Source organism: Flectobacillus sp. BAB-3569, assembly GCF_002270355.1.
In the GTDB taxonomy this organism is placed as follows: Bacteria; Bacteroidota; Bacteroidia; order Cytophagales; family Spirosomataceae; genus Flectobacillus; species Flectobacillus roseus.
Genome location: NZ_NJFZ01000006.1, coordinates 1 through 57,671 on the forward strand (window position 1 = coordinate 1; position 57,671 = coordinate 57,671).

Annotated in this window: 50 protein-coding genes, 2 rRNA genes and 1 pseudogene (1 of these 53 running past the window's edge); 31 read left to right on the plus strand and 22 right to left on the minus strand. The window is 37.4% G+C overall.

What is annotated here, in order from left to right; translation table 11 throughout:
• From BWI92_RS05850 to BWI92_RS05885, 8 genes and pseudogenes are all read left to right on the plus strand, one after another.
• A 23S ribosomal RNA gene (locus BWI92_RS05850) occupies positions 1-290 on the plus strand; the annotation flags it as partial.
• A gap of 94 nt (positions 291-384) precedes the next feature.
• Positions 385-496 (plus strand): 5S ribosomal RNA (gene rrf / locus BWI92_RS05855).
• Between the two features lie 273 nt (positions 497-769).
• On the plus strand, positions 770-1,555 hold the full coding sequence (locus BWI92_RS05860; RefSeq protein WP_095161188.1) for a hypothetical protein: 786 nt from the start codon (positions 770-772) through the stop codon (positions 1,553-1,555).
• Positions 1,556-2,002: 447 nt separating this feature from the next.
• The gene (locus tag BWI92_RS05865) at positions 2,003-3,886 is read left to right on the plus strand and encodes an ABC-F family ATP-binding cassette domain-containing protein (RefSeq protein ID WP_095161189.1); all 1,884 of its coding nucleotides are present in this window, start codon (positions 2,003-2,005) and stop codon (positions 3,884-3,886) included.
• 127 nt (positions 3,887-4,013) lie between these two features.
• Complete coding sequence (locus BWI92_RS05870) at positions 4,014-5,666, plus strand: amidohydrolase (protein WP_095161190.1); 1,653 nt, start codon at positions 4,014-4,016, stop codon at positions 5,664-5,666.
• 170 nt (positions 5,667-5,836) lie between these two features.
• A pseudogene (locus tag BWI92_RS28810) lies at positions 5,837-6,456 on the plus strand (DedA family protein).
• Between the two features lie 79 nt (positions 6,457-6,535).
• Positions 6,536-7,000 (plus strand): NADH-quinone oxidoreductase subunit A, encoded by a 465-nt coding sequence (locus tag BWI92_RS05880; RefSeq protein WP_095161191.1) that lies wholly within the window; start codon positions 6,536-6,538, stop codon positions 6,998-7,000.
• A 47-nt stretch (positions 7,001-7,047) separates the two neighbouring features.
• Positions 7,048-7,401 (plus strand): hypothetical protein, encoded by a 354-nt coding sequence (locus BWI92_RS05885; protein WP_310588870.1) that lies wholly within the window; start codon positions 7,048-7,050, stop codon positions 7,399-7,401.
• Positions 7,402-7,414: 13 nt separating this feature from the next.
• Here the strand turns inward: BWI92_RS05885 and BWI92_RS05890 are convergent, their stop codons facing one another.
• Positions 7,415-8,452 carry a type IX secretion system membrane protein PorP/SprF gene (locus tag BWI92_RS05890; RefSeq protein ID WP_095161192.1) on the minus strand — a complete coding sequence of 346 codons (1,038 nt, stop codon included), beginning with the start codon at positions 8,450-8,452 and terminating at the stop codon, positions 7,415-7,417.
• Positions 8,453-8,817: 365 nt separating this feature from the next.
• Here BWI92_RS05890 and bshC point away from each other — a divergent pair, with 365 nt between their 5' ends.
• On the plus strand, positions 8,818-10,362 hold the full coding sequence (bshC, locus tag BWI92_RS05895) for a bacillithiol biosynthesis cysteine-adding enzyme BshC (protein ID WP_095161193.1): 1,545 nt from the start codon (positions 8,818-8,820) through the stop codon (positions 10,360-10,362).
• 436 nt (positions 10,363-10,798) lie between these two features.
• Here the strand turns inward: bshC and BWI92_RS05900 are convergent, their stop codons facing one another.
• On the minus strand, positions 10,799-11,269 hold the full coding sequence (locus BWI92_RS05900) for an Lrp/AsnC family transcriptional regulator (RefSeq protein WP_095161194.1): 471 nt from the start codon (positions 11,267-11,269) through the stop codon (positions 10,799-10,801).
• A gap of 299 nt (positions 11,270-11,568) precedes the next feature.
• The gene (locus BWI92_RS05905) at positions 11,569-11,853 is read right to left on the minus strand and encodes a TIGR03643 family protein (RefSeq protein WP_095161195.1); all 285 of its coding nucleotides are present in this window, start codon (positions 11,851-11,853) and stop codon (positions 11,569-11,571) included.
• A gap of 443 nt (positions 11,854-12,296) precedes the next feature.
• Here BWI92_RS05905 and BWI92_RS05910 point away from each other — a divergent pair, with 443 nt between their 5' ends.
• The gene (locus BWI92_RS05910) at positions 12,297-13,982 is read left to right on the plus strand and encodes a glutamine--tRNA ligase/YqeY domain fusion protein (RefSeq protein WP_095161196.1); all 1,686 of its coding nucleotides are present in this window, start codon (positions 12,297-12,299) and stop codon (positions 13,980-13,982) included.
• A gap of 95 nt (positions 13,983-14,077) precedes the next feature.
• Here the strand turns inward: BWI92_RS05910 and BWI92_RS05915 are convergent, their stop codons facing one another.
• From BWI92_RS05915 to rpmG, 4 genes are all read right to left on the minus strand, one after another.
• On the minus strand, positions 14,078-14,545 hold the full coding sequence (locus BWI92_RS05915; RefSeq protein ID WP_141234696.1) for a hypothetical protein: 468 nt from the start codon (positions 14,543-14,545) through the stop codon (positions 14,078-14,080).
• A 75-nt stretch (positions 14,546-14,620) separates the two neighbouring features.
• Positions 14,621-15,598 carry a signal recognition particle-docking protein FtsY gene (gene ftsY, locus BWI92_RS05920; protein WP_095161198.1) on the minus strand — a complete coding sequence of 326 codons (978 nt, stop codon included), beginning with the start codon at positions 15,596-15,598 and terminating at the stop codon, positions 14,621-14,623.
• 151 nt (positions 15,599-15,749) lie between these two features.
• On the minus strand, positions 15,750-15,899 hold the full coding sequence (locus BWI92_RS05925) for a DUF4295 family protein (protein WP_095161199.1): 150 nt from the start codon (positions 15,897-15,899) through the stop codon (positions 15,750-15,752).
• Between the two features lie 46 nt (positions 15,900-15,945).
• Positions 15,946-16,128 carry a 50S ribosomal protein L33 gene (gene rpmG / locus BWI92_RS05930; RefSeq protein WP_095161200.1) on the minus strand — a complete coding sequence of 61 codons (183 nt, stop codon included), beginning with the start codon at positions 16,126-16,128 and terminating at the stop codon, positions 15,946-15,948.
• 275 nt (positions 16,129-16,403) lie between these two features.
• Here rpmG and BWI92_RS05935 point away from each other — a divergent pair, with 275 nt between their 5' ends.
• The 3 genes from BWI92_RS05935 (at position 16,404) to BWI92_RS05945 (ending at position 18,846) form a co-directional block, all read left to right on the plus strand.
• Entirely contained in the window at positions 16,404-17,618 is a 1,215-nt protein-coding gene (locus tag BWI92_RS05935) for an NADH-quinone oxidoreductase subunit D (RefSeq protein ID WP_095161201.1), read from the plus strand.
• 58 nt (positions 17,619-17,676) lie between these two features.
• On the plus strand, positions 17,677-18,204 hold the full coding sequence (locus BWI92_RS05940; RefSeq protein ID WP_095161202.1) for a thioesterase family protein: 528 nt from the start codon (positions 17,677-17,679) through the stop codon (positions 18,202-18,204).
• Positions 18,205-18,324: 120 nt separating this feature from the next.
• Positions 18,325-18,846, plus strand: a complete 522-nt coding sequence (locus BWI92_RS05945) for a hypothetical protein (protein WP_095161203.1) — start codon at positions 18,325-18,327, stop codon at positions 18,844-18,846.
• Here the strand turns inward: BWI92_RS05945 and BWI92_RS05950 are convergent.
• Positions 18,838-19,344 (minus strand): hypothetical protein, encoded by a 507-nt coding sequence (locus BWI92_RS05950; RefSeq protein ID WP_095161204.1) that lies wholly within the window; start codon positions 19,342-19,344, stop codon positions 18,838-18,840. The two genes, BWI92_RS05945 and BWI92_RS05950, sit on opposite strands and share 9 nt — an antisense overlap.
• A gap of 36 nt (positions 19,345-19,380) precedes the next feature.
• Complete coding sequence (locus BWI92_RS05955; RefSeq protein WP_095161205.1) at positions 19,381-21,300, minus strand: ATP-dependent DNA helicase RecQ; 1,920 nt, start codon at positions 21,298-21,300, stop codon at positions 19,381-19,383.
• Positions 21,301-21,536: 236 nt separating this feature from the next.
• Here BWI92_RS05955 and dacB point away from each other — a divergent pair, with 236 nt between their 5' ends.
• Together dacB and BWI92_RS05965 are read left to right on the plus strand one after the other, a co-directional pair.
• Positions 21,537-22,841, plus strand: coding sequence for a D-alanyl-D-alanine carboxypeptidase/D-alanyl-D-alanine-endopeptidase (dacB, locus tag BWI92_RS05960; protein ID WP_095161206.1), 1,305 nt, complete (start codon positions 21,537-21,539; stop codon positions 22,839-22,841).
• A 266-nt stretch (positions 22,842-23,107) separates the two neighbouring features.
• Positions 23,108-23,905 carry an alpha/beta hydrolase family protein gene (locus BWI92_RS05965; protein WP_095161207.1) on the plus strand — a complete coding sequence of 266 codons (798 nt, stop codon included), beginning with the start codon at positions 23,108-23,110 and terminating at the stop codon, positions 23,903-23,905.
• 230 nt (positions 23,906-24,135) lie between these two features.
• Here the strand turns inward: BWI92_RS05965 and fabG are convergent, their stop codons facing one another.
• The 3 genes from fabG to BWI92_RS05980 form a co-directional block, all read right to left on the minus strand.
• On the minus strand, positions 24,136-24,873 hold the full coding sequence (fabG, locus tag BWI92_RS05970) for a 3-oxoacyl-ACP reductase FabG (RefSeq protein WP_095161208.1): 738 nt from the start codon (positions 24,871-24,873) through the stop codon (positions 24,136-24,138).
• Between the two features lie 211 nt (positions 24,874-25,084).
• Positions 25,085-25,693 (minus strand): porin family protein, encoded by a 609-nt coding sequence (locus BWI92_RS05975; RefSeq protein ID WP_095161209.1) that lies wholly within the window; start codon positions 25,691-25,693, stop codon positions 25,085-25,087.
• Between the two features lie 242 nt (positions 25,694-25,935).
• A complete protein-coding gene (locus tag BWI92_RS05980) occupies positions 25,936-26,295 on the minus strand; it encodes a DUF6249 domain-containing protein (protein WP_141234697.1) in 360 nt (119 codons plus the stop codon).
• 398 nt (positions 26,296-26,693) lie between these two features.
• Between BWI92_RS05980 and BWI92_RS05985 the strand changes: the two genes are divergently transcribed.
• Positions 26,694-27,251, plus strand: a complete 558-nt coding sequence (locus tag BWI92_RS05985; RefSeq protein WP_095161211.1) for a DUF5025 domain-containing protein — start codon at positions 26,694-26,696, stop codon at positions 27,249-27,251.
• Position 27,252: 1 nt separating this feature from the next.
• Here BWI92_RS05985 and BWI92_RS05990 read toward each other — a convergent pair whose 3' ends face one another.
• On the minus strand, positions 27,253-28,131 hold the full coding sequence (locus tag BWI92_RS05990; protein ID WP_095161212.1) for a DUF4349 domain-containing protein: 879 nt from the start codon (positions 28,129-28,131) through the stop codon (positions 27,253-27,255).
• A 388-nt stretch (positions 28,132-28,519) separates the two neighbouring features.
• On the opposite strand from BWI92_RS05990, the gene BWI92_RS05995 reads away from it, so the two are divergent.
• The gene (locus tag BWI92_RS05995) at positions 28,520-29,032 is read left to right on the plus strand and encodes a gamma carbonic anhydrase family protein (RefSeq protein ID WP_095161213.1); all 513 of its coding nucleotides are present in this window, start codon (positions 28,520-28,522) and stop codon (positions 29,030-29,032) included.
• Between the two features lie 244 nt (positions 29,033-29,276).
• On the plus strand, positions 29,277-29,672 hold the full coding sequence (locus BWI92_RS06000; RefSeq protein ID WP_095161214.1) for an HIT family protein: 396 nt from the start codon (positions 29,277-29,279) through the stop codon (positions 29,670-29,672).
• A 274-nt stretch (positions 29,673-29,946) separates the two neighbouring features.
• Here the strand turns inward: BWI92_RS06000 and BWI92_RS06005 are convergent, their stop codons facing one another.
• The gene (locus tag BWI92_RS06005; protein ID WP_095161215.1) at positions 29,947-30,972 is read right to left on the minus strand and encodes an NAD(P)H-dependent glycerol-3-phosphate dehydrogenase; all 1,026 of its coding nucleotides are present in this window, start codon (positions 30,970-30,972) and stop codon (positions 29,947-29,949) included.
• Between the two features lie 132 nt (positions 30,973-31,104).
• Between BWI92_RS06005 and BWI92_RS06010 the strand changes: the two genes are divergently transcribed.
• Positions 31,105-33,465 (plus strand): alpha/beta fold hydrolase, encoded by a 2,361-nt coding sequence (locus BWI92_RS06010; protein ID WP_095161216.1) that lies wholly within the window; start codon positions 31,105-31,107, stop codon positions 33,463-33,465.
• A gap of 284 nt (positions 33,466-33,749) precedes the next feature.
• Entirely contained in the window at positions 33,750-34,445 is a 696-nt protein-coding gene (locus BWI92_RS06015) for a DNA alkylation repair protein (RefSeq protein WP_095161217.1), read from the plus strand.
• Between the two features lie 343 nt (positions 34,446-34,788).
• Here BWI92_RS06015 and BWI92_RS06020 read toward each other — a convergent pair whose 3' ends face one another.
• The 3 genes from BWI92_RS06020 to BWI92_RS06030 form a co-directional block, all read right to left on the minus strand.
• Positions 34,789-35,982 carry a porin gene (locus tag BWI92_RS06020; protein ID WP_095161218.1) on the minus strand — a complete coding sequence of 398 codons (1,194 nt, stop codon included), beginning with the start codon at positions 35,980-35,982 and terminating at the stop codon, positions 34,789-34,791.
• 253 nt (positions 35,983-36,235) lie between these two features.
• Positions 36,236-37,075: a DUF2490 domain-containing protein gene (locus BWI92_RS06025; protein ID WP_095161219.1), complete on the minus strand. Its 840-nt coding sequence runs from the start codon at positions 37,073-37,075 to the stop codon at positions 36,236-36,238.
• 102 nt (positions 37,076-37,177) lie between these two features.
• The gene (locus BWI92_RS06030) at positions 37,178-38,629 is read right to left on the minus strand and encodes an inorganic phosphate transporter (RefSeq protein WP_095161220.1); all 1,452 of its coding nucleotides are present in this window, start codon (positions 38,627-38,629) and stop codon (positions 37,178-37,180) included.
• Positions 38,630-38,927: 298 nt separating this feature from the next.
• Between BWI92_RS06030 and BWI92_RS06035 the strand changes: the two genes are divergently transcribed.
• The 4 genes from BWI92_RS06035 (at position 38,928) to hemB (ending at position 43,488) form a co-directional block, all read left to right on the plus strand.
• Entirely contained in the window at positions 38,928-40,832 is a 1,905-nt protein-coding gene (locus tag BWI92_RS06035; RefSeq protein ID WP_310588871.1) for a TonB-dependent receptor, read from the plus strand.
• Positions 40,833-40,870: 38 nt separating this feature from the next.
• Positions 40,871-41,353: a hypothetical protein gene (locus BWI92_RS28630; protein ID WP_310588872.1), complete on the plus strand. Its 483-nt coding sequence runs from the start codon at positions 40,871-40,873 to the stop codon at positions 41,351-41,353.
• Positions 41,354-41,364: 11 nt separating this feature from the next.
• Positions 41,365-42,318, plus strand: coding sequence for a DUF4249 family protein (locus tag BWI92_RS06040; protein WP_095161221.1), 954 nt, complete (start codon positions 41,365-41,367; stop codon positions 42,316-42,318).
• A gap of 201 nt (positions 42,319-42,519) precedes the next feature.
• Positions 42,520-43,488, plus strand: a complete 969-nt coding sequence (gene hemB / locus BWI92_RS06045) for a porphobilinogen synthase (protein WP_095161222.1) — start codon at positions 42,520-42,522, stop codon at positions 43,486-43,488.
• Between the two features lie 790 nt (positions 43,489-44,278).
• Here the strand turns inward: hemB and BWI92_RS06050 are convergent.
• Complete coding sequence (locus tag BWI92_RS06050) at positions 44,279-44,782, minus strand: GNAT family N-acetyltransferase (RefSeq protein ID WP_095161223.1); 504 nt, start codon at positions 44,780-44,782, stop codon at positions 44,279-44,281.
• 96 nt (positions 44,783-44,878) lie between these two features.
• Here BWI92_RS06050 and BWI92_RS06055 point away from each other — a divergent pair, with 96 nt between their 5' ends.
• Positions 44,879-45,769, plus strand: a complete 891-nt coding sequence (locus tag BWI92_RS06055; protein WP_095161224.1) for a LysR substrate-binding domain-containing protein — start codon at positions 44,879-44,881, stop codon at positions 45,767-45,769.
• A 76-nt stretch (positions 45,770-45,845) separates the two neighbouring features.
• Here BWI92_RS06055 and BWI92_RS06060 read toward each other — a convergent pair whose 3' ends face one another.
• A complete protein-coding gene (locus BWI92_RS06060) occupies positions 45,846-46,166 on the minus strand; it encodes a hypothetical protein (protein WP_095161225.1) in 321 nt (106 codons plus the stop codon).
• A 213-nt stretch (positions 46,167-46,379) separates the two neighbouring features.
• Between BWI92_RS06060 and BWI92_RS06065 the strand changes: the two genes are divergently transcribed.
• A complete protein-coding gene (locus BWI92_RS06065; protein ID WP_095161226.1) occupies positions 46,380-46,847 on the plus strand; it encodes an Lrp/AsnC family transcriptional regulator in 468 nt (155 codons plus the stop codon).
• Between the two features lie 192 nt (positions 46,848-47,039).
• On the opposite strand, the gene BWI92_RS06070 is transcribed toward BWI92_RS06065, so the two are convergent.
• Together BWI92_RS06070 and BWI92_RS06075 are read right to left on the minus strand one after the other, a co-directional pair.
• Positions 47,040-47,990 carry an MlaD family protein gene (locus tag BWI92_RS06070; RefSeq protein WP_095161227.1) on the minus strand — a complete coding sequence of 317 codons (951 nt, stop codon included), beginning with the start codon at positions 47,988-47,990 and terminating at the stop codon, positions 47,040-47,042.
• A gap of 126 nt (positions 47,991-48,116) precedes the next feature.
• Positions 48,117-48,932 (minus strand): N-acetylmuramoyl-L-alanine amidase, encoded by an 816-nt coding sequence (locus BWI92_RS06075; RefSeq protein WP_095161228.1) that lies wholly within the window; start codon positions 48,930-48,932, stop codon positions 48,117-48,119.
• A gap of 141 nt (positions 48,933-49,073) precedes the next feature.
• Here BWI92_RS06075 and BWI92_RS06080 point away from each other — a divergent pair, with 141 nt between their 5' ends.
• Both BWI92_RS06080 and BWI92_RS06085 read left to right on the plus strand, forming a co-directional pair.
• Complete coding sequence (locus tag BWI92_RS06080; RefSeq protein WP_141234698.1) at positions 49,074-51,947, plus strand: putative LPS assembly protein LptD; 2,874 nt, start codon at positions 49,074-49,076, stop codon at positions 51,945-51,947.
• Between the two features lie 41 nt (positions 51,948-51,988).
• A complete protein-coding gene (locus tag BWI92_RS06085) occupies positions 51,989-52,855 on the plus strand; it encodes an AraC family transcriptional regulator (protein ID WP_095161645.1) in 867 nt (288 codons plus the stop codon).
• Position 52,856: 1 nt separating this feature from the next.
• Here the strand turns inward: BWI92_RS06085 and BWI92_RS06090 are convergent, their stop codons facing one another.
• Entirely contained in the window at positions 52,857-54,635 is a 1,779-nt protein-coding gene (locus tag BWI92_RS06090) for an ABC transporter ATP-binding protein (protein ID WP_095161230.1), read from the minus strand.
• A 541-nt stretch (positions 54,636-55,176) separates the two neighbouring features.
• Between BWI92_RS06090 and BWI92_RS06095 the strand changes: the two genes are divergently transcribed.
• From BWI92_RS06095 to BWI92_RS06105, 3 genes are all read left to right on the plus strand, one after another.
• Entirely contained in the window at positions 55,177-56,316 is a 1,140-nt protein-coding gene (locus tag BWI92_RS06095; protein ID WP_095161231.1) for a 2-isopropylmalate synthase, read from the plus strand.
• A 227-nt stretch (positions 56,317-56,543) separates the two neighbouring features.
• Positions 56,544-56,864, plus strand: a complete 321-nt coding sequence (locus BWI92_RS06100; RefSeq protein ID WP_095161232.1) for a hypothetical protein — start codon at positions 56,544-56,546, stop codon at positions 56,862-56,864.
• Positions 56,831-57,671: the 5' portion of a PEP/pyruvate-binding domain-containing protein gene (locus tag BWI92_RS06105; protein ID WP_141234699.1), read on the plus strand. It continues 812 nt past the right edge of the window; the window shows 841 of its 1,653 coding nt (coding positions 1-841); the start codon lies at positions 56,831-56,833; the stop codon falls past the right edge of the window. The genes BWI92_RS06100 and BWI92_RS06105 overlap by 34 nt, the downstream gene beginning before the upstream one ends.

Here is a 57,671-nt window from a genome sequence, read left to right on the forward strand (position 1 = left end):
AGACAGTTCGGTCCCTATCTGTTGTGGGCGTAGGAATATTGACAGGTTCTGACTTTAGTACGAGAGGACCGAGTTGGACTGACCTCTGGTGTATCAGTTGTCCTGCCAAGGGCATAGCTGAGTAGCTACGTCGGGACCAGATAAGCGCTGAAAGCATCTAAGTGCGAAACTGACCTGAAGATGAGTATTCCAAATAAGGGCCGTTGTAGATGACAACGTTGATAGGTTGCAGATGTATAGGTAGAGATACCAGAGTCGAGCAATACTAATTACCCAATAGCTTATGATATCTCTGTACTAAGGATTTAATTCTTACTTGTTCAACATCTTTCACGATATACGTCAAACGGACATAAGACATAGAGAAGCGATTCTCGCAGGTTTTATGGAGCCGATAGGACTGGTGTTCACCTCTTCCCATCTCGAACAGAGTAGTTAAGCCCAGTACCGTTGATGATACTGCAATCAAATGCGGGAAAGTAAAAAAGCTCCAAAATATTACAAAGACAGAAGCCACTCCAAAAGAGTGGCTTTTTTGTTTTACAAGGCTCAGTACCGTTGAGGATACTGCAGGCTGCGCGCTGAGAACTCAGTGTCCCAATTATGCGGGAAAGAATAAAGCTCCAACATATTAAATCATATCTGTATTCTAATTATCTATTTGAAATTCAAAAAAGATAAAGTTTTTCTTTACACTTTGTGTATTATAAAATATTATCTATATTTTTACTCAAAATAAATCATGTAAATACTTTCTACCCCTAAAAATATGAGAACAGCACTTGTCTCATTATTGCTACTATTATCCGTAGCTTCAGAAATATCGTTAGCTCAAAAACGATATAATCCCCGATATAGCTACTTAGATGGCTATTCTCTAACAGCAACCGCAGGTGTTCCATATATCGTCGGCGAACTTCATGGTGTTCAAGATTTTCCTACTATTTATCATCTATCATTAGAAAAAGGTTTTTCTCCTAAATTATCTGGACGATTGACTGTAATGTCTGGAACAGCACGGAGTCAAAATAGTGCAGAATATCATGCCTATGCTCGAAATAATTATTGGGGAGTGTCAATAGCGCCTGTGATAAATTTAACAGCTCTATTCGCCCGAGAACAAGAACGTCAGCTCAAATGCTACATGTCAGTAGGCATAGGGTTATTGAGATTTCATACTGATGTATATAATATAAATGACCAGTTATTACGTACTACCTCAAATAGTACAAGCCGACATACACCCATTTTTCAACAATTTGGCCCGGGTTCTGGAGCAGCTGGTATCTACTATACAAGGGAAGTGTTTATCCCATTGACTTTTTCCTGCGATTATAAACTCCTCCCTCGACTTTACTTGAATGGCTCAGTAGGCGTTAATTGGATTAGCACAGATAAGTTTGACGGAACTACTCCGTATAATTTATCAGACCCTTATTTTATAGAAGGTCCTAATTCATACAGTAATACAGCAAATGATGGCTGGGTAAGTTTAAGTGTTGGTATAAAATATAAATTTATTGCACAACGATTTATACATCAGAGAGGTATTTAGCACTTCATGATTCTCGTAGGTGAGCCAGTAGATTTCCGAACGACTTTTGATTAGATTTAATGACTTTTTACCAATTAATAGACAAAACGAGTAAGAGAACTTCAAGTATTTGGGCTCTGTCACTGAATTTTATGGAGACAGTTAAGTAGTCCAAGACAAAGTTTTGAACTAGGAAATTCAATTTTATCAAGTAATAAGGAAATAGAAATATATGACAAGCTTGCTCCTGAGGCAGGGATTGACAATGATTCAGGAAAGATTACTTGGCGACTAAACCTCGCTGCTATGCAACAAAAGAAATTGACTTTTCAATATTCTGTTAAATCTCCCAAGGGGACAAATAATAGCACTGAATAGTTTTAGAGCCGTATCTCAACGATACGGCTTTTTTTACGTAATTTTGCCCCAAATTTTGCTAAACTAGGCTTAGTCCTATTGCTCAACATAATGAATTATCTATCAGCAGAAAATATTTCTAAAAACTTTAATGAGCGTTGGCTTTTTAAAGGTATCAATTTCGGTATTCTTAAAGGTGACAAAGTAGCCTTAGTAGGCCAAAATGGCTCTGGAAAGACTACTTTAATGAATGTCTTGGCAGGTGTGATTCCTGCCGACGAAGGTACTATCAGTATTCGCAAAGGAATTACTGTTGGGTATCTTTCACAAAATCCTGCATTCAATGAATCGTTGTCGGTCATGGATTCCCTTTTTGATGGCGATTCACCGACAGTGCAAGCCATCAAGGCATATGAAAATGCTATGTTGCATCACAACGATGATGATTTAACGAGAGCGCTTGAGTTGATGGACAAATACCAAGCTTGGGACTACGAAAGTCGTGTGGAACAAGTTTTAGGGAAATTGGGTATTCATGACCTCGATAAACCTATTACGTCATTGTCGGGTGGTCAGCGCAAGCGTGTGGCTATGGCCAAAATTTTGATTGAGGAGCCAGATTTAATCATCATGGATGAACCGACCAACCACCTCGATTTAGAAACAATCGAGTGGTTGGAGCAAACTCTTTCTTCCCAAAATGTAACATTGTTATTGGTAACCCACGACCGTTATTTCTTGGATAGAGTTTGTAATAATATTGTTGAGCTTGATAATGGTAAAACGTATCCTTACAAAGGAAATTATGGGTATTTCTTAGAGAAAAAAGCTGAACGTGAAGCCATGGAAGCAGCAGGTATCGATAAAGCTAAGAACCTGCTTCGTACTGAGCTAGAATGGATGCGCCGCCAGCCTAAAGCACGTGGTACAAAAGCTCAATATCGTATTGATGCTTTCTACGATTTAAAAGATAAAGCATCGCAAACTAAAGACGATTCTAAAGTACAGTTAAATGTAAAAATGGCTCGTCAAGGAAGTAAGATTTTAGAAATTGATGATTTATCAAAAAGCTTTGGCGAACAAAAAATCGTTGCTAATTTCTCTTATGTTTTCAAGAAGAAAGATAGAATTGGTATCATTGGAAAAAATGGAGCTGGAAAGTCAACATTTTTGAATATGATTACGCAAAACCTGAAGCCTGATTCAGGAAATATTACAACGGGCGAAACGGTTGTTTATGGTTACTATCAACAAGGAGACTTGGAGTATAGAGATGGACAAAGAGTGATTGACATTGTGACCGAAATTGCCGAATACGTTACTTTAGGAAATGGACAGAGCATTACGGCAAGTCAGTTTTTGACGCATTTTAAGTTTGAACCTAAAGTACAATACACGCTTGTTGAGAAGCTATCTGGGGGTGAAAAACGTCGTTTGGCTTTGATGCGAGTATTAATCAAAAACCCTAACTTTTTGATTCTGGATGAACCTACCAATGACTTGGATATTCAAACATTGAATATTTTGGAAGATTTCTTAATCGAATTTGGAGGATGTTTATTACTAGTATCTCACGACCGTTATTTTATGGACAAATTGGTTGAACACCTTTTTGTGTTTGAAGGAGAAGGGCAAATTCGCGATTTTCCAGGAAACTATACCGATTATCGTGAATGGAAAGATGAATTAGACAAGCAAGAAGCACAAGCTAAATCGGCACCCAAAAAAGTAGAAGCGCCAAGTGCTCCAGTTGTTCAAGAGGTTCCTGTTGCTACTTCTGCCAAAAAGAAACTTTCTTACAAAGAGCAGAAAGAGTATGAATCTTTGGAAGGGGAAATCGCTAAATTGGGAGACCGTAAAGCTGAATTGACAGAAAAACTCAATGCTGGGGGGTCTTATGAAGAATTGGCTGCTTGGGCTAATGAAATTGAGCAAATTACAGACCAACTTGACGAAAAAGAACTTCGTTGGTTAGAGCTATCAGAAATGATGTAGACTGCATAATTCTTTCATAATAAAAGCATTACTGTATATTCAAGTGCCACAATTTGTATTGGGGCACTTTTTTTTGTTTAACTTTATCTAAAATTATTCAAAGTCAACAAACCTTCACTACTATTATATGAAAAAAGCACTACTCTCATTCATTTTTATCCTCTTCATAACAACGCTCTCGCAGGCGCAAAAAACCTGTTTTTATAATGGCAAAGTATATACAGTTGATGCCAAAAGCTCAGTTGCAGAAGCGGTAGTGGTCGAAAACGGAAAGATATTGTTTGTAGGCTCCACACCCGAGGCTCGTGCTGTATGGTCAGATAGTCGAACTAAGATGGTGGACTTGAAGGGAAAATTAATGCTTCCTGGGCTTATCGACAATCACACGCATTTTGCTGATGGAGGAATGTATCTGTTGGGAGTAGACTTGAGAGGTGCAAAAACGATAGCGGAATTTAAAGGTATTTTAAAAAAGTATGTGGATAACCACCGTGGAGAGTGGATAACTTCTGGAAATTGGGATCATGAATCTTGGGAAGTGAAAGAATTGCCCACCAAGGAAATGATTGATGAGTTTTCGCAAGATACTCCCATTTTTGTTGACCGTTTTGATGGTCATATGGGGCTAGCCAATTCAAAAGCCTTGGCTTTAGCAGGTATTAACAAAGATACACCTTCGCCTGATGGTGGAGAAATAGTGAAAGATCCTAAGACTGGCGAACCAACAGGTGTTTTGAAAGACGCCGCAATGCCTTTGATTTATAAAATTATTCCAGCGGCCAATGCAGTGCAAAAAATCAAATTTGTAGAAAGAGCTCTTCAGGAAGCACGGGAAAATGGTATTACTTCAGTTCATGATATTACGTTTCAACCAGATTTGATTGCTTATCAAGACTTGGAAAAGGCGGGTAAACTTACGTGTCGTTTTTATACAAGACTTCCCATTAGTACTTATCAAAACTTGGTAAATACGGGTATTCAAGCAGGATTTGGTTCTGATAAAATTAAATTGGGTTCGTTGAAGGCTTATGCTGATGGCTCTTTAGGGTCGAGTACGGCTTTGATGTTTAAGCCTTACACACAAAACCCCAATACCAAGGGTTTGGCTTCGGATATTATTATTAATGGAAGCTTGACCAAATGGGCAGTAGATGCTGACAAAAACCATTTACAGCTTTCTATTCATGCTATTGGGGATTCGGCCAATTATTTGATGTTAAAACTTTTTGAAAAAATCACACAGGAAAATCCCAAATGGGATCGTCGTTTCCGTATCGAGCACGCACAGCATGTGAGATTTGAGGATATACAGGCTTTTGCCAAATTGGGTGTTATTGCATCTGTTCAACCTTATCACTGTATCGATGATGGCGTTTGGGCTGCTAAGCGTATCGGAGATCGAGTAAATTATACTCACCCTTACAAATCGTTTTTGGAAGCTGGTGTAAAACTCTGTATGGGCTCGGATTGGTCGGTGGCGCCGCTTAATGCTATTTTAGGGATATATGCTGCTGTAACTCGTCAAACAGTGGATGGCGCTAACCCGATGGGTTGGATACCGAAACAGAAAATATCTGTGCAAGAGGCTATCAAAGCCTATACCATCAATAATGCGTACGCAGCTTTTGAGGAAAATGTAAAGGGAAGTATCGAAGTTGGTAAACTGGCTGATATGGTGGTACTTTCAGAGGATATTTTAACAATTCAACCTGAAAAAATAAAAAATGTACAGGTATTAATGACTATTTTTGATGGGAAAATTGTTTTTGAAAGAAAGTAAACCTCGAACATAAAAACTAGAGCATGGATTGGAAATTTCCTAATGAAGTTTTAATCCATACACAACGAAAAATTGTAAAAATAAGTCTAATTTGTCGGGCTATTGGAATAAATCATCGATAGCAGAAACTGGATTTTAAGTGTTGTGTTGGCTTGTTGTAAAAATTATCCATGGATATAACTCAAATAATAAAATATCTCTCTGATTCAAAAGAGATAATTAATGCAGGTTTGTTTGCCATCACCTTTGTGGTATATGCTGAAAATGGGCTTTTCTTTGCTTTCTTTCTACCGGGCGACTACCTTCTGTTTTTGACTGGAATTTTTGTAGGTAGTAAACTATTACTTTACCCTATTACTACTGTGATATTATATTTGTTTTTGGCGGCAGTAATAGGATCTTTAACAGGGTTTTTATTTGGGCGATACTTTGGTACAACTCTTGAAAACAGACCTGATACTTGGTATTTTAAAAGAAAACATCTAGATGCTACGCAGGATTTTTCGAAAAATATGGAAGCCAAGCGCTAATTATCAGTCGTTTCTTGCCATATATCCGTACCTTTGCACCGATTTTGGCGGGTATAAGTAAAATGAATTATCCTAAATATCTTTTCCTCAATATTGTTGGAGGAGCCGTTTGGGTAGTTTCGTTGGTTGGAGGTGGTTATTGGTTTGGTATCAGGTTTCCTTGGATTATCAACTATGTTCATTATGTAATCCTTTTCTTCTTGGTCATTACGACTTTTACTGTGGTCAAAGGTTATTTTAATATTAGGAATAAGTCGTAAAAGGGTCGTGAGCTTTCTGCTTTCAGGTGTCATTTTTTACTCCTAATATCTTTCAGTTGCTTTTCTAATTTGTTATACGATGCTAAGTGAATTTGGGTATATATTATTGTTTATTATCACTGCGATTGTCTTTACGGCGGTAATTCTTTTTGTTGCCAAACTATTGAGACCCAATCGCCCGAATGTTGAGAAGTTGACTACTTACGAGTCTGGAGAAGAACCCGATGGTAATGCCAACGTCCGTTTTAACATTCGCTTTTATGTAATTGCGTTGTTGTTTGTGCTATTTGATTTAGAATTAGTTTTCTTGTTTCCTTGGGCAACAGTTTTTGGAAATGAAACACTAAACAATACGACAGACGGTCTTTGGGGATGGTTTTCGATGGCCGAAATGTTTATTTTTGTAGGCATTTTAATTCTCGGATTAGCCTATGCGTGGATAAAGGGACATTTGGATTGGGTACGCCCAGAGGTACAAGAACCACAGTTTAAATCGCCAGTACCAGTAAGCAAGTATGAGGCTATCAATAAAAAATATTCTTAGGTTTTAGTGTCAGGTATTTGGTGTAAATTCTTCTATTGGTTTGATTAATGGCTTTACCCAAAATACATATAGGTTTTCATTTGCGACAAGGTTATATATTGTTAGCAGTGCCATATCTGCAAGTAGCAGGTATGGCACTGTTTCCTTTTATATTAGTTCAAAAAAGCAATCCCTCGAAAATATTAGTCAATCATGAAAGGATTCACTTGCGCCAGCAAATCGAATTGGGAATTGTCTTTTTTTATCTGTGGTATCTGATTAATTATGGTATAAATCGTTTGAAAGGAATGCCTCATAATAAGGCATATCATCAAATCATATTTGAAAGAGAGGCTTACCAAGAAGATGAAAATTTACAATATTTGACAAAAAGAAAATGGCTTGCCTTTTTACGATATTAAGCAAGCCATTTTATTACCACAAATTTTGTGGACAGAGGATTTTATGTCTATTGTTTAGCATAACTCCGATCACAATCTCGTGGGAGCCCCTAGAGCGTTGATTAATGTCAGATAAAGTAAAGTCGTAGGAATACCCAATATTGAGAAGAGAGCTAATATTAAAACCTACCAAACCTACAAAAGCGTCTTTGTTTCGATAAGAAGCACCAATCCAAAAACGATTGTCATACATAGCTTTTAGATTCACATCATACGTCACAGGTGCCAAATTTACTTTTTTGACTAATACCGAAGGCATTACCGTCCAGTAATCAGTAGCGTCAAATCTATAACCAGCCGAAAGAAAATAGTGAGGATAAACACTACCAACCCACGAATAAGTAGATGAGTTATCGCCTGTGGGTTTGAGGTTATAGTTTTCAAAAAGAAGTTGATTGGCCGATACCCCAATGTAATAGTTCATCGAATAATACCATGCCCCTACATTGATGGTAGGCTGAATCGCTGTAATTTTTCCACCTCCCATAATCGCAGGGTCTGGATTTACTTTTACCTGCAAATTCGAAAAGTCTAGCGTATATTGCGTCACACCACCCGATGCTCCAATGGCTAATTTTGAATGTCCTGTAACAGGAATATGATAAGCGTAACTTCCCAAAAGGCTTACTTGTGAACTAGGTCCCATGTTATCAGATATGAGCGAAATGCCTACACCCTGATGCCCTGGTACTCGTGGCTTACCGCTATATTGGCGAGAAGGAGTAATAGGACGACGAATCGTTTTGCTAATATAAGGCGTTGGACCCGTACTGGTACGGTCGGGCTTATCTAAGGCAAAGTGCGCCGTTAGGTAGTATGTTGTGGGTGCTCCTTCAAAATTTGTCCACTGATTGCGATAGCCGACTTTTATATCGGTATAATCTTCAATACCTACCACTGCGGGGTTGATTAGATAGGTATTCATCATATATTGACTGTATTGAGGGTTTTGTTGGGCACTTAGGCGATAGCAAAATAAACTTGCTACTAAAAAAAGTATAAATTTTTGCATGACGAGGATTGCGTATGTATTAGCGTAAGGAAAAAACAAGCAAATTTTGTGCCTATTCCTCTTTTGAGGATATCTATTATGCTGTGAGCAGTCGGCTTGAAGAGGGCGGTTTTTCAACAAGTTCTATACAAATATACTTAATATTTGGAGATGAATCAGGACTGAAATAATTCATTTCAAGGTTTTTAGGATGTTATTGGTCGATAATTTGGTGGTGTTCAGAAAAACATCAAACTTTAAAAGAACGAACTCCACTAACCTTGCGTTAGTATGAAGTTAGGTTTTGTTTTCTATCCAAGACAATACTCCATTCAATCAACCATTAGAAGATATTTATAGAAAAGCCCGACGGGGCATCGCTCATTATGCAAGTACATAGACTACCTTTAAGACAAACCAACCAATTTTCAGCGCTCTTTCTTGATTATATGGACCAAGCTTCGGCTTTGACCGAGTATTCTGGTAACTTCCCTAATTTGGAGGGTTTTGCCAAGCAGATAGAACAAAAATCATTTTCTGACGAAAACAGAAAGGTACTTGTAGAGGTACTAAAGCGACAATACCAAAACCTAACAATTCAGCCAGATCTTGATATTCTTGCTCAACCCAATACCTTTACCGTTACCACAGGGCACCAGTTGAATATTTTTACTGGACCTCTTTATGTGGTTTATAAGATGATTACCGTGATTAATTTGGCTAAATCATTGAAACAGGCGTATCCTGATTACAACTTCGTACCTGTATATTGGATGGCGACCGAAGACCATGATTTTGCTGAAATCAATCATTTTTCTTTGTTTGGTAAAAAATATGAATGGAATACCGAACAAAAGGGAGCCGTAGGAAGAATGAATCCTAAAGAGCTTGAAACGCTTATCAGTGAGTTTGCGGATTGCCCAGAGGTATTTAAAAATGCATATCTCGAAAAAGAAACCTTGAGCGATGCCGTACGATGTTATATTCATGAGTTATTTGGAGCAGAAGGATTGATTTGTATTGATGCAGATGACCGCCAGTTAAAAACTTTGTTCTCGCCAATTATCAAAGATGATTTGTTAAATCATTCGGCTTTTGCCAAAGTACAGGCTACCTCTAGTGCCCTCGAAAATTTGGGATATAAAACCCAAATTGCCCCTCGCGAAATCAACTTCTTCTATTTGTCCAACGGTGTTCGTGAGCGTATCGTAAAAGAAGAAGGTGTCTATAAAGTATTGAATACTGAGCTTCAGTTTTCTGAAGAAGAGATACTTGCCTTACTAGAATCGCAACCAGAACATTTTAGTCCTAACGTGGTATTGCGTCCTGTATATGAAGAGGTTATTTTACCAAATCTAGCCTATATCGGCGGTCCATCTGAAGTGCCATATTGGTTACAACTGAAAGGTGCTTTTGATCATTATGGCGTCACATTTCCAATCTTAATGCCACGCAATTTTGCTTTGGTTGTCAATAAGGCCTCTGCTAAAAAGATGGAAAAATTAGATTTGTCCATCGAAGAGTTATACCATGATGAAGTAACGCTACGTAAAAACTTTGTCGAGAAGCATTCAGAAAACTCTTTGAGTTTGGCGGAAGAAGGAAAAACATTTTCAGCAATTTTTGAAGAAATACTTACCAAGGCTATCAAAATCGATAAAACCTTGGAGGGAGCCGTAAAAGGAGAGCAACAGAAACTATTGAATAGTCTTGACCATTTGGAAAAACGCTTGAAAAAAGCGGAAGAGCGTAATCAAGAAACAGAAGTAAATCAATTGTTGGGACTTAAGCACAAACTTTTCCCGAATGGTGGGTCACAAGAACGTGTGGAAAACCTAATGAATTTCTCGCTCAACAATACTGAATTTATCTCAACATTGCTCAACACCTTCGATGCCCTCGATTTTAGCTATTATACCATAGTTGAGTAAGTATAAGTGCTGAGTTGTGAGTGATGAGTTTTGAGTGTTAATTTGTCCTTGCGTAAGCAGGCAAAATTAAATCAAGTTTACCTAATAGGCTGTAAGAGTATTTTTAATGACTTTATAAGTCATTAAAAATAGAAAATTTTGTGTTTCTTTTAATGAAATCCTATTGTTTGAGCCGCAGGCGAGTTTAGGATTTCTTGACTTTCTTTTGTTACTTTTCTTGTGTTAAGACAAGAAAAGTAAGGAATGTCGATTGGAAATTTTGTTTTTTAACAAATGCCAAATAGAATTTTTAAACATACTTTAAGTAAAAACAATGGTAGTGTTTCTTACAGAATTATTATTACATTTTACTTAACACCCAAAGCGTATAGCAACAAAAAGCGCGAGCCTTTCTCGAAGGGCTCGCGCTTTTACATGATTGTTATGATGAAGTTTTTCAAGGGATTGGTAATACCTTACTTTCTTTGAAAGTAGAAAGAATAACCATCGTTTGTGTGCCAGCAACTTCTTCAATCTCGTTGATTTTTTCAAGCATCAACTTTTGGTATGAAGAGATATCTTTAGCAATAATTTTCAATAAAAAGTCACCAGAACCTGTAACGTGATGACATTCGATAACCTCTGGAATATCATTGATTTGGTGTACGAATGATTCAGTAACTTGCTTTTTGTGACCAGTCAATGAAACTGTAACAAAAGTTGTAACTCCCAAACCTACTTTATCTCTATTCAATTGAGCATGGTAGCTCTGAATGATACCAGAAGTTTCTAATTTTTTTACACGTTCGAGGGTAGGCGCTGGCGAAAGGCCAATTTCTTTTGAAAGCTGGGCGTTGGTAATCTTTGCGTTCTGTTGAAGAATTTCCAGAACCTTATGGTCTATCTGGTCTAGCTTAATTGCACTCATCTTATTAGGAGTTTAGTATGGATAGATTTTGAATTTTTACTAGACTGTTTGACGACACAATCTAAGTCGTTCAAAATCTTTTACTTCTGACTTGAGTCTGTTTCTTAGTAAGGTTAAGAAATAGAAAGCAAAGTTACAGACTTTCTAGTAAATTTCTAAGAAATTTTACAGAAAAGGAATTTCGTAAAATAAAATTTTTATTAAACGGCATTATCTTATCGAAAAACCTATAATATTTTGCTCAAACGAAATGAGTGTATTTGATATAGAGTCAGTTAAACGCAATCTAGCTCATAAAATTACTTTCTTTTAGAAATTTTGTTCATTGAGATACTTCTTTGTAAATCGCATTTAAAGCGTCCTTTTAAAATTGTACTTTTGACACGATGTTTGGTAACTCGACCTTGTACTCGCTCTCTCCACATTTTCCAAGAAGAACGTTTCATCTCTTTTCGCATCAATTCTATTACTTCTTGTTCCTTTAGCCCAAACTGATCCAAAATGGCATCAAAAGGCGTGCGGTCCTCCCATGCCATCTCAATAATACGGTCTATCTCTTGTTCGCTTAATATGACTTTTTTCATGAAATTGATAATGTTAAAAAACGCATAAATGACTTGCCGAAACGCATTGGCGTTTGAGCATATCATTCATAACTTCTTAAAGGCAGAATTGTTGGAAGGAATTCATCACTCGACAGGATTATTCGAGGAATGTGATTTTTGTTTCTCCCATTTCATAAAAATGTGTAAATTCGTATTTAATACAAATCTATTCAATGAGATATTTATTCCTTTCAGAATGATTTGTCACTGATTTCAAAAACGGATTCGGTGCGAAAATGTACGTAAACAAAAAACTTACAAAGACAGAGATTGGTAGGTTGTGGATTATTCCCAAATTGTATATTTCCAATCTTACCTATCGCTTGATGCTAGCACGTATAACCATCAACTAAAATTACACGGTATTCTTACTAAAAATAGGTAGTTCTTTGGAGCTATCAACGTTTTGATTATTTGGTATTATGACAGAAGAAAAAGAAAAATCACAAGAGCGAATTCCCGCTAATTTTCTCGAACAAATCGTTGAGGAAGATATTACATCAGGAAAAAATGGTGGTCGTGTACACACTCGTTTCCCTCCCGAGCCTAACGGTTATTTGCACATTGGTCATGCCAAATCTATTTGCTTGAACTTTGGGTTAGCTGACAAATTTGGTGGAAAAACAAACCTTCGCTTTGATGATACCAACCCTGTAACAGAAGATACAGAGTACGTAGAATCTATCAAAGCTGATGTGCGTTGGTTAGGTTTTGATTGGGAAAATGAGCTATATGCTTCTGACTACTTCGACCAGTTATATGAACTTGCAGTACAGCTAATCAAAAAGGGATTGGCGTATGTAGATGACCAAACATCGGAACAAATTGCTACTCAAAAAGGAAATCCTAACATTCCTGGTGAGGAAAGCCCATATCGTTATCGCTCAGTTGAGGAAAATCTCGACTTGTTTGAACGTATGAAAAACGGTGAATTTGAGGATGGTGCAAAAGTGCTTCGTGCCAAGGTAGATATGGCGCATCCTAACATGCACATGCGTGACCCTTTGATGTACCGTATCAAAAAGGCAAAACACCACCGCACTGGCGATAAATGGTGTATATATCCAATGTATGACTTTGCTCATGGGCAGTCGGATTCGATTGAGAAAATTACTCACTCGATTTGTACGTTGGAGTTTGACGTACACCGTCCGTTGTATGATTGGTTTATCGAAAAATTAGATACTTTCCCATCGCATCAATACGAATTTGCTCGTTTGAACCTTACACATACGGTAATGAGTAAAAGACGTTTGTTGCAGTTGGTAAAAGAAAATATTGTATCAGGATGGGATGACCCTCGTATGCCGACTATCTCAGGCTTGCGTCGTCGTGGATTTACACCTGCTTCAATTCGTAACTTCTGTGATAAAATTGGGGTGGCAAAACGCGATAACCTTATCGATGTAGGGGTATTGGAATTCTGTGTGCGCGAGGATTTGAATAAAATTGCGACACGTGTAATGGCAGTACTTGATCCAGTGAAATTAGTGATTACTAATTATCCTGAAGGACAAGTAGAAACTTTACAAGTAGAAAATAACCCAGAAGATATCAACAGTGGTCATCGTGATGTACCATTTAGTCGTGAGGTATATATCGAGCGTGAAGACTTTATGGAAGTTCCACCGAAGAAATTCTTCCGTTTGGGACCTGGTTTGATGGTTCGTTTGAAAGGAGCTTACATTGTAAAATGTGAAGATTTTGTTAAAGACGAATTCGGAAATATTACCGAAATTCACTGTACTTATATTCCAGAAAGTCGTTCGGGGTCGGATACCTCTGGTATTCATGTAAAAGGAACCATTCACTGGGTATCTGCACAACATGCAGTACCAGCAGAAGTGCGAGTTTACGACCGTTTGTTGATTTTGGAAGACGCTTCTCAAGTAGGAGACGACTTCAAGAAATTTATCAATCCTGATTCGTTGACTGTCTTAGAAAATGTATTAGTCGAACCAAGCCTTAAAGAAGCTGAGTTAGGAAAGAACTATCAATTTATCCGTAAAGGGTATTATTGTTTAGACAAAGATTCTACTGGAGATAAATTAGTTTTCAATAGAACCGTTGGTTTGAAAGATGCTTGGGCAAAAGAAAAAAATAAGTAATTCTAATTTTGCCAAAGAATAATTTGATGATTATTCACAAAAAAGTGTGGATAAGTAATGTTAATAACTCACTTACCCACACTTTTTTATTGCTATTAATAGGCTGCCTGATAGTTAATCACAAAATTGATTGGCTCGTTTTTCTCTTCTTTTACCTCAAAAGGAAATATGTTTTCCTCTCCATCAAAGATATTTGCCCACAAACCTTTACTCTCTTCACGTACCATTATAGAATACTTTCCTTCGGGTAATTCTAAGCAAAAATCCCCGTTTTTGTCTGATAAAACACTGGTAATCAACTTGCTTTGGATATTTGAGTAAAACCCATTCGCCTGTGTTACTTGTTTGAGATTAGTAAGCTCGTAGATTAATACTTCTCTTTGAATCCCTTTGGGAACACGAGGCGGTCTGTCAGGCGATGGCATCTGATTGCCAGCTACCCAAGTGACTTTTCCACACACCCTATTCTGATTGTGGATAACTTTTGAGGATGATGTGGATTTATGCGTACAAGCCATTGTTGATAATATGGCAAATAGTCCGAAGAAAAAGGTTTTTATCATAGCTATACAAAGAAAACATCCTAAACAATGACTGTGCATTATTTAGGATGTAAACGTATCGGTAATAAAGATATTTTATGCTTTACGCTTGAAAAGTGAGTTCACAAATTCCTTTTTATTGAAGACTTGTAAATCTTCAATTTTCTCTCCTACGCCAATATACTTCACTGGAATTTTGAACTGATCTGAGATACCAATTACTACACCACCTTTGGCTGTACCATCCAACTTGGTGATAGCCAAAGCTGTTACATCGGTAGCCTTCGTAAACTCTTGCGCTTGGATAAAGGCATTTTGTCCAGTCGAACCATCCAATACCAAAAGTACTTCATGAGGAGCCTCTGGCAAGAACTTCTGAACAACACGCTTGATTTTAGCCAATTCATTCATCAAGTTTACTTTGTTGTGTAATCGACCTGCTGTATCGATAATTACCACATCGGCTTGCTGTTCAACGGCTTGTTTTACAGCATCAAATGCTACTGAAGCAGGGTCGGTATTCATACCGTGATCGATTACTGGAATGCCTACGCGCTGTCCCCAAAGTTTGAGTTGGTCGACTGCTGCAGCACGGAAAGTATCACCTGCACCTAATATAACCTTATTGCCAGCTTTGTGGAATTGAGAAGCAAGTTTACCAATAGTCGTTGTTTTACCTACGCCATTGACACCCACTACCATGATTACATAAGGCTTGATATCAGATTTTTTGAAGGCATCAGTAATATCTTCAGATTTGTTTTGAGCCAATAGCTCTGCGATTTCCTCACGAAGAATTTCGTCAAGTTCGCTTGTGCTTACGAATTTATCACGAGCAACACGCTCTTCGATACGACGAATGATTTTAACTGTAGTTTCGACGCCGACATCCGAAGAGATTAAGATTTCTTCTAATTCATCTAATACCTCATCATCGACTTTTGATTTGCCGACGATAGCACGACTTAGTTTCGAAAAAAGTCCTTCTTTGGTTTTTTCGAGTCCTTTGTCGAGTGATTCTTTCTCTTCAGTATTGAGTGTTTCTTTCTTTTTAAAAAAATCGAATAAACCCATTTGTTGTTATTTTTTTGGTTACTCGTTAAAAGTCTGAAAGTTATCTACAAAAAGACATTCAGAAGACTTTTGAAAACGTAAGGCAAAAGTAAAACAAAAAAAGTCCCGATAAAGGGACTTTTCCTAAAAATCTTAATAAAGGGGCTGAATATTAAGCTTTAAGAGCAGCTTGAACATCTTCTTGAAGAACGATTTCTTCTTTGAAAGAGTAAGCACCAGTAGCTGTTTTAACAGCTTTGATAACTTTAGCGTATTTTACACCACCTTCTTTTTTAAGGGTTGCAACTACCTTCTTTGCCATGTTATTATGATGAGTTAACAGTTATCTGTTACGATAACCGAGTGAATTACTTGATTTCTTTGTGAACAGTTACTTTTTTCAAGAAAGAGTTGTATTTCTTCAACTCAATACGAGCAGTAGTGTTTTTACGGTTTTTTGTAGTGATGTAACGAGACATCCCTGGAACGCCTGAAGCTTTTTGCTCAGTACATTCTAAAATCACTTGGATTCTATTGCCTTTCTTAGCCATTGTGTTATGCTTTATGAATTTTCTGTATCTTACAAATATTTTTTATTCGTTTGATTATCAGAAAATTACAACTTGCTGATAAGTCCGAACGAATATATATTTCCCAAATAGGACTGCAAAGGTAGTAAATGTTTGAGTTTTAGACAAATATGTTTTTGAAAAAACTTATGCTTTCAAGGCGTTTTTTCAGAAAATAAGAGAAAATTTGACGTTTGGGGACTAAATTTGCTTCTCCGCTGTTCTTTATCTAAGATAAAATTTACGAATTTTACGGCATGAAGCAAATCCAATACCAATACGACCCTGAGCATTTTAAACGTTCAGACCCCAATAAGTATAATTCCTCGAAACTCAAATCGGAAGAAATGATTTTGTCGCTTGGGCCTCAACACCCTTCGACTCACGGTGTTTTGCGTTTAGAGGTAATCTCTGATGGTGAGCTGATTGTGGATGTAGTTCCTCACTTGGGTTATCTGCATAGATGCTTTGAGAAACATGCTGAATCTTTAGCTTTTGGACAGACTATTCCCTATATCGACCGTTTGGATTATCTGGCAGCGATGAATTCTGAGCATGCCTATGTGATGGGAGTAGAGAAAATGCTTGATTTGGAGGGTAAACTTCCCAAACGTATTGAATATATCCGTGTACTGGTAGCCGAACTCAATCGTTTGGCATCGCATTTTGTTGCCATAGGCACGTATGGCTTAGATATTGGGGCATATACTTCATTTTTGTGGCTCATGCGCGACCGCGAGCATATTCAGCGGTTGCTCGAATGGCTTTGTGGTGCTCGTATGCTTTACAACTACATTTGGATTGGAGGCTTGTTTTATGATTTACCTGTTGGTTTTGAAGAGCGTTGTTTGGAGTTTATCAATTACCTCAAGCCCAAAATGGTTGAGATTCGTGAGTTGATTATTGAAAACAAAATCTTTGTGCAACGTACGGCTAATATTGGTATTTTACCTCTGGACTTGGCTATTAACTACGGTTGTACAGGGCCTGTGCTTCGTGGTTCGGGCTTAAAATTTGACCTCCGTCGTGTCGATGGCTATTCTGTATATCCAGAACTTGATTTTGAAATTCCAGTAGGAAAAGGAGAAATGGGTACTGTGGGAGACTGCTGGGATAGAAATTTTGTGAGAGTATTAGAATGTGATGAATCAATCAAGATTATCGAGCAATGCCTTGTACAGTTGATGGGCGATCACAAACGTACTCGTGATTTTAATCCACAGGCTATGCTTCCTAAAAAAGTACGTCCTCAGGCGATGGATTTATATTTTAGAGCTGAGAATCCTAAAGGTGAACTTGGCTTTTTCTTCAGAACAGACGGTCGCTCAGATGTACCATTACGTGTAAAAGCAAGAGCTTGTTCGTTTCATAATTTATCGGTAGTGCCCGAAATTAGTCGTGGTGCTATGTTAGCAGACTTGGTGGCTATTGTTGGTTCTGTAGATTTGGTGATGGGTGAAGTCGACCGATAGTTTTGATAATTTCTCAACAAATATTTAATATTTCTGCCAAGGCAGAGAACAAACATCAATGTTTAAATTAGATCCTAATAAAGAATATCCTAAAAAGTTGCATTCGAAATCACTTATCCGTTTTCAAGATTGTGATCCATTGAAGCATCTTAACAATGCTAAATATTTCGATTATTTCTTCAACGCTCGCGAAGACCACGTAGCCGAGGTTTATAACTTTGATTATAATGACTATTTCGAAAATAATCATACTTCTTGGGTCGTTTACAATCACCAAATAGGCTATGTTTCGTCGGCAAGAGTGAGTGAATGGGTAACAATTATTTCATCGACTGTCTATTACAATGAGGATACTTTAGTGACAGAATATGTCATGACAGATGAACATTTGCAGGTATTGAAGGCTGTTTTGTGGACAACTTCAAAATATATTGATGTACGTACTGGCAAGAAAACGCCTCATCCACCAGAGGTAATGGAGTTTTTTGATAAAGTGTGTCTTGAGGGAATAGATTTTGAACACACGTCGTTCAATGCTCGAATCAAAGTGATTAAACAAGAGCTGAAGGAAGGAAAGTTTGTGTAGTGAAATCATGAGTTGTTCGTACACTTTTAGAGAAAATCCAAAATTGTAGGCGCTATTCTAAATTGCTGAAGCAATATCAATCAAAATAATTCCTTTTGCTAAAAAACGCTTAATTGAATTATGAAAAAAATCGCTTTCTTATTTATTGCATTGTTAACTTTTGTGGTGAAAGGTATCGCCCAAGACCGCTTGAAATCGCTCACTGAAGAGCGTCAGGTTTTGTATAGTAAATTCAAAGAGTCAGAGAGCCAGTCTTCAGGGATTTTTGGGAATCGTACCAAAGATGATATGCAAAGCTCAATCGAAGCTTTGAAGGAGATTATGGCGAAGGACAATGAGATTTTAGACGAGCTGAATAATCTTAGCGAAAAATCAAAATCAGATTTTACTGAACAATATAATGATTTGATTCAACAGAATAATGAGCTTCGAGAAAAGAATCGGGAGCTCAGCGAACTGTCTGAACGCCACAAAGGATGGTCAAAAGAAAACCATACTATTTTGGAATCAGTAGAAGAGGAAAAGACTTTTACCCTATCGATATCGGTAGTTGTAGCTTTTTTGTTGATTGTTTATGTGATTAAATTTTATGCACTAAAGTCGAAATACAACGAATTGAAGAAACAACAACGCTTAGAATAGTTTTTTCCAACCGTAGCGAATTGCCAATAGCAGCATAATAAATCCGACTATGATATACTGAAATGGAACGTAGGTAATAGCATAAATTCGTAGTCGGTCTACAAACCATAAAATCCCAATAAGTGCTGTTAGAATAGTCATAAATCCAGATAACCTACCAAGTTCAGGAACCGCCTCAAAAGGAATTTTCCACTTGATGAGCATCAGCGTGATAGCCATAGAAACAATGGGTAAAATCTGAATAATGAGGTTCATTTGCCAAATGCTTTGACGTTCGAACAAAAAGAGATAAACATCTAAAGTCAAGGCAAATATCCCTGGGATACCAATCATATAAGCCAATACCATATAGCTATATCGAACCAGAACCGAAGGTCCGTTAACTGGATTCGTTTGCCACAATCCTATCAAAAATGTAATAGCAGGCACAAGTAGTAAGTAATACAAAAGCGAATAAGGATTTTGACTAATACTGTCAAATAGTTGTTGCAAGGTCATGGGTTTTCTGGTAAAGGGAAAAGAAAAAATGAAAAGCTAAATCGTTAAATTTCCTTCCGAATCTACTCTAATTTGCTGATTTTCTATCATTTCTCGTACAATTGCTTTAAAAAAATCAGCATTGTTGGGCTGCATTATTTTGAGTAATAATTCAGGCGACATACTACCATTGTTTAACAAAGCTTTTACTTTTTCTTGTGTTTGAAACTTGTATTGAAGCTCTTGCTGATAAGTCCCTTCTTCTCGTTTTTTCTTAATACAAACATCACAAACACCGCAAGTAGCGTCGGTATGCTCGTCGAAATATTCCAAAAGCAGTTGCGTTCTACAGCGTTTTTGGTGCTCGATATAATGTTTTACAGCTAGGGCTTTTTGCACATCATACACACGTCGTTGTTCAATATCCTGAACTTGCAAAGGCAATTGTTGTGCATCAAATCGACCTGTCAAAAATGTGAGTTGCGGTTTATCCTTGTGTTTGTCATATTGAATAATTTCAAACTTTTCGAGATTAGATAAAAGCAATTCTACCTCAGTTTGAGGAGCAGAAAACACTTTTGAAATGGTAGCCTCCGATATATTCAGATAACCTGTAAAAAGCTCTCCTCCGTACATTCGTAAGAGTAATTTTACAAAAGTATCATATTTCGGATTCCGTAATTGAAAATCATATAATTGACGATTATCTACCGAAAAAGTAATACGAGAAGGATGGTGAACCGCTTCAGAGAGCGTAATAAATCCTTGGTTTTCTAAAATTTTTAGGGCAAAATAAGTGTCGGGTGAAGGCAAATCAAATCGTTGTTGGAAGGTCGATAAGTCCAAATCGTAGCAAGCAAATTCGCCAGCGCCTACTGCCAATTGAAAGTAATTACCCAAACATTGATATACCCTTCTTATCAACGGGATAGGAGGATATTTCTGCGCAGTATTTACTTCTAAATTTTGAATATCTACTTGATCATACAACACCGTCGCAAAGGCTTTTTGACCATCTCGTCCTGCACGACCAGCTTCCTGATAATAGGCTTCGAGTGTTTCGGGTAAGTCTAAATGAACTACCAATCGTACATCGGGTTTGTCAATTCCCATGCCGAAGGCATTGGTCGCCACCATCACACGAACCTGATTTTTAATCCATTGTTCTTGCCTTTGACTACGTTCTTGCGCATTGATTCCTGCATGATAAAAGGTCGCAGATATACCAGATTTTTGAAGAAATTGAGCTACCTCTTGCGTTTTCCGACGATTACGGACATATACGATGGCCGTTCCTGCCACTTTTTGGAGCATAGCTACCAGACGTGCTATTTTGTTTTCTTCATAAAGCGTAGAATAGGACAAATTAGCTCTGGCAAAACTCTGCTGAAACACCTGAGGGTTTTGCATGGCAAGCTTCGCCAAAATATCTGTTTTGACTTCTTTTGTCGCTGTGGCGGTCAAGGCAATAGTACGAAGTGTGGGGAATAACTGTCGAAATTCCGCTATTTTCAAATAAGGAGGTCTAAAATCATAGCCCCATTGCGAAATACAGTGTGCTTCGTCGATAGCTAGTAAACATAACTTCATGGCCTTGACTCTTTCGAGAAAAAGCGAAGTCTGTAGTCTTTCTGGAGAAATATACAAAAACTTTACATCGCCATAAATACAATTATCCAATGCAATATCTATTTGATTTCGGTGCATCCCAGCATATATCGCCACCGCCGAAATACCTCTTCGGCGCAATTGTGCTACTTGGTCTTGCATCAAAGCAATCAATGGCGTTATGACCAAACATACGCCTTCCATCGCCATGGCAGGAACCTGAAAGCAAATAGATTTTCCGCCTCCTGTAGGCAACAATGCCAAGGTATCACTACCATTCAAGACTGACTGAATAATGTCTTCTTGTAAAGGACGAAAAGAGCTATAGCCCCAATATTGTTGTAATATTTGATGTATCGGATATTGCATTCGTAAAAGCAGGTGTCAGATGTTGATAGTGGATAACTTCAGCAAAAGTATAGTTACCGTAGCCAAATGTCAAGTTTCGCTCGTATATCCAAGACTGTAGCAAAGACAGAAAGAAGTATCTGTTTTTTTCTTATATTTAAACTTTCTAAAAAGTGTTATTAACCAATCGTATTTCTGATATAGGAGGATATTAAATTCGAAAATTTCTGTCTCCATTTTATTTTTAACAACAAACTATGAAAAAACGCTCAATAGTAGGATTTGTGATAGGATGTGTCGTTAGCTTGACAGCATGTCAGACTAGCAAGTTGAGTAGCAAAAAGTTAGGAAAGTTATTATCCGAGTCTAGTACATTTTCGCAAAATCATACAGGTTTTGTTTTATATGATTTGTCTGAGCAAAAGGAGATTTTCAACTATCAAGGAAACCGCTATTTTCAACCTGCTTCTAATACCAAAATCTTAACCTATTATGTAAGTCAGCGTACTTTGGGCGATTCGTTACCTGCCTTAAAATATGTCACCAATGCCGATTCTTTGATTATTTGGGGCACGGGAGATCCTAGCTTTTTGAGTCCGAGTATGCCAGCCTCTAAAGTGTTAGATTTCTTGAAAAATAGTCCACAAAAAATCTATTTTTCAGCCAATAACTTTACAGGGAAACACTATGGTCCGGGTTGGGCATGGGATGACTATAATGATGATTATGCTTCTGAAATTACGCCATTACCAATTCATGGCAATGTAGTGGGCTTTAAGGCAAATGGGAATAGTTTGATAGCCAATCCTGCCTATTTTCAGGATAAAATCGTAAGCGTCAAAAGTGCTAATAATTTTGGTGTAACTCGTGTAGAATCGAATAACACTTTTGAAATACCTCAAGGAAAAGCTCCCAAGGCTAATTTTGAACAGGAAGTACCCTTCAAAACATCGAATAAACTAACGACAGAACTATTAGCCAGTGTTGTAGGAAAACCCGTAACGCTGATTGATGCCCCGCTACGTTCCAGTGCCAAAACATTGATGAGCTTGCCTGTAGATACGGTTTTTGCCAGAATGCTTCATGTAAGTGATAATATGATGGCAGAGCATTTGATGCTGATGTGTGGACAAATTTTGGCAGGAGAATTAAATGTGAAAAAAGGGATAGAAAAAGCTAAAACTAATTATTTGAATACACTGCCCGATGCCATTACATGGGTAGACGGTTCGGGGCTTTCGAGATACAACATGATTACGCCAAGAGATTTGGTAATGGTTTTGCGCCAGATGTATCAAGAAGTACCGCAGGAAAAATTGTTTAAAGTCCTTCCAGCCGTAGGACAATCTGGTACGCTCAAATCGCTGATGCCTAAAACAGATAAACCTTTTATTTTCGCCAAATCGGGCTCTTTTAGCAATAATTATAACCTGAGTGGATATTTGGTTACCAAGCAAGGAAAGGTATTATGCTTTTCTTTGATGAATAACAATTTTGTAAAACCAATGTCGGAGATTCGTAAAGAAGTGGTGAAAATTTTAACAGAAATTTACCAATATTAAAGCTACTTGTGACTCGGGTATTTTCGTTATCGGTGAATAAATTCACCCGCTAAGTGGAATCATTTGACAAGAACAGGTCATATTATCAATACTGATGTAAGACTTGTGTTGGTAGTCAAAATAAGTGTTTTTTCTCAAAATCATAAGGTTTAAATAGCTGTAATCTAGGTTATTAACGGGTACACTATTAACTAATAACGTTTTCCTACTTACCGCTCTAATAACGGATATACAATTTATAGGCAACTTTCTAAAGACTAACTACTATGAAAAAATGGATTATTGTGCTTCTTGTCTTATGTGTGAGCCAACAACTTTTAGCTCAGGAAACGCTCTATTTCAATCCTATTTATGTGCCTTACGCCGATACAACCTTAGTGTTTACGCCAAAGGAATATACTCGAAATACCACAAAGCGTTTTCCTATGGTATATCTTCTACATGAGCAAGGAGGGAACTTTAAACAATGGAGTAATTTTCTGAATGTACAAAAATATGCCGACGCCTATGGGTTTGTCATTGTTTGTCCCGACGGCTTGAATGATTCGTGGTATATCAATAGCCCTCGGAAAGCGACTAGTAAGTTTGAAGATTTTTTCTTCAAAGACTTACATACAACCATGATGGAAAAATACCGAATAGATACTGATCAAGTGTTTATCACTGGCGTAGGTATGGGTGGTTTTGGCGCAATGTATTTATTTTTGAAGAAACCAGATATATTCCGTTCTGTAGGGAGTTGTGCAGGTATTTTGGATATGCAAAACGAGGTAGACAATGCTCGGTTGAGAACGTTGTTGGGCAATACAGATTTTGAAACCTTACGTAACCTATCGATTATGAGCAATATTGGTAAGTTTGTAAGTACTCAAAAAGAAATCATTTTTGACTGTGGTATCGATGATCCTCAATATGAAAATACCAATTTTTTTAAAAAACGTTGTGATGAATTACGTATCCGAGCAACCTATGTATCTCAACCCGGCAAACACGATAGAAGCTATTTCCAAAAAGCCATCCGCTGGCATTTTGATTTTTTCAAAAGACTCGCAAAAGACAACTAGTTGAGTGATGAGTTTTGAGTTTTGAGTGAGGAGTTAGGAAGGATTGGGGGGGGCGGATGTTGGATTGCGGAAGTGTAATCTACTTTCTTCTAGATATTTTGCAATATTTCCGAAAGCAGCAATCCCAAATCCGAAATTGTTTGACAATCAAGTACTTTTTTGTCTAAAACTCAGGGCAACCTATTTTAGGCAAGGACAACTCCGCACTCAAAACTCAAAACTCATCACTCCTAAGAGGCTTGTCCTCCGTTTACGCCTAATACTTGACCGTTTACGAAGCTGGCTTCTTCTGAAGCTAAATATAGATAGGCATAAGCAATATCCTTTGGATCTCCCATGCGTTTGAGTGGGATTTGACTAATCATGGCTTTTTGAACTTCTTCGGGCATAGCTTCTGTCATTTCTGTTCTGATAAAACCTGGCGCTACAGCATTGGAGGTTATACCATGCTTTGCCAATTCTTTTGCCCAAGTTTTTACCATCCCAATTAAGCCCGCTTTGGCTGCAACATAATTGGTTTGACCAAAATTGCCATGTACCCCCACGATTGAGGAGGTACAAATAATTCTTCCATATTGTTTTTCGACCATATAAGGCGCTACGGCTTTGGTACAATTAAAAACTCCTGTAAGATTCACATCAATGACCTGTTGCCATTCATCGTGTGACATTTTTAGCAGTGTTTTGTCGCGTGTAATACCAGCATTATTGATGAGAATATCAATTTTTCCAAAGCGTTCAAAAACCTCCTTTGTTGCGGATTCAATACCACTAACATCCGTTGTGCTTACTTTCATAAACTCACAATCATAACCTTGAGCACGTAGATTTGAAGCAGTTTCCTCTCCTAAGTCTAATAAGTCCCAAATAATTACGGTGGCACCTTCCTTACAGAAAACTTCTGTGGCGGCCTTTCCAATTCCTCTGGCAGCGCCAGTTATAATAGCAACACGATTTTGTAATCTCATAGTAAAATAGTTTTAAGTACCTTCTTAAATTCATAGTTGATAGACAAAGTAGTTAATTTTTTTTACGAAAAAAAGCCCCTTGTTTCATAAAACAAGAGGCCTAGCCAAATATAAAGAGAATTGCGGATTGAGAAATTTAAAGAGATTTGAGAGAGAAGTTTATTAAAGAGTTTTTATCAAAGTATGGATTATAATTCAGAAAGCTAGGTATTTAGTTTTTGCCAAAGCTAAAGCTAACATATACTTGAGCAGAGGTGTTTTTGATGGTGAGATAGTCAGATAAATTATTGTTACTATCTATTTGGAAATCTTTGTTAACATTGGTCAAGCCCAATACGTAACGTCCTCCTAAAGCAACTTTATCGGAAACTTTGTATTCCAAGCCACCAGCAAGTCCCAAGTCAATGTCTTTGAAAAGACCGTTGTAGTTGACTGAGAAAAAACCGTTTCCAATACCAATTTTGGTATTAGTTAAATAGCTTACTTGCGGACCAGCCAACAAAGAAAGTTCTTCGGTAACAGGGAATTTCAATAAAATAGGCAAAGAAAGATAGTGCATACCAATCGAGCCTACACTACCAATCTTGAAGCCTTGTTGTGAATAAAAAAGTTCGGGTTGAATTCCTATTTTGTCAGAAAGCATTAAATCTTGCAATACAATACCTGCATGAAAACCCGCTTTACCATCGATTATATCAACAGGTTCTGGTGACATGATAGCATCAGAATAAGTGAACCCGCCTTTGAAGGCAATTTTTTGAGCATTAGCAAACGATACTACACTTAATACGATAGCTAGGGAAGCAAGTAATTTTTTCATATTAGAAAAGTTAAATTTCTTGAAAGATGCGTTTTATAAATATGTACTTATAACGGCAAAGTGTTCCGAAGGTCTCATAACAAAATGTTAATACTTGTTAAGGTTTTGTTAATGCTCCGAAAAGAGCAACAAAAAAGGTCTTAGCATTACTTGCTAAGACCTTCATAATCATTTTAATACCGTTTAGAGGCCTAAAATTTTACTTTTTTTAAAAAAATAAAAAAAATCTGTCCGTATGTCGTTTATTCTTCTTTGCGTCCCTGTTTTTCATTAATCTTCATTTGGAGAAAATATGATAACAAAAGTCCAATTCCACCAAATACAAAAATCATAGAGAAATATGCTACCTCGTCGTCGAAGCCCAAATTTGCTTCAAGGAAATGTCCAATTAATAAGCCTAGACCAACACCAATAGCCACTAAACCCCAACGTAGAGAATTGGCAGGATTAATATTGATAGACTTGCTTGGAGGCATCATTCCTTTGGCAATCATTGCCATTTTTTCGTCGTTGTCGAATTTTCTTAAAAATACAATCATCGTAAATAAGCCTACTGTACTCACGATTGGGATTAAGAGCGCAACCAATCCTTCTGAAACCATGTCTTTATAAATGTTTAAGTTGTTAAAATCTGTATACATTTCAGTCACCTTCATTGCTAGCGTCTATGTCGGTGTTTGCTGAATATTTGACTATAGGATGAAGGTTTCAGAAGAAAGGTTACAGGGGGGAGGAATTTTTTTTGAATTTTAAAGAGCAAATGGGGAGTTTTGAGTTTTGAGTGCGGAGTTAGGGAGGATTTGGGATGTTGGATTGCAGAATTACAAATTCCTTTTTTTTCTAAAAACTCAGGGCACCCTATTTTAAGCAAAGATAACTCATTACTCAAAATTTCTAACTCCCCCTTTGTGCCTTTGCCACTGTTGCCTACTGTTCACTTATAAAAATTTAATCTACAAATAATATTGTTTTTTCTGAGAAAATTCTAAATTTGAAGTATATGAAAAAATGGTACTATATATGCATTTGGTTGGGACTTTGCTCGCTTTGTAGTTGCGAGATAAACGACTATGTAGAACCACAAGCATTGCCCGACGCGACACACGAGGGTTTACAAACTTTTGGTACTAAAATCAATGGAAGTTTGTGGGTACCTTTTCAAAAATATCGTTCTAATCCCAATATCAAGCCAGCTCCTGTGGTTTGGGGAAAATTACAACAACAGACTTTACGCATTGCCGTAACCAATCAGCAAACATTGGAGTCGATTAGCTTGATGATTAATGGGGTCAATGGAGTTGGTACATATCGTTTTATGAGTTTTTTCCCGAAAAATGCTTTGGAGTTTACTCCCTATGCTAGTTTGTATCAGCGTTGCGCCAACGGCGATTGTGCACAATATGTAGTTTGTAATACCTGCGAAAACAAAGTGAATATTACTTATTACGACACTACAAGAAAGATTTTTTCAGGAACATTTGAGGTAACATTCCAAAAAAAGGATAGCCCTTCAGAGAGAGTTACCCTTTCTGATGGTCGTTTTGATATAAGAGATTAAGCTATTTTTTCATCTTTCTAAATCCCCAGTATCCTAACCCTCCTAATATCAAAAGCATCCAGAATCTGGTAAAGAATAGGATTAGGTCTTGAAATAAATACCAGCCTTGATTTACGCTTTCGATTAAACTAACTCCAAAATTTGGTCTTTTAAACGCTTCACTTTCAAGATTAGCAAGCACTTCTCGGTGTACTTGTGCAGGCTGATAAATGTGTACATTGATGGTGCTGTAGGCAACTTGATCTTTTAAGGCAAGTGTTTCAATCTGACGTGTATCCGCTTGCGATTGTATATGATAGAGGCTTTCTGTCGCAGGAGCCGTATCTTTTAGATTTGTTCCCTTCTTGATTTCTTGGTTATATTTCTTTTCAAAACTGCTAAATCGACTTTTCCTTACTTGACTCGCCAGTAATTCAAGACTAACATCATTAGCACCGATAGATTGACTTTCCATGAACAATACATAAGGTTGTAATGCTATCAAAGCATCATCAAAATATACTGTAGGTATGCGCAAGGTAATTTGATTGGAAAGTTCGAAGGTCTCATTTCTCATCAAGGAATCTTGACTGATTGCTACATCTTGACTACTAATCACATTTGAACTCATGGTAGAGTTTGTCATAAAACCTCCCCATTTTTTGGTCAGTTCGGTAATATCATTGGTTGTTTTCTGAACATCTTTTACTCTAAAATTAAGCTGTGCTGTTCTCACAAATTGACGTTTGGCAGGCAAAGAAATGTCTCCTTCCATAGTAACCGAGGCAGAGTCTAAAGCCGCCGTTTCATACGATTCTGCTCCCGATTCTGATTTGTGCTCGGCACATGATACTAAGCCTATAGCAAGACTTATGGTGCTAATAATGATGTACTTTTTCATAGTTGTGGAAATGGTTGTTGGGAAAAGGTGAACAGGTATCAATATTTTAAAAACTTGATATATTCACTTAACGAGAAGGTAGATTCTATTATTTTGAATAATTAAAAAATAATTAAAAAAATATAAATTTTATTTTAATTATTGGGTTGGTTAGATTTAAGTTTTGTGTTTTAGGCACAAGGCAACAGGCACTAGGCAAAGAGTTGTACTTGCCTAATGCCTACTGCTTACAGCCTAAAGCACAAAATTATTTTCAATATTCCAAGACTTCCTGATTTTATCAAAGCCGAAATAGGAGAGTATTAGAGATATACCTTAACTTGCAAAGGAAAGTGTGAGAGGGAGATGTTTATTTCATTCAAAACTATTTTTACATAACAAAACAAAAATGGCACTTATTAAACCAGTAAAAGGTGTTTCGCCAGTATGGGGCGAAAATTGTTGGATTGCAGAAAATGCAACGATTGTTGGAGATGTAAAAATGGGCGACAACTGTACGATTTGGTTCAATGCGGTAGTGAGAGGCGATGTCAATGCGATTGAAATTGGTCATAATACCAATATTCAGGATGGGGCAGTGATACATTGTACTTATCAAAAAACAAAGACAATTATTGGCAATTATGTTTCGATAGCACATAATGCTGTAGTCCATGGTTGTGTAATCGAGGACCAAGTATTGATTGGTATGGGGGCAATTGTCATGGATGGCGCCGTCATAGAATCGGGTTCGATTATTGCCGCAGGTGCCATCGTTACACAAAACACTCGTGTTCCAGCAGGCTCTATTTATGCAGGAAATCCTGCCAAATTATTAAAAGAAGTATCACCAGCAGCGGCGGAGGTATTTATGCGCACGGCAAATAATTACTTGATGTATGCCGAATGGTTTAAAGAGTAAAAAAGTTTACTCATCCTGATATAATGAGGATAGGTAGATTGAAAACAGATATGAAGTCGTGTAAAACTAGATTTGAATTTTTTGTTTTAGGCACAAGGCAAAGAGTGTTAAATGTTTTTTAGTAACGATAGCTATGTATTTGCCGAATGCCCAAAGCTGAAAGCCGTAAGCTCAAAAAATAAATTTCATTTTGCGTGCTAACTTATTATTCCCTGATTCCTAATAACTAAGAACAATTATAGAAATGGCAACTATTTTCACAAAGATTATTAATGGCGAGATTCCTTGCCACAAAATTGCGGAAGACGAAAACTATCTAGCATTTTTGGATATCATGCCTTTGGCAGAAGGACATACTCTAGTAATTCCGAAAAGAGAAATTGATTATATTTTCGATATTGAAGACGAACTATTGTCAGGTTTGATGCTATTTGCCAAAAAAATCGCACCAGCTCTATCTCAAGCATGTCCAAGTAGACGTATTGGCGTGTCGGTAATTGGTTTGGAAGTACCTCATGCTCACGTGCATTTGATTCCTTTGAATACGATGAATGATATTAACTTCACTCGTGAAAAGCTCAAGCCAACACAAGAAGAATTAACAGCTACGGCAGAAAGAATAAAATCATTTTTGAAATAGCACTTTGCTTTCTTGCCTTTGTTGGAATTATTTCCAACAACTTGGCGTCAGCAACATTCCAGCTTAATACTGTCCTGTAAACTTGGCTAGTTGGATAAAACTCAAACTATTGCATAAAAAAGCGGTCGAAAAATGTTTTCCGACCGCTTTTTTTGATGCTAGTGTGCGAGATATGATTTGGTTTAAGACGTAAAGTATTACGTCTCTACATCAAGAATATAAATCTTTAAAAAATCACTCAACCACTCAATCACAAATCACTCAATTTAAGAATCTACTTCAAGAATGTTCTCAAAGTCATAATCTCGTTGGCAGGGACAGCTTTTTCGTATAAAATATTGTAAACGGCATCGATAATTGGCATCGATACATCGTATTGTTTGTTGACTTGATGAATACTTTTTACTGCATAATAGCCTTCAGCTACCATGTTCATTTCAATTTGCGCTGATTTGACAGAATAGCCACGTCCAATCATATTACCGAAAGTACGGTTACGTGAAAATTGCGAGTAGGCAGTTACTAGCAAGTCACCCAAATACCCAGAGCTATGAAGGTCACGGTAAGGGTCAGGGTAAACTATATCTAGGAAACGTTTGATTTCTTGCATCGCATTAGATACCATTACTGCTTGGAAGTTATCGCCGTAGCCTAGTCCGTGGGTAATACCACAAGCCATGGCAATAATATTTTTGATAACAGCACAGTATTCTACACCATACAAATCACCAATAGGATTGGCCTGAATGTAGCGACAACTCATAAGGTTGGCATAATCCTGCGCCACATGAAGGTTGGGAGATGCAATCGTCAAATAAGATTGTTTTTCGAGGGCAACCTCTTCGGCGTGACAAGGGCCCGCAATCGCCGCAAGCATATTTTGAGGAACTCCAAATACCTTTTCCATCCAGTCTGTAACCAACATATTTTCCTCAGGAATCATCCCTTTGATGGCAGAAACAATCTTTTTACCAGCAAAGTGATTACGGTTAAGGTTTTTGAGTGCATCAGGAATAAATGCCGCAGGTACAGCCAAAATGACGTATTCTACACCATTAAGGGCATCATGCATCTTGTGATATGCACGCACCTTACGAGGATTCAACGGAGCATCGGTTAGGTAACTAGGATTATGATTGTATTTTTTGATAAAATCCACATCCGATTTGCGACGCAACCACCACTTGATTTTAACGTTGTTTTCCGACAAAATCTTAATAATTGCTGTAGCCCAACTGCCACCACCCAATACTGCGATTTGAGTAGGCAAATTTTTCTTAAAAGCTGGAATTTCTGTCATGGGAGTAAAGTTACATACTTCTGGGAATTTTGGAGTTATGTGATTCCGAGGTTTTTTTGCTAATTTGTTATGCGTATTGGCAAATGTACCTGCCACACCACATTTATCTCAACAATAAACGCTTCATCTTACATGAAAAAAATCTATTTCTTCATTTTTGCTTACCTCTGTTGTTCGATGACTTTTGCCCAAAAACTAAGCATCGAAAGTATCATGCAAGACCCCAAGAATAGTATCGGAAGTTTACCTTCTAATATTTTCTGGTCGGAAGATAACAAAACTATTTATTTTAACTGGAATCCTGATAAAAATAAGGCCGACTCTCTTTATGGTTTATTAGTTTCTGACAAAAAAATCTTCAAAGTATCGCCTAGTGTACGTCGTGGATTGCCTTCTGCTTTTGGCGTGTATAGCAAAGACCGTTCTAAGAAAGTATTTACTCGTAACGGAGATATTTTTTTGATGGATACCCAAACACAAGCAGTACGCCAGATTACCAATACTTTGGAATATGAATCTGATGCGGAGTTTTCGGGAAAAGAGGATAAAATTATTTTTACAAAAGCCAATAACCTGTTTAGTTTCAATCTTTCCAATGGCGAATTGGTTCAGCTAAGTAATTTTATTGCAGGTGCAAAAAGACCAGAAGCTAAACAAAGCGAACAAGATAAATGGTTGAAACAAGATCAATTATCAATGTTTGAAATTTTGAAAGAACGTGCGGATAAAAAGAAAGAAGGCGAAAAAATTAGTAAAGCCGATTCTCCAAAACGTCCCAAAGAATTTTACCTAGACGAAAAGCGTGTCGACAACCTCGTGTTGAGCCCAGATGGCAACTATATTACTTTTCGCTTAGTAAAAGCTGCTACAGGAAGCAAGTCTACGATTGTGCCAAATTATGTTACAGAGTCAGGCTTTACGGAAGATATCCCTGCTCGTACCAAAGTGGGTGCACCAGCAGCGAGCTATGAGTATTTTGTGTATCAAATTGCAAAGGACACAATTGTCTCTATCCCAACCAAAGGTATCGAAGGAATTTATGACCAACCTGCCTATTTGAAAGACTATGCAGTAAAAAAAGACACCACTAAAGCTAAAAAGCCTGAAGCAAGAATGGTGCTCATGAGCGGTCCAGTATGGTCTGAAGATAGTAAATATGCAGTTATGGTAGCTCGTAGTACTGATAATAAAGACCGTTGGATTTTGAAGTTTGACCCTATTACCCTCAAACTCGAAACTATCGATCGCCAACATGACGAAGCATGGATTGGTGGACCTAATATCGGTTTTGGTACAGGAAGCATAGGTTTTTTAGCTGATCAAAAAACTTTGTATTTTCAGTCAGAAGCTGATGGCTACTCGCATATTTATACTGTGGATTTGTCAAATAATCAAAAGAAACAATTGACAAAAGGAAAGTTTGAAGTTCAAAGTTTACAACTCTCAAAAGACAAAAACTTCTTTTATATCACCACGAACGAAGTACACCCAGGCGAACAGCATTTTTACAAAATGTCAGTTACTGGCGGTGAGCGTACTCGCTTGACCAAACTAGCGGGTTCTAATCAAGTAGTATTGTCACCAGATGAAACCAAGTTAGCTTATTTGCATTCTGAAAGTACCAAACCATGGGAATTGTATTTGCAAGACAATTCACCGACAGCCCCTGCAATGCAATTGACTCAATCAACCAGCGAACATTTTAAGGCATACAAATGGCGTGATCCACAAGTGTTGACCATCAAAGCCAGAGACGGTGAGGATATTTATGCTCGTTATTATGAAGGAAAAGGTGCAAAGGGTAAAAAGCCAGCGGTAATTTTTGTACATGGGGCAGGATATTTGCAAAATGCACATAAATGGTGGAGTCAATATTTCAGAGAATATATGTTCCATAATTTCTTGGTAGACAATGGCTATGATGTATTAGATATTGATTACCGTGGTTCGGCAGGCTATGGTCGTGATTGGCGTACAGGAATTTACCGTTTTATGGGAGGAAAAGACCTTACCGACCACGTAGATGCTGCTAAATGGCTGGTAGAAAAACATGGAGTAGATGCTAAGAAAATCGGTATTTATGGTGGTTCGTATGGTGGATTTATGACCTTGATGGCTTTGTTTACTTCTCCAGATACGTTCAAGGCTGGCGCTGCTTTACGTCCTGTAACTGATTGGGCTGCTTATAACCACCCTTACACGGCTAATATTTTGAATGAACCACAAAAAGATTCAATTGCTTATCGCCGTAGCTCGCCAATTTATCATGCAGCAGGTTTGAAAAATCGCTTATTGATTTGCCATGGTATGGTCGATGTAAACGTTCACTTCCAAGATGTTGTTCGTCTTTCACAAAGACTAATTGAGTTGAAAAAAGAAAATTGGGAGTTAGCAGCCTATCCAATGGAAGATCACGGTTTTGTAGAACCAACCTCATGGATGGACGAATACAAGCGTATTTTTAAACTTTTTGAAGAAGAGTTGAAAAAGTAATATTTATAAAAGGGAACAGGCAACAGGCACTAGGCACAGAGTGTTAAAATGTTTTTAACAAAGTTACTATTTCAAGACTTAGTCTTGGACTCATTTTTTAACAGTTTTAAACTGTTTTTAAACATTCATTGAAAAAGTCTAAATACCTTTTCTCTTTTTGTCCAGTAATCAGAAAACTTAATTAATTGAAGGTGTAAAATATTGATAATTAAAATTTTACATTCAAAATTTACAACTCATAATTCAGCATTCATACTTATCCTTGACACAATCTTAATTTAATCATGTTGGTACTTGAGAAATTAGCTGCTTTACAAAACCCTGAAAGGGCAAAATTGATGGCTCGTTATTTTAAAACGGGTAAAGGTCAATATGCCGAAGGGGACACTTTCTGGGGATTATCGAATCCTCAGGTTAGGAGTGTAGTAAAGGAGTTTTACAAACAAGTATCTATTGAGGAGGTTACGACGCTGGTTGAGCATTCGACACACGAAGTCCGTGCCTGTGGCTTACTGATGTGGGTAGAACAATTCAAGAAAGGTTCAACGATACAGCGTGCTCGTATCGTTGAACTTTATCTGAGTCATTTGGACTATATCAACAATTGGGATTTGGTCGACCTTACGGCACATTTTATTCTAGGGCCTTGGTTGCTCGACAAAGACCGTGATATTTTGTACGAATTAGCGCAACGCAATCATTTGTGGTCACAACGAGTGGCTATTATTACTTGCCTTGCTTTTATTCGAAAAGGGCAATTTGCCGATGCTCTTAGCCTGTGTGAAGGTTTTCTGACACATCGTCATGACCTTATTCACAAAGCAACAGGATGGATGCTCCGAGAAATAGGCAAGCGAGATGAGTTGGTCTTAAAAGAATTTTTGGATGAACACGTTTTAGCGATGCCTCGCACCATGTTGCGCTATGCTATCGAAAAGCTACCTCCAGCCGAGCGAAAAGCCTATCTTCTTGCCAAATAATAGCGAATAGGTAGCTTGGTTTATAAACATGACTCATCCCGAATTTAGTGATTATGTTAAAATTTGTATTCTCGCCGTAGAGACGCAATGATTGCGTCTAATGTTGAGGGAAAATCTAGCATAGTATCATCAAAAAAGCGGTCGAAAAATATTTTTCGACCGCTTTTTTGATAAAAACGTGGAGAATAATCCCTATCCTAAAAATTCAGGATGACTCATGTTTGATACTTTATTTCAGAATGATACCCCTTTAGACGCAATGCATTGCGTCTCTACAGATGGAATACAAATTTTAGAATAATCACTCATGCACTCAATCATCACTCACTAAATACTCCGACTGCTAGAAATTAAATTGTGCTTGTAATCTCAACAAATTACCGATTTGATGATTGTCAGGAAGGTTAGCGTCTTCGTAAGTTCTGTTTGAAATAGTATAAGTAGCAGTAAATTCAAAATAGTTTTTTAATTGCCATTCGGCACCAATTTCCAAGTCTTTTACCAAGTAGCTACGAGCATCAATTTCATGTTTTTTACCTCCATTGTAGTACTGATATTTGATAAAAGGCGTAACAAAATTATCGTTAACCTTCTGTCTCCACATCACTTGTGCATAACCTCCGTGTAGATTTCTTACTTCAGTCGTCATTGTTTCAGGGTTGAATTGCGGTCCTTGCCCAACATTATACTCTGCTTGAAAACCAAAAGGTTGTGGGTACACTACCACCGTTGCGCCAACACGGCGGTCTGTAAAGTCTGAAACCGTAGCTTTATTTTTTGTGTTTTTTTCAATCACATATTTTCCTGTATATGCCTGCAAGCTCGTTTCTATAATTTGACCATTCTTAAATTGAAATGGATAGGTAATTCTCGAAACTACATGTGGTTCGTTATTAGCTTCGGTTCTGTTGGCATTTTGACCGTTGTAAAAACCCAATGCAAATACCCCATAATCGCCACTACCTTTGAGACCCGAAGAAACCAAATAAGCAAAACGCTCACGGATTTTGGCTGGTGCCCAATAGAAAAATACACCCAAATCTCGCTCGTTAGAAACAGGACTATTGGTCGGATCGGCACGGTCGAGTGAAAGACGGTTTTGTGAAGATTGCATATTTTCGAAACCGTAAGGTACTTTGCTTTGTCCAAAGCGCAAGCGATATTCTTTTTTAGCATCGAGAGCCAAATCAAAATACGCATCACGGATTTGTAAGGCGTGTTGAAAACTTCCACTGACATTAGAAGCAAAGTCAGGCTGGATATAGATATATAATCTTTCGGATACATCGCCCGAAATAATCACACGTCCACGGCGGATAAAGAAACCACCATTTTCTCCCCAAGATCTATCACATTGCTCACATTTGAGCTTTTCGTTGGTTTCTAATAAACGATTGTAACGTACTTGTGCATAACCTCTAATCGAGATTTTTTCATACCATTTTTTTGGTGCTACTGTTTTCTCTGTGCTCTGAGCTAAAGAGAAATATACAGGACATAAAATAATAAGGTAAACAAGGGCTTTTAACGTTTTCATAAAACTTGAAGATTCTACCGTAACGACATAGTAATCCCATAGAATTGAACGCCAGTTTTCAATAAAAACAGGGGTTAATTCGCAAAAATTACTGATTCGATATAAGATTACTCATCATAAAGACAATAAGAAATCATACACGAAAATGGATTTCGATACAGGATGGAAGTTAATTTATTTGTCTGTGATTTGTGGTTCTTTACTGTTAATTGTCAGATAGGCCTATCCGACAATTAACAGCTATTTATATTAATTACTTGTTATTCTTACTAAATAATTGCTCAAAATTGCTAATGGCTAAATTGAGTTGAAGGATATTATTAATCTCAACATTGTCTTTGTTCGCATTATTGAAACGGAAAATGGTTTGTTGCATATAACCTGCTTCAACTGCCACAAACTTATTGAATTTGTACCCAAGTCCAACTAATAAACGGTTCTGGTCCATTAGATTAATGTTTGAAACTTTCTCGCCCATATTCACAAACAATTCATCATAAGCTTGTGCATAAAGGGTATTATCATCCATTTTGGCGTGGTTGATAGGAAGGGTCATTTTTACTTGATAACGGAAACGTTCTCTGAATGTCGCATTTGAGAAGTCACCACCATACAAAAAGCTTTTGTCATCGATACTTTGATTTTGTCCTAGCCAACGAAATTCATAGCGAAAACGGTTATCGATGCGTAAGCGACCAATGTTTTGCGACAAGGTAACTTGTGGAGATATACGATATTCTGAAAAAAAAGCGGAAGGAGCGCCATTGCTGAAGCGATTGGAACCTATCCAACCAAATGGCATCAATGAAAATCTTACGTTAGGATTAAGCTGAAAATGTACCCATGGACGAAAAACGTGCTGATTAAGATTATGGTAAGGGTTACCAGTTGTAGTACTTTCATTGTAATCCCCTTGCATATCTTGGCGACGTTGCTGGTTTTCTAGTTGCCATGAGAATTTTCCTGCAATTTTTCCCGAAATATTTAAGTCCGTCCAACCATTAGAAATATGATAATAGTTTCTTGGACTCTGGGAAAAAGATAATGCAGTAGCCATCAACGACAAAATTGCCGTCATGATAAACTTTTTCATAAACTTGGATTTTCTATATTGGTAGTATATGTTGAAATTCAATCTTGTACTAAAAGAGTCTCATGGTTTTCAACGACCATGAGACTCTTTTTAAATGATGGATTAACCAATAATCCAACGGAAGAAAACAAACAATGTAGCTGATAAAAGAATCGTAACTGGAAGTGTCAATACCCAAGCCATTACGATGTTTTTCACTGTACCACCTTGTAAGTTTTTGATACCTTTTGAAGCTACCATCGAACCAGCGATACCCGACGAAAGAACGTGAGTGGTAGATACTGGCCATTTGTAAGCCGTAGCCAAACCGATTGTGATAGAAGCAACCAACTCAGCCGAAGCACCTTGAGCGTAAGAAAGGTGTTGCTTACCGATTTTCTCACCGATTGTTACTACAATTCTTTTCCAACCAATCATAGTACCTAAACCTAATGATAAAGCAATCATCCACATTACCCAAGCTGGAGCAAAGTCTGTTAATGACGAAAGACCTTTGTTTGAGTTACCGAATGAGAAGAAAGGAGCTTTATCACCAGCAGTAGCTTTTTTCAGTTCTTTTTTGTCGTCAGCACTTAAGCTTACTGCATCGCTTTCAGACAATTTTTTTGTATGCTTATTAATAGCTAAAACATCTTTACGAATCTCTAGTTTTTTCTCAGTAGACAAATGATTAATTAATGATTTGTCTGTCAAAATTGTATTCAAAGCTACAGTAGCTTTCATTACTTTCGTATAACTTTCTTTTTCAGTAGAAGAAAGTTTGTTTGTATCGATTTTAGCAATGATTGTCTGAACTTTTACTACGGCACCTTGCAATTTGAATGGATCAACATCGGTATTGATCGCAAAATAACTTGGTAAGAAAGCAATCAAAATCATCATTACAAGACCGATACCTTTTTGACCGTCGTTACGTCCGTGGAAGAAACTTACCAATGTACAAGTCAAAAACAAAATACCACGAATCCACATTGGAGGAGGAGTATCTTTTTTCGGCTCTTTAAAAATTTCTTTATTAGGAACAGATTTTTTCAAAATGTACATAAATACAATTGCCACAGCAAAACCAAACAATGGAGATAACAAAAGTGCCTGACCAATTTCGGTAGCTTTATCCCAGTTTACTGTTGATAAACCAGCTTTATTTTCAGGTAAAAGAGCGTATCCAACACCAATACCAATGATTGAACCAATCAATGTGTGAGAAGAAGACGCTGGAATACCAAAATACCATGTTCCTAAGTTCCAAATAATAGCGGCACCTAACATAGATAAAGCCGTGGCCATGGAGTGATAGACGTTGGGGTCTATGAGTAGCTCCGTGGGTAATAATCCAATGATTGACATCGTTACACCAACACCACCAGTCAACAAACCAATAAAGTTCATAAAACCAGACCATACAACGGCTTGAGTAGGCTTCAATGAGTTTGTGTAGATAACAGTCGCAACCGCGTTAGCTGTATCGTGGAAACCATTAACAAATTCGAAAGCACAGGCTAAGAATAAGCAAAGGAAAAGTAAAATGAACAAGGACGTATCTAATCCGAACATAGTTTTTGAGAATTAATTATATGATATAAGAACGAATGCGTAAAAAGGAATTTTTGAATTAGTGAATCAGGTATTTTATCGTTTTTCTTATATCCCAAGTATTATTAAGACTTTTCATATTGGTATTTATCGCACAAAAGTAAAAATACTTATTTACGTCAATGTTAAGGAATTGTTAAATTTGGTAACATTGGGATAATTGCTTGATATTTAAGAATTTGTTATAATTTTTCCGAGTTAAGATATTACTTTGCTGATAAATACAAACTAAATACCTGTATCACCACCACAAACCCACATGAACAAACCAGTTGGATTGCTATGTCTTCTTTTGTATGTATTACTGTTGTTTGACACCTCAGTATTTGGGCAAAATGCCTCAAAAATTACGATCAGTGGCTACATCAAAGAAGCTGGAAGCGCCGAGCTGCTGCCAGGGGTAAATGTTATGCTGAAGGGTACCCGCATTGGGACTCAAAGCAATAATTACGGTTTTTATTCCTTGAGTGTTCTGGCTCAGGATAGTATTGAGGTGGTTTATAGTTTTGTAGGCTATCAAGTCTTTTCTCAAAAAATAGACGCAAAATCAAAATCGCTTACTATCAATGTTGATTTAAAACCTAGTAATCAAGATCTGGAGGAGGTAAAAGTCGTCGCCAATAGCGTTGAGCAACAAAAACTTTCGGAGCAAGTGCAAATGTCGCAGATTTCCATTCCGATTCAACAAATCAAAGAGATTCCAGCCTTCATGGGTGAAAAAGATGTATTGAAAGTTCTCCAACTGATGCCTGGCGTGCAAAAAGGAGCAGAAGGGAATGCTGGAATTTATGTGCGTGGTGGTGGCCCCGACCAAAATCTCCTGATTCTGGACGATGCCCCAGTATATAATGCCTATCACTTGTTTGGATTTTTCTCGGTATTTAATGGCGACGCACTCAAAAGCGTTGAACTAACCAAGGGCGGATTTCCTGCCCGTTTTGGTGGTCGACTTTCATCGGTAATAGAAATGCAAATGAAAGAAGGCAATAAAGAAGATTACCATGTAGAAGGAGGAATTGGCCTGATTGGGGCAAGAGTAGTAGCCGAAGGGCCTATTGATAAGCAAAAACGTTCATCATTTTTAGTATCTGCCAGACGCACTTATTTGGATATTTTGACCCAACCACTTATTCCCAAAGAACAAAAAGGAAGTCGCTACTATTTTTATGATTTCAATGCCAAATTGAATTATGATTTTGGACAAAAAAATCGACTATTCCTAAGTGGATATTTCGGGCAAGATCGACTCTATGTAAGAGATATGCAGTTGCAATCTAAATTGGAATCGTCGATTGAATGGGGAAACCAAACCGCTACCATACGCTGGAATCACCTTTATAGCGATAACCTTTTCAGTAATCTGTCTTTGATTTATAGTAAATACGATTTTATGACATCAAGTTTACAGTCTAATCTTGATGCAATAGGTATCAATAATTTCAGTTTGTATTATTCTTCTGGTATCAGAGACCTTGGTGCCAAGTTTGATATTGATTTTTTACCTAATCCCATTCATACTCTCAAAGCAGGAGCGCTAGCCACCATGCACCGTTTTACGCCATCTGCCATTGAGTTACAAGACGATATTGCTTCACGCTATAAAGATGCAGTCGAAAATATCGATGCGCTTGAATTAGGTATTTATCTGGAAGATAATTACAAGCCTCTCCCCAATTTACGATTCAACATAGGTTTACGCTATTCTAGTTTTAGTACTTCCGAAAAAGGATATCATAACTGGGAACCTCGCGGGGCTATGGCATGGACCTTACCCAAAGACTGGGCTTTGAAAGCATCGTATGCCGTAATGAATCAATATATTCATTTGGTGTCAAATTCAGGAGCAAGTTTGCCTACGGATTTATGGGTACCTTCTACTGACTTAATAAAACCGCAGCGCTCGCAGCAAGTAGCTTTGGGTTTTGCCAAAGATTTTCCCGAGCGACAGTTTAGTATTACGTTAGAAGGCTTCTATAAAACTATGAATCAAATCGTGGCATTGAAGGAGGGAAGCTCTTTTATCTTAAACGGTAGCCTTCAACGATTTACACAGGCCAAATCTCAAGAATCTCCATGGGAAAGTAATATGACTGCGGGCAAAGGGCGTTCTTATGGAGCTGAGTTTTTGTTACAGAAAAAACAGGTAAGTTTTCGGGCTGGATAGGTTATACTTTATCTTGGATTTTCCACCAGTTTGATGAATTGAATTTTGGGAAAGAGTTTTATCCCAAATACGACCGTCGTCATGATTTGTCCTTAGTAGGTATTTACCATTTAAAACCAAATGTTACGTTATCAGCTACGTGGGTATATGGAACAGGCAATGTGTTTACGATTCCAATTTCTACTTATGAAGTTTATAGTCATATCCCAGGTTTGAATCAAACTGGCGTAAATCAATATTATAACAGTGCCCGTGAAATACCTGATTATCGCGAAAGAAATAATTTTCGTGCACCGCCTTACCATCGCTTAGATGTGGGAGTGCAGTTCCATAAAAAACTGAAGAAAGGACATACTCGTACTTGGGAGTTTGGGGTTTATAATCTTTACAATCGCAAGAATGCCTATTTCTATTCCTTCAAAAGCGTGTATAACACCACAACCGACCAGACTACTAAATCCTTGGCACAGTATGCATTGTTTGGGATTATTCCTTCAGCAACTTATAGTTTTAAATTTTAATCTAACAGACCATGAAATCATTTCAATTTTGGCAAAAAATAGCAGTGGTAATAATGGCTCTGTTATCACTTAGTTCTTGTGAAACATTGGTCAATAATATTGCCCTTCCGTATGAAGAAAAACTGGTATTGCAGAGTTTTATTTGTCCGCAGGATACCATGATAGAAATATCATTGACTACCAACCAACCTGTAATTGGTGTTATCAACGAAGGTGAAGACCGATATCCAGTATTAAAAGATGCCGTAATTACGCTTTCGGATGGCACAAGAACTGTTACAGCCAAATACCAACAAATTACCTATCTTGATTATATCGAAGTAGACAGTACGGGACATTACAAAGAAAATTTTTTGACGAAAGACCGATATGTCATTTCGACCAAAGATATTCCTATTGTAGCAGGTGCAACGTACACCATGATAGCCAAAGCTAGGGGGAAAGAAGTAAAAGCAAAATGTACCGTACCAAACCAGCGAGTACAGCGAACAGCGATTAATCCATCATTGACAACAGGTTATGACCGAAATAGTAAAGCTTACCCAGCTCTTATCGTACGGGTATTAGACTTTGCCAGTACAGTCAATTACTATGCTGTGGGGGCATTTTATTATGAAAACATGAGGGTACTAGATGCTCAAAACCGCTTTGTGGTGGTTCGCCGTTTTGTCAATAGTCGCCAAGAATATATGAGCGATGCTGGACAAGATGGTATGACCTTGGCTACGCAGCCTATGTTGCTCAATACTACCAACGATTTGAATGTAGTTAGTCGCAATGCTGAAATTTATGTTGCTGTAACAGATTATCCATATTATCAGTTTAATATCTCGGTAGACAAAGTTCGTCGCAGTGGACGGAATCCATTTTCCGAACCTGTACTTACCTATACCAATGTGGAAAATGGTTTGGGCGTTTTTGCTTCTTATCAACAAATTAGAACGGCAGTCACAGTGATAAAATAATGGAGAGAATGGTGGTTGAATAATTAATTGAAATGTAGTTGTGAGGCATAGAACTCAAATACTACATTTTATCCAAAGAAATTTTAAAAAATACATAATCTCTTAGGTACAAATCACTCATTCCTTACCTTTGTGGCACTAAAACTTATGAATGTAGGTTTTTTCAATAAACGCTAGTACAAAAAACGCTGGCTTGATATTATGCTAAGAAGACCAAGAAGAAATCGTCAGTCTTCGGCTATCCGTGCAATGGTCGAAGAAACAACCGTATCTGTCAATGATTTGATTTATCCTATGTTTGTGATGGAAGGTCAAAATCTGACAACCGAAGTAAAATCTATGCCGGGTATTTTCCGCTACTCACTAGATAAATTGCTTGATGAATTAGCGGTTATTCAAGATTTAGGTATCCGTTCTATTGCCTTATTCCCTCAGATTCCCGAAGCAAAAAAAGATAAATATGCTACCGAAAGCCATCGCCAAGGTAATATTTATCTCGAATCAATCAACGCTATCAAAAATGCTTTTCCAGAAATCTGCATCATGTCAGACGTAGCCATGGATCCGTACAGTGCAGATGGTCATGATGGTATCGTCGAAAACGGACAGATTCTCAACGATGAGTCATTGGAAGTGTTGGCAAAAATGGCCGTAGCACAAGCCGAAGCTGGAGCCGACATTGTTGGTCCATCGGATATGATGGACGGGCGTATTGGGTATATCCGAGAAGCATTAGATGACAAAGGCTTTATCAATGTAGGAATCATGGCTTATTCAGCGAAATATGCTTCTGCTTTTTATGGCCCATTCCGTGATGCATTGGATTCAGCACCTAAGTTTGGAGATAAAAAGACCTACCAAATGAATCCTGCCAACATACGAGAAGCATTGGTTGAGGCTGAATTAGATTATTTGGAAGGAGCAGATTACTTGATGGTAAAACCTGGCTTGGCATATCTTGATGTAATCAAAACCTTGAATGATAATTTCAATATCCCAATTGCAGCTTATAACGTATCAGGCGAATATGCGATGGTAAAAGCAGCGGCTCAAAACGGCTGGTTGGATGGTACTCGTACGATGGTTGAATGTTTGACATCATTGAAGCGTGCCGGTTCAAAAGTGATTTTGACCTATTTTGCCAAAGAGTATGCAGAGTTGGTGAAATAATAGTGGGCTTTCGGCATTAAGCTCTGTGCAATAGGCTAAATGTTTATAAATCATAAACATATTTTGCCAAGCGCCCAGAGCTGATTGCCGAAAACCTAATATGGCGTTATTATCAACTACAAAGCCTCTCACCATAGGTAGGAGGCTTTAGTCATTAACCTTTTCTATTATTTGATAATTTTAATTTTTAATAATTTCTCAGGTTAAAGCTTAAGCTTGTCTAAGAGATTGTTTTTTTTGAACAGAAGAAAATTGCAAAGCGTACCTTGCTGATAAATTTATGTAATAGTAAAAATTTAAGTAATCGTTCAGGATTATATGTGTTTAGGCAACAGGCACAAGGCAAAGAGTGTTAAAATGTTTTTAACGACCACAGACATGCATTTTTCCCAAAGCCCACCGCCGAAAGCCGATACCTGAAAGCCTAAGCACAATCTTAAACTTTATTTTGCCCACTAACTTAAGTATTAGTGCTGAATTATGAGTTGTGAATTGTGAATGTAAAATTTTAATTATCAACATCTTACATCTCCAATTGATTAAATCTAATTCTGCACGATTACTTAATAGTAAAACTTTAAGTAATCGTACAGGATTAGATGTGTTTAGGCACAAGGCAAAGAATGTTATTTTTTTAGTAACTATAAATCTATTTTTGCCGAGTGCTCAAAGCTGAAAGCCGTAAGCTCAAAAATCAAATTTCACCTTCGTATAAGACTAGTAATCAAAATATTACACTCAAAACTCATACTTATACTTTTCTCAAAATGCGTTTTGTTTTCTCTTTCAATTAGAGATTTTTCATGAGAATAAAATCATTTTGTTCTTCAGAGCCTAATACGAAACTATGCACCCCTACTTTTTCGAAGCCCCACTTAGTATAAAAAGCGATGGCTTTCGGATTGTTTTCCCAAACGCCCAAGCCCATTTTCTTGAAACCTTGCTGTTTCGCATAATCAATACAAGCTTGCATCATTACCGAGCCTAGTCCTTTGCTATGATAACTTTTATCAACGTAAATACGCTGTATCTCGGCTGCCTCCGAATCTTCCAGAATTGTATCTATTGTTCGAATTTTGGCAAAAGCAATCATCGTATTGTCTTCAAACCCCACCAGATAAGTACTCCCTTTTTCGGATAGTTCGCCTGCCATTATTGCTGGCGTAAAATTCGTGTCCAGATATAATTGCAGATTTTCGGGCGTATTATAAATGGCATAGGTATCTACGAAAGTGCGACGAGCTAGTGCAAGGAGTGCTTCTACATGAGAAGAATTAGCTATTTGTACTTGCATGACGTTGACTAATGTTTTGATAGTACAAAGAAAATCTTTTGAACTTATAAGAAAAAATACTTATTTTATATTAAATAATGCTTTTTTGTTATAAGTATGGATATTCGACAACTAGAATATTTTTTGGGTGTAGCCTCTGAGTTGCACTTTTCGAAGGCTGCTGAAAAGCTATATGTAGCACAGCCAGCTTTGAGCCGACAAATTCAACAATTAGAAAATGAATTGGATGTAGTGCTTTTTGAACGAGATAAACGAAACGTAAAACTGACTCCTGCAGGCGAATATCTTCAAAATGAGGCATCAAGAATACTTTCGCAGCTAGAATATGTGCGTCTCAGAACACAATTGATACATAGAGGCGAGGAGGGTGATTTGAGAATTGCACACCCGGGGTCGGCTGTATTCTCAGTTTTGCCAACTTTGCTATCGGCATTAAAATTATACTTCCCCAAGATTCGAGCGGTATTGTCTGAGGTACTAGAAAATAAATTATTTGAGTCTTTACAAAATTATCAGGTGGATGTTGGCTTTGTAAGAGAACCAATTCCAGATAAATATTTGAATTCGAGGCTCATTTTTGAGGAATGTTTTTCGCTGGTAGTACCACCAAACCATCCTTTGACTAAGGAAAACTTTACGGGACTGAGACAAGTACAAAACGAATCGTTTATCTTACCTCCAAGGCATGCAGGCTCGACCTACCATGATATTTTGTTGAGAATGTGTGAGCGTGAAGGATTTTTACCCAATATTATTCATGAGTCAAATTTTGGGACTACGATTTTAAAATTGGTTGAGCATAATTTAGGTGTAAGCTTGTTGCCATCTTCCTACCGCATTAGTTCGCCAGTTAATGTGCGATTCATTGATTTAGACCAATTGCCAGAAAGAACGCAGTTATCGATGGTTTGGAGAAAAGACGATACCAATCCGATTTTGCATAACTTTTTGGATACCGCCAGCTCGGTAGATTTTAGATATGATTGATGACTGGGTAAAAAAATAGGCATAAAGGAGCAGAATACACCTTTATGCCTGTTTATGTTGATATCACCAAAAGTGATTATGCCGCTGTGCGGTAATAATTTGTTGGGTTTCTTTGTTTACGATATATACCACATAAGCTTGGAGTGTCGCCAGAGCTTAGATCCATAATTTGAATTTCAAATACAGCGCTAATTTTTTCTAAATGTTTGGAGGCGTTCAATAAGCTATTCCAATCTGCATTGACAACAAGGCGTAACTTACGGTATCGTGAGACTTCTTCACGGTTGCTTAATTCAATAAATTGGACTTCTTCAAAATATTTTTGAAGCGTGTTCATCAGTAAATGAACAGTGAAATCGTTGTCCTGAAAGCCGAGTGTGAGAAGGTAAGTTTCCATAAGCTTATAATTGTTTATGATTACATAATTACTAACGCTTATAATCGATTTTACGATTTTGGTTTTAGCATTAAATTTTATCAAATTTATAAAATAAAGAACTATAGTCCAATATTTATAATTATATTAGATTATGATTCTTCCATATTGAATATTTGTGGATTATTTTTATTGTAAAGGTGGTGGTTTAATCTCAAAAAAGATTTTTATTCTATGGCTTCGTTAGATAATACAGATTTAAGGATATTAAAATTGTTGCAAGAGGATGCTTTGATGACCAATAAAGAGATTGCCGCAAAGCTTAATTTGACAACAACGCCCGTTCATGAGCGTATCAAACGTCTTGAGCAAGATGGAATAATCGAGAAATACACGGCTATTCTCAATAAGTCTAAATTGGGAAAAGGACTGGTGGTGTTGGTCGATGTGACACTAAAAGAGCATGCCGCAGAATATTTGGCACAGTTTGAGCGCGATGTACTGTTGCTACCAGAGGTAGTAGAATGTTATTGTATTTCGGGAGGAGCGGATTTTTTACTGAAGGTATTGGTCAAAGATATGGACGAGTATCGTCAGTTTATCTTACATAAATTGGCAACATTGGCCAATATCGGAAATGCGCAAAGTAGATTTGTCGTAAACGAAATCAAAAGCCAAACGCCCGTTCCGATACAAGTCTAATAAGTGATGAATTGTGAGTTTTGAGTGCAAAGTATTATAAAAACAATTTCGAATATTGGATTTGGGATTTCGGAAGTATAAGCTTCTATATTTTGTAAAAAACAAAGGTATTTTTCTTTATTTCCGAAATCCTAAATCTGTAATAGTTTAAAATTCTTAGAACATTCCGTACTCAAAACTCACTACTCATCACTACTTCACCGCTGGTGGAGGTGTTTTTTTGCCAAAAACTGAAATGTTAACATAGCGTTTTGGTGCCAAGCGGAAGTCAATGAGGAGTTTATCCAAATCAACCATAGTTTTGTTGAGATTGGTATATAACGAGTCATCTTTCAATATTTTTCCAAGACTTCCTTGACCTGCCTGAATACCTGCCATTACTTTTTGCAAATCATCCAAAGACTTTTGTGTACTAGCCAACGCTTGATTGATTTTGAGTGCGTTTAGTGAGTCAGCCATTTTGTTGAACTTCCCTAAAAGAGGCTTAAACTGCTTTTCTGTTTCTACTAAATTTCCTGAAAGTGTTTTCAAGTTTCCAGTGATGCCATTAAGATTCGAACGATTTTCGGCAATAGTGCTATTCATAGAAGTGCCAAGCGTCGTAATGGTAGAATTAGAGTTTTTGAGTAATATATTTAACGCTGCTGAAGTAGATTGGAAGCCTGCTACTACAGTTTTGAGCGTAATCAATAAGGAGTCTACATGATTGAGTGCTGGCAAAGCTTTTTCCTTGAGGACGTCCGTCAGACCTGTTTCCAAAGTACCTTTTAGTTGGCCTCCATCAGCAATAGCAGAACCTTTTCCCATTTCTAAGCGAATGAGCTTTCCGCCCAATAAACCATCGGAGGCTAAAATAGCTTTAGTACCTTGTGGTAAGATTAGATCTTTGCGGATACTTAATATTACTTGGATTGAATGTTGAGCATTATCTTGTAGTATTACGTCTTTTACAATCCCGACCTTAAGACCGCTCAAAGCCACTTGGCTAGAAGGAACTAGGCCTTGTACGTCGTTGAATGTAACATAATATGTTTTTTCTGAAGAGAAAAATGAAGAACCCTTCAGAAAATTAAAACCAAGATAGAGCGCTGTAAATGAGATTACAGCTAAAATACCGACTTTCGCTTCTTTTGATATATTCATTGATGTAAGAAATGGTAAAGAGCGTGATTTTATGAAAACCACTATTTACTAAATAAGAGCTTAGACCAAACTCTTTAATGTGAGTATTATAAAGCAATGACAATGGAAAAGCGTTTTTCCACCAGCTTAGTTTTCAATTTCTTCTTTGTAAGACTTAAAAGCTCTGAAAATAGATTTAGCTACCTCATCCTGACCGTCAGAAGACGAGAGATAATCTTCCTCGTTGGGGTTTGTTAAGAAACCTACTTCCACCAATACACTTGGCATAGCCGTTTCCCACAAAACTAAAAAACCTGCTTGTTTTACGCCATAACTTGTGCGGTCGCTATATCTTTTGAACTGACGTTCGATTTTTTGAGCAAATTTAAGACTATTATTCATAAAGGCACTTTGATAATTTGCCATCATGATATGAGCCAATGGAGAGTTAGGGTCAAAACCATTATAGGTCTTTCTATAATCCTTTTCTTGCAAAATTACTGAGTTTTCCCTTTTGGCGACATCTAGGTTTTCTCCTGTTTTATGTAACCCCATCGTATATGTTTCAGTTCCTTTGAATTTTTTGGAAGGATGTGAATTACAATGAACAGAGATAAAAAGGTTAGCCCTATTACGATTAGCAATGGCCGAGCGCTCGTGCAAATTTACAAATACATCTGTCTGACGGGTGTAATATACTTTAATGTTGGGGTATTCTTCTTTGATTTTTTTGCCAAGAGCCAATACGATTTTTAAAGCTATATTTTTTTCTCGTACACCCGATGGCCCCGAACAGCCAGGGTCTTTGCCGCCGTGACCTGCATCTAGTACAATGGTACGAATATTGGTACTAGCCGATGTAACTGCAATAGAGTCAGGCATAGACTCTATTTGTGGCAAACTGAAGCCAGTTAAACCACCGATCATTAGTATTAGAGAGAAACCTTTAAGAAAGTTTAACATTATTTTCAGGCTGGTTCGTAAACAAGAACGTTATATAAAGTAATTTTGTATTTTAAATCTTTTTTGAATTGATAAAATTGGAAGGCATTAAAGATAAGAATACTTTATTTTCCAATAATTTACTAGAACTCGTCCTATACAATGGATAATTCCTATAGAACAGGCAAATATAATTTTTTAAGTCTTTCAAAAAAAGTCCTACTCTTAATCGGTACGATGTTCGTACTAGGTTTTGCGTATTCGGCAAATGCACAAAGACTTCTCAAAGGCAAAGACAACAGCAAATCTACCAAAACCACTGCAACTTCTACCAAAGTTTTGCCAGTGGATACTTTGCGTAAAAACAATCTTGATTCTTTAGGAAAGAAAGGTGCAAAAACTGTTCCTGATTCGCTCAAAAAGCAAGATGAACTAGAAACGACTGTACAGTACACAGCACAAGATTCGACCATTATGGATACCGAAAAACAAATCGTGTATCTTTATGGGGATGCCAAAGTAACGTATGGGAATATTTCCTTGCAAGCAGACTTTATCAAACTTAATTGGGCCATTAATCAAGTAGACGCTAACGGAACGATGGATTCTACTACCAAAAAAGTGAAAGGTAAGCCCGTATTTAAGCAGGGAAATGACGAATACAATGCCGATGAAATCAAGTATAATTTTAAGTCAAGAAAAGCCCTAATTCAAGGGATTGTTACTCAGCAAGGAGAAGGCTATGTACAAGGGAAAAAGGTAAAAAAGGATGATGAGGATAACCTATATATCCGAAATGCAATTTATACAACCTGTAATTTGGCACAACCACACTTCCACATCAATGCCTCTAAAATTAAAATTGTAGGAAAAAAAGAAATTGTGGCAGGACCTTTCCACATCGAACTCAACAATATTCCCTTGCCGATAGGTTTACCTTTTGGATTTTTTCCATATCGCCCACCACAGGAGTCAGGTACTTCGGGGATTTTGATGCCTACTTATGGCGAAGAACCCTCAGGTCGTGGTTTTTACTTGCGTGATGGGGGGTATTATTTTGCGCTTAGTCCCAATATTGGTGTAAGAGCTACAGGTGAAATTTATGGTAATGGTAGTTGGGGACTTGGAGCCAACTCTCAATATGTGAAAAGATACCGTTATAGTGGTAATTTTAACGTACAATACCGCAAAGGAATTGATCCTGACGAGTCGAAAGTCGATCCTACTGTTCGTAATGACTTTTCGATTCAATGGTCGCACTCACCACAAAGTAGAGGTAATTCGAGTTTCTCTGCATCGGTCAATGTTGTGAGTAATAGCTATAATCAATACAATAGCTTTGTTACCTCTAACTATACCTCCAATGCGACTAACTCATCGGTACAATATTCTAAAAACTTTGGACAGACGATTCGTACAGGGGCAAGTATGAACATATCCCAGAATACCACAACCAAAGAGGTTACTTCTGCCATTAATTACAACTTTGGTCTAAATCAAATACAACCATTTAAAAAGAAAAAAGCCGTAACAGAAAGATTTATAGATCAATTCCGTTTTGGCTTAGATTTTACAGGCTCTACAAGTATTACCAACAAAGTGGCACTAGACAACCGTTCGTATTTGTCGCTTCCTTATACCGTATATCGTAGGGTTGACCCTACAGATACAAATCTTAATAAACCTGTAACTATTACTAATTCCACTTCAACAAATTTGGAAAGAGATGGGGTTATTGGTTTCAATTTTGATAATTTAGGTACTATCTTGAGTAAGGGGCAAACGAAAATGCAGTATTCCATCCCTATCTCTTTGCCGAATATCAAACTTGGTCGCTATATCAACCTTACCCCTGGGATGAGCTTATCAGGAAATGTTTATACGAGAAAGTATAATTATAAATTCTTGAATTTTAACAACTTTGCTACCTCGGATTCATTACGAAGACTTGGAGCTGTGAAAATAGATACGACAAATGGGTCATTTATAGACTACCAATACGCATTTACCATGAGTATGAACACTCGTTTGTACGGAACACTAAACTTCAAAAACTTTGGACGTTTGGCAGGTATTCGTCACGTAATGACACCATCGGTTAGTGTGAGTTTCACTCCAGATTTCACTGACACAAAATATGGGTTTTATCAAGACGTAGTGTTAACAAATAGTAGTACTGGGAAAAAAGATACACTCAGAATATCTGCATTTAATCCAACATTAACAAACGTCGGAAGTAGATCGGGAGGTATCAACTTTAGTTTAAACAATACCATAGAAGCGAAAGTAAAAGCAAAGTCTGATACAGCCGCTAAAGAGTTTGAAAAACTCACCATTATCGATAACCTTTCGTTATCGACCAATTATAACTTTTTTGCTACCAAGTACAAATTAGCTCCAGTATCTTTTGGGGCAACTTCGAGGGTCAAAAAATTTGATATTAATATCGGCGGTACGCTCGACCCTTATGTATATCAAGTCAATTCCAACTATGGTTCAGTCGGTGAGCAGTTGGATGAATATATGTTTTCGACAGGAAAAGGGCTAGCCAATCTTTCGGCCTTTAATATGTCGATAGGTAAAAGCTTTAAGCCTGGAGGGAATAAGCCTAAAACTAGCACCAATGGTACAGAGGGACAGATGAAGCAAATCAATCGCAATATCGATTCTTATGTAGACTGGAGTGTGCCTTGGGAGTTTCAGTTTAGTTATCAATACAACTATGCTAAACGTGGTTTAGCACCTGCCGTAACAGTTAGCGCAGTTACCTTCTCTGGTAGTGTAAAGATGACCGAAAAGTGGGATTTTAAAGTTCAGTCAGGTTATGACTTTATTAACAAAGGGGTATCATTGACCAATATTAGTATCCATCGCGATTTACACTGTTGGGAAATGCAGTTTAACTGGACACCAGCCGCCAGTCCATTGTATGGTCGTGCTAGTAGCTACTCATTCGACTTACGTGTGAAATCGTCCTTATTACAAGAACTCAAGCTCTCTCGTCGTCGTTCATTCTACGATAATGGAGGTTTCTAAAATACACATAAAGCCGTTGCATGCAACGGCTTCTTTTTCTTATGATACGCGTTCCTTCTTTCATACATGCAGGAGAGTTTCAGTCCTTAAAAATTAAGGATATGACTTTTGTTGCCTACCGAAATCAGGACCCACCACTCAGAAATGAAGTGTTTTTTGAAGAACATGCCTTGATATTTGTCCTTGAAGGTGAAAAGAAATTTGTTACGCCCGAACAAGATATTCGTGTCAAAAAAGGCAATGTGGTATTCATCCCTCGTGGTTATTATACCATGCAGGAGGCCATCAATAAACAATATAGAAGTTTGGTTTTCTTCTTTAACGAAAAGCTACTCAAAGAATTTGTGGCAGGACATTTGAGCCTTTTTCAAGAAAACTCTCTAGTCGAACCTGACCCTAATCAAGGTTTGTTGGTATTTGGTATCAATGAAAGTTTGGAGAAATATATCGACTCTATTTTCCCTTATTTTCATCTCGAAACACAATATCTCAATCACTTTCTGAACCTAAAGCTTCAAGAGTTACTATTGCATTTGCTCGAGATAGACCCTACTGGCAAGCTCAAGTCGATTGTTTACAATATTTACAAAGGAGAAAAAGCCGATTTGGAGTTTTTGATGGATAGCTATTATCTCAAACCTTTGTCGATGGAAGAGCTTTCGAGACTTTCAGGAAGAAGCTTATCTGCATTTAAAAGAGATTTTCAGAAGCAATTTCAAACTTCACCAGCACTTTGGCTTAAAAACAAAAGGTTGGAACATGCCCGACTTTTATTAGAAAATACGGGCATGAACGTTTCTGAAATTAGTATGGAAATTGGCTACGAGAGTGTTTCTCATTTTATCAAAGCCTTCAAAGAGAAATACCACGTTACGCCAAGTCATTATAAAGAAGGAGAAAGAAGCTAGTCTATGAAATTCGTTGGCTTTCTTTCTGGTGCTTCCATAGTTCTTGGAAAATAGCACTGTTGGCTAGCAGATACTCAAAACTGCCTTCATCTACAATATGTCCTTTTTCGAGGATATATACATAATCAAACTGGCTCAGCAAATGCAATCTGTGCAGAGTGGATAGCACAGCTTTTCCTTCAAATTCTTTAAATAATTGCTGATAAATCAAGACTTCTGTTTTTGGGTCAACACTACTGGTTGGTTCGTCGAGCAGTATAATTTGTGAGCTACGTGCTGCCAATACCCCGCGTGCCAAAGCCAAGCGCTGTTTTTGTCCTCCCGATAGGTTTACGCCCTTTTCTTGAATATTGGACTGTAAGCCATTTGGCAATTGCTTGATCACGTCGGTAAACTGGGCTACATCACAAACTTGTAAAATATCAGACTCCTCAAATGGCAATCCTAGCGTGATATTGTATTCGATGGTATTCTCAAAAATTTCTGGTTCTTGTGGAAATAGCGTAACCGTTTCGGCCAAGATACCAATATCATCTTTTGTCTTACCGTCTAAGTCTATTTGAACACCTTTTTCGGGTTCATACAGTCCACGAAGCAAAGCCAAAAGCGTACTTTTTCCAGAGCCACTTTCTCCAATAAAAGCAATACGTTTTCCTTTGTTGATTTGAATTTTGAGCTGATGTAGTGCCTGAGATTTATTTTCCAGACTATAATTTTCTTGATGTGAAAAATTTAGGTTAGAAATCGTCAAGGCAGACCAGTTTGCTGGAAGGCTTTCTTCCTCTTCAGGACGATGATGTTCGCGATATGCCTGCGAAATAGTACGAGCTGTTTGCACATCAGTATTATGCTGAATAATTTGGGTATAAAGCCAAGCCACATCATGAAAGACACTCGTAAAGTTGTTGACATATCCTAATAATGTCACTAAACCTCCTACCATAAACACTTTACCAACTTCCCAATTTTGATAAACATAACCTACCGTAATTACAACATAAATCAATCCCACAAGCATATCTGCCACAAACCATTTCCACTCGTTGATGACCACCTGCTTACGGAAGGGCGCAAAAACATGTTTGATTTTGTCACTTAAACTTTGCTCCATTTGTTTTTCCAAACGAAGTGTAATCACCGTAATAATATTCGAAAGACTATCAAAAAGCGTGGAAGATACCACGTGCTCACGCTCGTTGGTTTCGTCGAGTGCTTTGATAAAAGGTTTATCAAACTGAGCAATGACCCAAATGGTAAAAATGCCCAAAAGCACACCAATGGCACCAAACAAAGGCGAAAAGTAAAGCATCGCAATGAATGAAAAGAAGAATTTGGAAAAGGCATGCAAATACATAAAGCCATCCTGAAAAAAAGTCTTTAGGGCTTCATATGCTTTACGAATACGGTTGATCGTCGCACCGCTATGATTATCTTGGTGCCACTTTACAGGCAAATGTAGCGTTTGATGATAAAGCTCATGCAGAAAGTTACGGCTAAGATTAAAAGCCAAACTGCGTTCCATTACGCGTGCTGTACCATGAAAAGTCCATTCTACAAAGCGCAATAGCAAAAAGCCTATCCCATAAATCCATGTGTCTTTGAGGACATCCATACCTTTGAGCTGGATTTTGTCGATAAACCAACCGTACCAGATAGGATTGAGAGAAAAAATAATGTTTGCGACAATAAAGAGCGCATATACCAACAAGAAGCGTTTTTTTTCTTGTCGAGCATATTGCCATGCAATTTTTAAAAGAGAAATATAAGGATTGTTTGCCATAATGATATAGGAGGGAAATCTAAAGTGATAAATGCTTTAGTTTTCGCTCCTTTATTTTTGAAATCTTAATAAAATACAATTTTTATTGAAAAAGTAAAGTTTCAAAAAAAGAATGAATTCTGAATAAGTTTGAGATAATAAAAAAGTTAAGAATCGAAAAAAAATCTTCTTTTTACATAAAGAATAGTTTTTAATAATAATCTTTTTAGAATTTTATTCTAAAAAGATAGCCAATATGGCATGTATAATAGAATTTTATTCTTTAAAATAATCAAAAATCCAATCTTTTTTATCCTTCCTTACAAACCAGATTTTTGTATAGTCAATAATTTTACATAGCTTTGATATATGGAAAATAATAGCACAAATAAATCTTTTATCATCATTAAGCTCCTCGCTGATTAGTGAGACAAGGTTCTTTTGTGCAAATCGAAGCCTTTTCTCACAACCAACTGAGGAAAGGTTTTTTTATACCCATTGCAACGACTATTTTGTAACCAAGAAACAACATTTAACAAATCATCAATCCCTTTAAAAAGTCATGAGTCAAAGAATTCAAATATTCGACACAACATTGCGTGATGGCGAGCAAGTTCCGGGCTGTCAATTGAACACAGAAGAAAAATTGCAGGTTGCTGAACAATTAGAATTACTTGGGGTAGATATTATTGAAGCTGGTTTTCCAATTTCATCTCCAGGTGATTTCCGTTCTGTAGAGGAAATTGCGAAACTCGTGAAGAATGCCACAGTTTGTGGTTTGACTCGTGCTAAAAAAGAGGATATTGATGCAGCTGCTGCAGCTTTGAAACATGCCAAAAGACCACGTATCCACACAGGTATCGGTTCTTCGGATGTACACATTCAGTACAAATTTAATTCAACTCGTGAAAAAATCATCGAACAAGGCGTTTGGGCAGTAAAATATGCTAAAAGCTTTGTTGAAGATGTAGAGTTTTTTGCAGAAGATGCGGGTCGTGCAGATTTAGCATTTTTGGCTCAATTGACAGAAGCTGTTATTGCCGCAGGTGCTACAGTAGTAAACTTGCCAGATACAACAGGTTATTTGTTGCCAAACCAAATGCATGAGCGTATTAGCTACTTATTCGAAAATGTTTCGAATATTCACCAAGCTACGATCTCGATGCACAACCACAATGACTTGGGCTTAGCTACTGCTAATACCATTGCAGGTATACAAGCAGGAGCTCGTCAGGTAGAGGTTACCATCAACGGTATCGGTGAAAGAGCTGGTAATACTTCATTGGAAGAAGTTGCTATGATTTTGAACGTACATAAAGGTTTAGGTTTCGAAACAGGTATCAACCCTAAATTTTTGTACCCAACTTCATTGATGGTTTCTAACTTGATGGGTATGCCAGTACAGGCAAACAAAGCAGTAGTTGGTGCTAATGCTTTTGCTCACTCGTCGGGTATTCACCAAGATGGTTTCTTGAAGCATGCGCAAAACTACGAAATCATGAATCCTGAAGATGTAGGTGTGCCTTCTTCAGCCATCGTTTTGACTTCTCGTTCGGGGCGTGCTGCTTTGCGTCACCGTTTACAATTATTAGGTTTTGCTTTTGAAAAACCAGAACTTGACAAATTGTACACACGTTTCTTGTTGATGGCCGATGAGCGTAAGCAATTAAACGACGAAGATTTGAAAGAATTGGTAGGCTAAAACAACCTACTTCAAGATACGGGAAAAAGGTCTTTGTGATAAACATTTTGTTTGTCATAAAGACCTTTTTCCTTTATTGACCATTAGATAATTTTTAAGTGAAAACATAGAATAATTGAGCGTTCACTCAATTTCTTGACGTATATTCAAAGCATAAATGATAAGCCTCAAAAAATACTTCTTAAACTCAAAACTCGATCCCAATCATTAAATCAAATTTGAAGATTATGTCAAAGTCACTATCTTATCTGTTTACCATTTTATTGAGCTTGATGCTTATTGACGTGCCAGCTCAGGATATTAGTAAATATAAGTTTTTAGCTTATGGCGCATTACCAGCTTGGACTGGCGTAGCTGTAGACTGGCATACCTCTCCCAAGGTGTATATCTATGACCCCAAAGAAACCCGTGGGCATGCCGAGTTTGTCAATAAAAAGCTTGGTCGAGCCATTGATTTTAAACAGTTTAAAACATTGGCTTCAACCTCAAAAACACGCCAATATCTTCCTTTTTTGTGTATGACCTCAGTGCGAAACCCTATGCAGTAGGGGCACAGAAATATACTTATGCTGTAAGGGTTGAAGATTATTCTTATGACGATACTCCTGCCTTAATGGCAAATGATATCATAAAGCTTACCCAACTAATATCAGCTACTTACAAGCAGTTTAAGGGAAAGCCTTTGGTGATAGTCAATACCAAAGAAAAGCATATTTTGAGTCAGCAGGTATTAGAGCCTTTTCTCAAAAAACACCAGTTCAATACCGCTGTGCCGATGAATCTTATCAAGCATTTTGATGGATTTAAAATCGAGGTGCTCAATGAGGTTGTAGCAGTGGGACGGTTAGTGCATGTCAAAAATGAGAAAGAAATGGTAAAGCTGACTCCACAAGATATTGCAATTTTTGAACATATTCCAGAAAGAGTGCCACCATTAGCGGGTATTATTACGCTCGAACCCCAAACGCCACTTTCGCATGTAAACCTTTTAGCCAAAAACCGCAAAACGCTTAATATTTCATTGACAAGCCTTTCGGCTTGGCCAGAGTTAAAGGCAAAAATTGGTCAAATAGTAGAAATAAATCCAAAATTCCAGAAGCTGATTATCAAAACTGTTACGTCAGATTATGCGGCAAAATTTTGGAAAAATAATCAACCTCAAAAAGTAAATATTCCCAATCCTGAATTAACGTTTGAGTCTACCATTCCGCTCAATAAACATTTTAAGCAATATCAGAAAGTCAACTTAATTGGTGCCAAAGCCAATAATTATGCTTTGATTCATGAGTTATTAGGCGAAGAATATGTTTTGCCTGCTTATGCGATTGGTTTTAAGCCGTATATGGATTTATTAA

What these genes read in the sequence shown, in the direction of transcription:
- BWI92_RS05860 (WP_095161188.1), top strand. Translation starts at nt 770, where the DNA reads ATGAGAACAGCACTTGTCTCATTATTGCTACTATTATCCGTAGCTTCA.
- BWI92_RS05865 (WP_095161189.1), top strand. Translation starts at nt 2,003, where the DNA reads ATGAATTATCTATCAGCAGAAAATATTTCTAAAAACTTTAATGAGCGT.
- BWI92_RS05870 (WP_095161190.1), top strand. Translation starts at nt 4,014, where the DNA reads ATGAAAAAAGCACTACTCTCATTCATTTTTATCCTCTTCATAACAACG.
- BWI92_RS05880 (WP_095161191.1), top strand. Translation starts at nt 6,536, where the DNA reads ATGCTAAGTGAATTTGGGTATATATTATTGTTTATTATCACTGCGATT.
- BWI92_RS05885 (WP_310588870.1), top strand. Translation starts at nt 7,048, where the DNA reads ATGGCTTTACCCAAAATACATATAGGTTTTCATTTGCGACAAGGTTAT.
- BWI92_RS05890 (WP_095161192.1), bottom strand. Translation starts at nt 8,452, where the DNA reads ATGCAAAAATTTATACTTTTTTTAGTAGCAAGTTTATTTTGCTATCGC.
- bshC (WP_095161193.1), top strand. Translation starts at nt 8,818, where the DNA reads ATGCAAGTACATAGACTACCTTTAAGACAAACCAACCAATTTTCAGCG.
- BWI92_RS05900 (WP_095161194.1), bottom strand. Translation starts at nt 11,269, where the DNA reads ATGAGTGCAATTAAGCTAGACCAGATAGACCATAAGGTTCTGGAAATT.
- BWI92_RS05905 (WP_095161195.1), bottom strand. Translation starts at nt 11,853, where the DNA reads ATGAAAAAAGTCATATTAAGCGAACAAGAGATAGACCGTATTATTGAG.
- BWI92_RS05910 (WP_095161196.1), top strand. Translation starts at nt 12,297, where the DNA reads ATGACAGAAGAAAAAGAAAAATCACAAGAGCGAATTCCCGCTAATTTT.
- BWI92_RS05915 (WP_141234696.1), bottom strand. Translation starts at nt 14,545, where the DNA reads ATGATAAAAACCTTTTTCTTCGGACTATTTGCCATATTATCAACAATG.
- ftsY (WP_095161198.1), bottom strand. Translation starts at nt 15,598, where the DNA reads ATGGGTTTATTCGATTTTTTTAAAAAGAAAGAAACACTCAATACTGAA.
- BWI92_RS05925 (WP_095161199.1), bottom strand. Translation starts at nt 15,899, where the DNA reads ATGGCAAAGAAGGTAGTTGCAACCCTTAAAAAAGAAGGTGGTGTAAAA.
- rpmG (WP_095161200.1), bottom strand. Translation starts at nt 16,128, where the DNA reads ATGGCTAAGAAAGGCAATAGAATCCAAGTGATTTTAGAATGTACTGAG.
- BWI92_RS05935 (WP_095161201.1), top strand. Translation starts at nt 16,404, where the DNA reads ATGAAGCAAATCCAATACCAATACGACCCTGAGCATTTTAAACGTTCA.
- BWI92_RS05940 (WP_095161202.1), top strand. Translation starts at nt 17,677, where the DNA reads ATGTTTAAATTAGATCCTAATAAAGAATATCCTAAAAAGTTGCATTCG.
- BWI92_RS05945 (WP_095161203.1), top strand. Translation starts at nt 18,325, where the DNA reads ATGAAAAAAATCGCTTTCTTATTTATTGCATTGTTAACTTTTGTGGTG.
- BWI92_RS05950 (WP_095161204.1), bottom strand. Translation starts at nt 19,344, where the DNA reads ATGACCTTGCAACAACTATTTGACAGTATTAGTCAAAATCCTTATTCG.
- BWI92_RS05955 (WP_095161205.1), bottom strand. Translation starts at nt 21,300, where the DNA reads ATGCAATATCCGATACATCAAATATTACAACAATATTGGGGCTATAGC.
- dacB (WP_095161206.1), top strand. Translation starts at nt 21,537, where the DNA reads ATGAAAAAACGCTCAATAGTAGGATTTGTGATAGGATGTGTCGTTAGC.
- BWI92_RS05965 (WP_095161207.1), top strand. Translation starts at nt 23,108, where the DNA reads ATGAAAAAATGGATTATTGTGCTTCTTGTCTTATGTGTGAGCCAACAA.
- fabG (WP_095161208.1), bottom strand. Translation starts at nt 24,873, where the DNA reads ATGAGATTACAAAATCGTGTTGCTATTATAACTGGCGCTGCCAGAGGA.
- BWI92_RS05975 (WP_095161209.1), bottom strand. Translation starts at nt 25,693, where the DNA reads ATGAAAAAATTACTTGCTTCCCTAGCTATCGTATTAAGTGTAGTATCG.
- BWI92_RS05980 (WP_141234697.1), bottom strand. Translation starts at nt 26,295, where the DNA reads ATGGTTTCAGAAGGATTGGTTGCGCTCTTAATCCCAATCGTGAGTACA.
- BWI92_RS05985 (WP_095161211.1), top strand. Translation starts at nt 26,694, where the DNA reads ATGAAAAAATGGTACTATATATGCATTTGGTTGGGACTTTGCTCGCTT.
- BWI92_RS05990 (WP_095161212.1), bottom strand. Translation starts at nt 28,131, where the DNA reads ATGAAAAAGTACATCATTATTAGCACCATAAGTCTTGCTATAGGCTTA.
- BWI92_RS05995 (WP_095161213.1), top strand. Translation starts at nt 28,520, where the DNA reads ATGGCACTTATTAAACCAGTAAAAGGTGTTTCGCCAGTATGGGGCGAA.
- BWI92_RS06000 (WP_095161214.1), top strand. Translation starts at nt 29,277, where the DNA reads ATGGCAACTATTTTCACAAAGATTATTAATGGCGAGATTCCTTGCCAC.
- BWI92_RS06005 (WP_095161215.1), bottom strand. Translation starts at nt 30,972, where the DNA reads ATGACAGAAATTCCAGCTTTTAAGAAAAATTTGCCTACTCAAATCGCA.
- BWI92_RS06010 (WP_095161216.1), top strand. Translation starts at nt 31,105, where the DNA reads ATGAAAAAAATCTATTTCTTCATTTTTGCTTACCTCTGTTGTTCGATG.
- BWI92_RS06015 (WP_095161217.1), top strand. Translation starts at nt 33,750, where the DNA reads ATGTTGGTACTTGAGAAATTAGCTGCTTTACAAAACCCTGAAAGGGCA.
- BWI92_RS06020 (WP_095161218.1), bottom strand. Translation starts at nt 35,982, where the DNA reads ATGAAAACGTTAAAAGCCCTTGTTTACCTTATTATTTTATGTCCTGTA.
- BWI92_RS06025 (WP_095161219.1), bottom strand. Translation starts at nt 37,075, where the DNA reads ATGAAAAAGTTTATCATGACGGCAATTTTGTCGTTGATGGCTACTGCA.
- BWI92_RS06030 (WP_095161220.1), bottom strand. Translation starts at nt 38,629, where the DNA reads ATGTTCGGATTAGATACGTCCTTGTTCATTTTACTTTTCCTTTGCTTA.
- BWI92_RS06035 (WP_310588871.1), top strand. Translation starts at nt 38,928, where the DNA reads ATGAACAAACCAGTTGGATTGCTATGTCTTCTTTTGTATGTATTACTG.
- BWI92_RS06040 (WP_095161221.1), top strand. Translation starts at nt 41,365, where the DNA reads ATGAAATCATTTCAATTTTGGCAAAAAATAGCAGTGGTAATAATGGCT.
- hemB (WP_095161222.1), top strand. Translation starts at nt 42,520, where the DNA reads ATGCTAAGAAGACCAAGAAGAAATCGTCAGTCTTCGGCTATCCGTGCA.
- BWI92_RS06050 (WP_095161223.1), bottom strand. Translation starts at nt 44,782, where the DNA reads ATGCAAGTACAAATAGCTAATTCTTCTCATGTAGAAGCACTCCTTGCA.
- BWI92_RS06055 (WP_095161224.1), top strand. Translation starts at nt 44,879, where the DNA reads ATGGATATTCGACAACTAGAATATTTTTTGGGTGTAGCCTCTGAGTTG.
- BWI92_RS06060 (WP_095161225.1), bottom strand. Translation starts at nt 46,166, where the DNA reads ATGGAAACTTACCTTCTCACACTCGGCTTTCAGGACAACGATTTCACT.
- BWI92_RS06065 (WP_095161226.1), top strand. Translation starts at nt 46,380, where the DNA reads ATGGCTTCGTTAGATAATACAGATTTAAGGATATTAAAATTGTTGCAA.
- BWI92_RS06070 (WP_095161227.1), bottom strand. Translation starts at nt 47,990, where the DNA reads ATGAATATATCAAAAGAAGCGAAAGTCGGTATTTTAGCTGTAATCTCA.
- BWI92_RS06075 (WP_095161228.1), bottom strand. Translation starts at nt 48,932, where the DNA reads ATGTTAAACTTTCTTAAAGGTTTCTCTCTAATACTAATGATCGGTGGT.
- BWI92_RS06080 (WP_141234698.1), top strand. Translation starts at nt 49,074, where the DNA reads ATGGATAATTCCTATAGAACAGGCAAATATAATTTTTTAAGTCTTTCA.
- BWI92_RS06085 (WP_095161645.1), top strand. Translation starts at nt 51,989, where the DNA reads ATGATACGCGTTCCTTCTTTCATACATGCAGGAGAGTTTCAGTCCTTA.
- BWI92_RS06090 (WP_095161230.1), bottom strand. Translation starts at nt 54,635, where the DNA reads ATGGCAAACAATCCTTATATTTCTCTTTTAAAAATTGCATGGCAATAT.
- BWI92_RS06095 (WP_095161231.1), top strand. Translation starts at nt 55,177, where the DNA reads ATGAGTCAAAGAATTCAAATATTCGACACAACATTGCGTGATGGCGAG.
- BWI92_RS06100 (WP_095161232.1), top strand. Translation starts at nt 56,544, where the DNA reads ATGTCAAAGTCACTATCTTATCTGTTTACCATTTTATTGAGCTTGATG.